The following is a 56,774-nucleotide window of genomic DNA, read 5'->3' as shown; positions in this document are numbered from 1 at the left end:
CGGCCAACCGCCCGGACCGCGAGCGTTCCCCGGAGATCGACGAGGACGTCACCGGTCGCGAGCTGGATCGCGGCACGCTCGGTGAGCTCCGTTCCCTCGAGAGCCGCAACGGTATGTTCGTCGCACAGCACCTGGTGATGGCAGGTCGCTACCTGGAGGAGGACGCCGAACTGGCCTACCAGCACGCGCTCGCCGCGAGCCGCCGCGCAGGCCGTCTGGCGTCCGTCCGGGAGGCTGTCGCGGTCACTGCCTACACCGCAGGCCACTACGCCGAGGCGCTCAGCGAGTTCCGCACCTTCCGCCGCATCTCCGGCTCCAATGTGCACCTTCCGCTCATGGCGGACTCCGAGCGTGGCCTCGGCCGTCCGGACAAGGCGCTGGAACTGGCCCGCAGCGAGGACGCCCAGGATCTGGACGCCCCGGGCAAGGTTGAGCTCGCGATCGTCGCCTCGGGCGCCCAGGCGGACAAGGGCGACTTCGCCGCCGCCCTGGTCGAGCTGGAGATCCCGCAGCTCGACATCAACAGGGCCTTCTCCTACAGCCCGCGCCTGTTCCGCGCCTACGCCGACGCTCTCGTCGCTGCGGGCCGCGAGTATGAGGCTGCACGCTGGGCCCGCCAGGCACTGGTCGCCGAGGAGGCACTCGGCGTCGGGCAGTTCGCCGAGCCCGAGATCTTCGATCTGGTGGGCGACGACGAGGAAGAGGAGCGCCGCCACGCCTCCTCCGAGGAGAACGACGCGGATTCCGAGGACGACGCGGACTCCGACGACGAGACCGAGACCGGCTCCGAGGACGAAGACGCAGACTCCGACGACGAGACCGACGATGAGACCGAGGTCTTCGTCGACGAGGCTGACGGCCTGGTGGAGCAGCCCGCGCCGGCTGACCCTGCCGACGATTCCGCCGAGGAGCCGGACAGCGGTTCCGAGGGCGAGTCCCAGGACCGCTGAGCATGACCCTGCCGAGCTCCTCCGTGCTGATCGACCGCTTCGACGCGATCCTCTCGGATCTGGACGGTGTGGTGTACGCCGGGCCGTCCGCAATTCCGGGCGCCGTCGAGGCGCTGTCCGGTCTCGCGGATCGGGGAGTGGGGCTGGCGTATGTGACGAACAACGCCTCCCGCTCCCCGGAGCAGGTCGCTGAACACCTGCGGGAGCTTGGCGCTCCGGCGACCGCCGAGCAGGTCGTCACCTCTCCGCAGGCGGCCGCGAGACTCCTCGCGGAACGTCTGGCGCCGGGCTCCAGGGTCCTCATCACGGGCAGCACGGCGCTCGCCGCGGAGGTCTCGGCCGCGGGTCTCGAACCGGTCTGGAAGGCCACGGACGAGCCTCACGCCGTGGTCCAGGGTTTCGACCCCGGGCTCGGCTGGAAGGACCTCGCCGAGGCCTCCTACGCCGTCGCCACGGGCATCCTCTGGGTCGCGACCAACACGGACCTGTCGATCCCGCAGGCCCGCGGCATCGCGCCGGGGAACGGGACCCTGGTCGCCGCCGTGCAGGCCGCGACGGGGGTGACGCCGGTCGTGGCGGGCAAGCCGGAGGTCCCGCTGTTCCACGCGGCCGCCGCCCGGCTGTCGTCCTCGCGGCCCGCCGTCGTCGGTGATCGTCTCGACACCGACATCCTGGGCGGCAACCGCGCGGGCTTCGCCACGATCCAGGTGCTGACCGGCGTCAACACGGCGCGGGACGCGCTGAACGCGCTCACCCTGGAGCGCCCCACCCACCTGATCGCGGAGCTGGGTGCGCTGTACCGCCCGTATCCCGAGACGGTGCACGACGACGGCGCGTGGCGCGTCGGTGAGGCGTCCGCCGTCGTGGAGGGGGACCGCGTGGTGGTCACCGCGGAGGAGGACTCGCTGGACGGCTGGCGTGCCGCCTGTGCCGCCTGGTGGTCCGCCGTGCCCGAGACGGAGGCCGCCACCGACCCCGAGCTGGTCTGGCGCACTCGCTGAGGCGCCGGGCCGCCGGCGGCCGTGCGACGTGACGCCGTGACCCCTGACCTCGTTACGATGGGGACTGATGGATGCCGAGGAGATCACCGTGGATGAGCACGCGGACGACGGGATGAGCGCCGACGGGATGGGCCCGGTGCAGGACCCTGCCGTGGCCCAGGTGCTGTCGGCCCTGGAAGAACTGGAGAACGCCCCCTTGGAGGAACACCCCGCCGGGCTGGACCGCATCCACGACGCGCTCGGTTCCCTCCTGGACGGCCCTCTGGTGCCCGGGATCCAGCCACGATGACCCGGCTCGATCAGGAACTCACCCGTCGCGGTCTGGCCCGTTCCCGCACGGAGGCGGCCCGCCTCATCGCCGCGGGACTCGTCAGCAGCGCCGGCCAGGTGCTGGCGAAGGCCTCCGTGAGCGTGACGGAGGAGACCGAGCTGCTGGTCGCGGAGAGCGGCATCACGGAATTCGTCTCCCGTGCGGGCCACAAGCTGCGGGGCGCTCTGGACGCCTTCCCGGAGGTCTCAGCCACCGGCAAGCGGTGCCTGGACGCCGGCGCCTCGACCGGCGGGTTCACGGACGTCCTCCTGAAGGCCGGCGCCCGGGAGGTCGCCGCCGTCGACGTCGGACATGACCAATTGGTCGAGGAACTGCGGCAGGATCCTCGGGTGCACGTCTTCGAGGGCATGAACGTGCGGTACCTCCAGGCCTCCGACATCGGGGGAGAAGCCTCCCTGACCGTCGCTGATCTGTCGTTCATCTCGCTGACCCTCGTCATGAAGCCCCTCGCCGCGTGCACCTCGCCGGGCGGCGAGCTGGTGCTCATGGTCAAGCCCCAGTTCGAGGTCGGCCGGGAGCGCCTGTCCCGCACGGGCGTGGTGAACAGCACGGAGCAGCGCCGCGAAGCGGTGGGCCGGGTGGCGCAGAGCGCCGTCGACGCCGGGCTGGTGCTCCGAGGACTTGCCGAAAGTCCTCTGCCGGGCCAGGACGGGAACCACGAGTACTTCCTGTGGCTGGCGCGCCCGGACGGTTCGGATGCTGTGCCTGCCGGAAGCGACATGCCTAAGATCGACCCAGGTGATGTCACCGCTCCGGTCCGGTCCGGAGTTACGGTGGCGGAACTCCTCACAACCATCTGGCCGGCGCACCAGGCCGGGCCGAAACACTAGGAGCGGGTATGAGCCGGCGGATCCTCGTCTTCGCCCACACGGGGCGCGAAGAGTCCCTCAAGGCTGCCCGCGAAGCCTGCCTGGAACTGACGTCGAGCGGCCTGATCCCCGTCATGAACCCTGCCGAGCGGCAGGACATGGAGGACTACTTCGGGGACCGGGACACACCCACCGAGATCCTGGGACAAGACTGCGAGCTGGACGGGATCGAGCTCGGCATGGTGCTGGGCGGTGACGGAACCATTCTGCGTGCCGCAGAGATGGTGCGGGAGATCAACATCCCTCTGCTCGGCGTCAACCTGGGCCACGTCGGCTTCCTGGCCGAAAGCGAACGGGCGGACCTGAAGGACACCGTCCGGTGGATCGCGCGCAAGGACTACGTGGTCGAGGAACGGATGACCATCGACGTCCAGGTCTGGGTCAAGGGCCAGCGCATCTGGCACACCTGGGCGCTGAACGAAGTGTCGCTGGAGAAGGGCAACCGGGAGCGCATGCTGGAGGTGGTCATGGAGGTGGATGAGCGCCCTCTGACGTCCTTCGGCTGCGACGGCGTGGTCATGGCGACCCCCACGGGTTCCACGGCGTACGCGTTCTCCGCGGGCGGCCCGGTCGTCTGGCCCGAGGTCGAGGCCCTCCTCATGGTCCCGATCAGCGCCCATGCGCTGTTCGCGAAGCCGCTCGTGGTTTCGCCGCGCTCCCGTCTGGCGGTGGAGGTGCTGACCCGCACCGACGCCCACGGGGTCATCTGGTGCGACGGCCGGCGCTCCCTGGACCTCCCGCCGGGGGCCCGTATCGAAGTCACCCGTTCGGACACGCCGGTCCGTTTGGCCCGGACTCATCAGACGCCGTTCTCCGCGCGGCTGGTGAGCAAGTTCGAACTGCCCACCAGTGGCTGGCGCGGCCCCATGCATCAGATCCATTCCGTGCCCACCGGCCAGGTCCCCATGGTGGATCAGTCCGTCCTGGACCGGTCCGTCACCGCCGGACCGGACGAACCACAGAACAGCACCCCGGTGCCCAGCCCGAAACACCTGTGATCCGTGCCGACAGGCCGGCCGCGCAGGGGAGACGAGACGAAAGCACAGCATGATTGAAGAAATCCGCATCAGGGACCTCGGTGTCATCACGGAGGCGAGGCTCCCGCTGGGCCCCGGGCTCAGCGTGGTGACCGGGGAGACCGGCGCCGGCAAGACCATGGTGGTCACCGCCGTCGGACTGCTGCTGGGCGCCCGGGCCGACGCCGGCGCGGTGCGGGTGGGCGCCAAGGCCGCCAGTGTCGAGGCCACGGCTCTGCTGCCGGAAGGTCATGCGGCCCTGGAACGGGCCGAGGAGGCAGGCGCCGAGGTCGAGACCAGCGATCAGGGCGCCGAGCTGCTCCTGGCGCGCAGCGTCAGCATGGAGGGCCGGTCGCGTGCCTACCTGGGTGGGCGTTCCGCTCCGGTGGGGGCTCTGGCCGAAGTGGGGGAGCGTCTGCTCGTGATCCACGGCCAGACGGACCAGATCCGATTGAAGAGTGCTGCCGCGCAACGGGAAGCTCTCGACAAGTTCGGCGGCCCGGCGCTCGGGAAGGCGCTGACCGCGTACCAGGACTGTTACCAGGCGTACCGCGCGGCGGAGAAGGAGCTGGCCGAGCTTCAGGCCGCGGAGCGGGAACGGCTGCGCGAGGCGGAGTCGCTGGACGCCGCCCTCACCGAGATCGACGCCGTCGCCCCCGAACCGGGGGAGGACGAGCGGCTCAAGGCCGAGTCGGTCAAGCTCGCCCACGTGGAGCAGTTGCGAATCGCGGCGGGAACCGCGCAGGGCGTCCTCAGCGGCGATGATTACTCCGAAGCCGGGGACGCGCTGCAGCTGCTCACCGTCGCGCAGCGGACCCTGGAACAGGTGTCCCAGCACGACGCCACGCTGGAGGCACTCGCGTCGCGTGTCGCCGAGACCGCCGTGGTGCTGGAGGACATCGCCTCCGAACTCGCGCATTACTCCGCCGGCCTGGAGACCGAAGGCCCCGAACATCTGGCGGCGCTGGAAGCGCGGCGTGCCGAGCTGTCCAAGCTGGTGCGGAAGTACGCCCCCAGCATCGACGAGGTCCTGGAGTGGGCCGAGACGTCCCGGGTGCGGCTGGGGGAGCTCCAGGGGGACACCGAGCGCATCGAAGCATTGCAGGCCCAGGTGGAGAGCCGGCGTGCCGAGCTGGCTCAGCTGGCGGCCGAACTCCACGAACTCCGTGTCCGGGCCGCCGGCGAGCTCGCGGAACGTGTCAGCACCGAGCTCGCCGCTCTCGCCATGCGGGACGCCCGGTTGCACGTCCAGGTCGAGGAAGCGCCCGAACCGGGCCCCCACGGCCAGGACCAGATCGCGATCCTTCTGCAGCCCCACGCCGGAGCTCCGGCGCGACCTGTCGGCAAGGGCGCTTCCGGTGGTGAGCTGTCCCGCGTCATGCTCGCCATCGAAGTGGTGCTCGCGGAAGTCGACCCGGTGCCCACGTTCGTCTTCGACGAGGTGGACGCCGGGGTGGGCGGGCGTGCCGCCGTCGAGATCGGACGGAGGCTGGCGATGCTCGCCCGTCACGTCCAGGTGCTGGTGGTGACGCACCTGCCTCAGGTGGCCGCCTTCGCCCACCAGCATGTGCGCGTGATCAAGAACAGTGTCCGGGGCGCCGACGGCGGCCTGGACAGCGGCTTCACCTCGAGCGATGTGGAAGTGCTCGACGATGACGCCCGTGTGGTGGAACTGGCCCGCATGCTCGCGGGCCAGGAGGAATCCGAATCCGCGCGTGCTCACGCGCAGGAACTTCTGGACGATGCGCGGCAGTTCACAGCATCGACCATGGCCTGAGAAAGATAAAGGGTGATAGGCTTGAACTCCGTGGTGCAGCGATCCAATTCCCGTGTAAATTCCCGCTTCCAGGACTCCGGCAAGATCACCAAACAGATCTTCGTGACCGGCGGCGTGGCTTCCTCCCTCGGCAAGGGCCTGACTGCTTCAAGTCTGGGCCACCTCCTCCGGGCTCGTGGCCTTTCGGTCACCATGCAGAAGCTCGATCCCTATCTGAATGTCGATCCTGGAACGATGAACCCGTTCCAGCACGGCGAAGTCTTCGTCACGGACGACGGCGCCGAGACCGATCTGGACATCGGACACTATGAGCGCTTCCTGGATGAGAATCTGGACGGATCCGCCAACGTGACCACCGGCCAGGTGTACTCCACCGTCATCGCCAAGGAGCGCCGCGGCGAATACCTCGGTGACACCGTGCAGGTCATCCCGCACATCACGGACGAGATCAAGCGCCGCATGCGCCTGCCCGCCGAGCCGACGGCCGGGCACGAAGTCCCTGATGTCATCATCACCGAGATCGGCGGCACCGTCGGCGACATCGAATCCCAGCCGTTCCTTGAGGCCGCACGTCAGGTGCGCCAGGACGTGGGACGAGGCAACGTCTTCTTCCTGCACGTCTCCCTGGTCCCGTACATCGGCCCGTCCCAGGAACTGAAGACCAAGCCGACGCAGCACTCCGTGGCAGCACTGCGCTCCATCGGCATCCAACCCGAGGCGATCGTGATCCGCTCCGACCGTGAGGTGCCGGATGCCATGCGCGAGAAGATCGGCCGCATGTGTGACGTGGACAGCGACGCCGTCGTCAACGCCGCGGATGCCCCCAGCATCTACGACATCCCCAAGACCCTGCACGCTCAGGGCCTGGATTCCTACATCGTGCGTGCCCTGGACCTTCCGTTCAAGGACGTGGACTGGAGCAAGTGGGACAAGCTGCTCGAAGCGGTCCACAACCCGCGCCATGAGGTCGAGGTCGCCCTGGTGGGCAAGTACATCGACCTGCCGGACGCCTACCTGTCCGTGACCGAGGCCCTGCGTGCCGGCGGTTTCGCCAACAACGCCAAGGTCAAGATCCGCTGGGTCCCCTCGGACACCTGCGAGACCGAGGCCGGCGCCAAGGCCGCACTGGCAGGCGTTGACGCCATCTGTGTTCCGGGCGGCTTCGGCATCCGTGGCCTGGAAGGCAAGCTCGGCGCGCTCAAGTTCGCCCGCGAGTCCGGTCTGCCGGCTCTGGGTCTGTGCCTGGGCCTGCAGTGCATGGTCATCGAGTACGCCCGCAACGTGGTCGGCCTGGAAGGCGCGTCCTCCTCGGAGTTCGAGCCGGATTCCAAGTACCCGGTCATCGCCACGATGGAAGAGCAGATCGACATCGTGGACGGCAAGGGCGACCTCGGCGGCACCATGCGCCTGGGCCTCTACCCGGCCGTGCTGACCGAAGGCTCCGTGGTCGCGGAGACCTACGGCGCCACCGAGGTGGGCGAACGTCACCGTCACCGCTACGAGGTGAACAACAAGTTCCGCCCGCAGATCGCCGACGCCGGCCTGGTGTTCTCCGGCACGTCCCCGGACGGCAAGCTCGTGGAGTTCGTCGAGCTTCCGCGTGAGGTCCACCCGTACTACGTGGCCACCCAGGCTCACCCGGAGTTGAGCTCCCGTCCGACCCGCCCGCACCCGCTCTTCGCGGGTCTGGTGCAGGCCGCTCTGGTCCACTCCGGTGCGCTGGAGACCGCCGCCAAGTAAAGCGGCCACCTCAGCAGGGATTCCGTGAAGGGCGGGTGGCCCGGTCAGACCGACCGGGCCACCCGCCCTTCGTCATGTCCGGCTGAAGCACTTGTTAATCCAACGACTGGAATATTAGGCTGGGGCCATGAGTCAGCCTCACGTTCCCGTAACCCGGCCCGCCATCCCCGCCGGGCGCGATCTCACCCTGGACCTCGCCCGGGTGGCCTGTGTCCTGGTGGTCGTCTTCGTGCATCTCGTCCTCGTGGGGGTGGGGCGCAACCCGGACGGCTCGCCGCTCATCGACAGCCCGGTGACCGGATCGCGCTGGGTGGCCCCGGTGTCCTGGGTCGCGGAGATCATGCCGCTCTTCTTCGTGGTGGGCGGTTTCGCTGCCAAGACCGGGTGGGAGTCCGCACAGGCCCGGGGAGAAAGCCCAGGCCGTTTCGTCCGCTCCCGTCTGGCGCGCCTGGCCCGCCCCGCGCTCCCGCTCTACTGCTTCCTCGCCGTGGCGCTCCTCGTGGTCAAGGTGATCGGTCTGGACCCGGCGCCCGTGAGTGCGGTGGAGATCCCCGTCGGCTCGGTCCTCTGGTTCCTGGGCGCCTACCTTCTGGTGCAGTCGCTGGCTCCGTGGATGATCCGCTGGCACGAGCGTGCCCCCTGGCTCACTCTGAGTGTGCTTCTCGCGGCGGCCCTGGTGGTGGACATCATCCGCCTGGTGGTCGGCATCTGGGCGCTGGGCCTCGGCAAGATCGACCTCAACGGCTATGGCACCGGGGACGAGCTGTTCGGCATCCCCAACGTCGCCTTTGTCTGGCTGTTCGCTCAGCAGATCGGCTTCTGCCTCAAGGACGGCTGGTTCTCCCGCCTCAGCTGGTGGCAGCTGCTCGGTGTGGTCGCGCTCGGCTTCCTCGCCATCGGCGCCCTGGTGGGTTTCGGCTCCTACTCCACGAGCATGCTCAGCAACCAGTGGCCGCCCACCACGCCGATCGCGATCTTGGCGCCCATCCAGGCCGCGCTCTTCACCCTGCTGCGCCGTCCGCTCACCGCTCTCATGCGCCAACGCTGGCTGCAGGCCGTGGTGTTCGCCGCCGGCTCACGCCTCATGACCATCTATCTGTGGCACGTCACGGCGATCGTCGTCCTCACCGGGATCCAGCTTCTTCTGCCGCTGCCCATGCCGGCCCCGGGTTCCACCGCCTGGTGGCTGACCCGCCCGCTTCTGATGGTGGCCGTCTTCGCCGTGGTCTGGGTGATCTCCCTCGGGACCTCGCGGCTTGAGCGGCCAGTGCCGGAGCCGGCCGGCAGCCGTGTCAGTCCGGCGGCGACCGTCGCCGCCGTCGTGCTCTTCGTCCTGCCGTCGATCGGCATCTCCGCTTACGGACTGGACCTGCCGCTCGCCATCGGCGCGGTGCTGTGCACGGCGGCGTCCCTCCTGCTCATCGTCCCGCGGGGGAGTGCGGAAACGCCGCGAGCGACGACGGCGGGCCGCGTCGCCGCCTGAGCCGGCTGCCCGGTGTCCCCGCTGGATCCGGTTGAGGACTTCCCGCCCCTCAATCACCGATGGCGGGCGTCGGCGCGGCTATTGTCGATAGTGGGGATGCGCCACTCGCCGTCCCCGGTGAGCGAAGGAGAAGCATGACCCAGTCACCCGGCGCCGAGCAGCACGGACACCTCGAGGGGGACACCGGCGGCCCGCTGGCCGATGCCGTTCACACCCGCCCTCTCGCGGAGCGGAAGACGGTGTTTTCCGGCCGGATCTGGGACGTCGTCTCAGACACCTTCTCCCTCGCCGACGGCGGGCCGACCATGGTGCGCGATTACGTCGACCACACCGGAGCCGTCGCGATCATTCCCGTTGACGAGAAGGGCCGGATCCTGCTCCTGAAGCAGTACCGTCACCCGGTCGGCATGGACCTGTGGGAGGTGCCCGCGGGCCTGCTGGATGTCGAGGACGAACCGCCTCTCGACGCCGCCGCCCGCGAACTGGCCGAGGAGGCGGACCTCCGCGCCGCCGAATGGCACGTGCTCGTGGACTTCTTCAACTCCCCGGGAGGCTCGTCCGAGGCTCTGCGGGTGTTCGTGGCCACCGGCCTCAGCCCGGTGCCCGAGCAGGAGCGGCATGTGCGCACGGACGAGGAGTCCGAGTTCGAATACGCCTGGGTGTCCCTCGAGGAGGCGGTCTCCGCGATTCTGGCGGGCGACATCCACAATGTGTCCACGGTGGTCGGCGTGCTGGCATTGCAGGCGGCCGTGTCCCGGAGCGGAGGGGAGCTGACGGGGGATGCACTGCGCCGAGCCGGGCTCCGTCCCGCCGAGGCCTCCTGGACCGCACATCCGCACTTCCGGTGAGCGCCCCGAGCGCCGGCCCTGAGGTGTCGCCGAGCACTGTGGCGGCCGCGAAACCGGCGACGCCGCCGACCGCCGTCGAGCGCGCCATCCGGCAGTACCTTCAGCACCTCTCCGTGGAACGCGGCCTCGCGCGCAACACTCTGCAGTCCTACGAGCGCGACCTCAATCGGTACGCCCGGTTCCTGGCCGCCGAAGGACTCCGCAAGCCCCAGGACATTGAGCGCGGCCACGTGAGCGCTTTCGCCCAGGCCCTGCACGACGGCGCGGACGGCGGCACGGCGCTCGGCGTCCGGTCGGCGGCGCGGACGATCGTCGCGGTCCGGGGCCTGCACAAATTCTGGGCTCTCGAGGGGCTCACCGTGAACGATCCCGCCCATGAGGTCCGCCCGCCCATGCCGGGCAAGCGGCTGCCGAAGGCGATCCCGTTCTCCGAGGTCGAACGCATTCTCGAAGCCGCCGTCACCGACACTCCGGCAGGACTCCGCGACGCGGCTCTGCTGGAGTTCCTGTACTCCACCGGGGCCCGGATCAGCGAGGCCGTCGGGCTGGATGTGGACGATCTGGCGCTCGCCGGTGAGGATTCCGACGGCCCGGCCTTGGTCCGGCTCTTCGGGAAAGGCTCGAAGGAGCGGGTGGTGCCCCTGGGCAGTTACGCGGCGCGCGCGCTCGAGGCGTACCTGGTGCGCGGCCGTCCGGTGCTCGCGGCGAAAGGCAAGGGGACTCCCGCCCTGTTTCTGAACGTACGGGGGAGCCGGATCAGCAGGCAGAGCGCCTGGGCGATCCTGAAGGCCGCCGCGGAACGAGCCGGCATCGAGCGCGACATCTCGCCTCACACGCTCCGGCACTCCTTCGCCACCCACCTGCTCGAGGGCGGTGCGGATGTGCGCGTGGTCCAGGAGCTCCTGGGACACGCGTCCGTCACCACCACGCAGATCTACACCCTGGTCACCGCCGACACCTTGCGCGAGGTGTACGCGGCGGCACACCCCCGAGCGCTCGGCTGACGGATCGCCGAGCGCAGCGGGTGTTCCGCAGAAAGTCGCTCAATCCTCGGACCCCGTGTCCTCGTCCATGACGATGACCAGTTTGCCGGTCGTGCGGTCCGTCTCGCCGGCTTCGTGCGCCCGGGCCGCCTCCGCGAGCGGGAACGTTCCGGCGATCGTGGCTTTCAGGGCCCCCTCGGCCGCGAGATCCGCGAACGCCTGCATCCCTGCGTGATCGGCCTCCACCAAGATGAGCTTCACGCGCACGCCGAGGCGCTCGGCCTCCTCACGCAGGCCCTTCGCAGGTCGCGGCAGGGTGGAGACGAGGATTCCTCCGGGCCGCAGCGTGCGGAGTGACCGCAGCTGGTAGTCGCCGCCGATCGTGTCGAGGACGATGTCGACGTCGCGGACGGCTTCGGCGAAGTCGGTCTCCCGGTAGTCGATGGTCTCGTCGGCGCCCAGCCCGCGCAGGAACTCATGCTTGGGAGCGCTCGCCGTGCCGATCACGTATGCGCCGCGCGCCTTCGCGATCTGGACGGCCAGGTGCCCGACACCTCCGGCTGCGGCATGGATCAGCACCCGGTCGCCGGGCGCGACGCCGGCGGTGTCGACGAGCGCCTGCCACGCCGTGAGCGCGGCGAGGGGGAGCGCACCGGCCTGGACATGGTCGATCGACGCGGGCTTGCGCACGAAGGCGCGTGTGGGGCCGACGACGTACTCGGCGTGGGACCCGACGCCGTGCGGGTAGGGCAGCATGCCGAAGACCTCGTCGCCGGGCTCGAACAGCGTGGAGCCGAGCCCCACGGCCTCGACGACGCCGGAGACGTCCCAGCCCAGCGGCACCGAAGGTTCCGGGAACCACGACTGGCCCGCACGGTGCTTCCAGTCGGTCGGGTTGATGCCCGCCGCATGGACGCGCACGAGGATCTCGCTGATCCCCGGCTTGGGGCGGGGGAGGGTGACCTCGTGGATCTCTTCGGGGCCGCCGAATCGGTCCTGGCCGGCGGCTTTCATCGTCGCGGGGGCTGCGTTCTGGTCGTCAGATGCCGTATCGCTCATGGTCCCCACCCTGGCACCCGCGGACGGTGAGGACAAGGCATGGCTTCCGTGGCGTGCCGCACACTGCTTCGGGGAGTGCGTGGCGTTGCAGGGAGCGCGCAGACGCGCGGTTACCGGCCGGCGTCGTAGTGGCTGGAGACCTGGGCCGCGGTCAGAGCGGTGGTGTAGACGGCGGCGTACTGGATCGAGCCCGTGAAGTAGGAGGGCCCGTTGTAACCGGTCCCGTCGCCGTTGGCCCAGCCGGCGAGCGTGCCGCAGCCGACCTTCCAGTACCCGTTGTAGGCCTCCCCGGTGGTGACGGCGGTGTTGGACCCGACGAGCACGCCGTCCACGTAGAGCCGCATGCCGGCCGAAGAGAGCACCGCGACCGTGTGGTGCCAGGCGCCGTCGGCGTAGCTCTTGCCCGCCGCGGTGGACAGCGTCCGCACCGCGTTGGGGTACACCCCGAAGACGATCCGGCCGGTGTTGTCCAGGTAGAGGTGGCGGTCGTTGTTGGCGTCGCCGCTGCTGTTGGTGGCGGTGCCGAAACCGATGATCTTGCCGTTGCTCGTCGACGTGGTCCGGAACCACGCCTCCAGGGAGAAGGTGTTCGGACCCGCGTTGAGCCCGGGGATCGACAGGCACTGGTTGCCGGCGAAGGAGGCCGAGACGGCGGGGGTGTCACGCGCGCAGCCGATGGACGACGTTGTCGTGGGGGTGATCAGATACGTGGCCGTGCGGCCGTTGCCGGAGAAGTCGCTTTCGCTTCGCGCCGCACCCGCCGCTAGGGCGTACGCCCCGTAAGTCGAGGCGGCGCCGAGGCTCGACTCCGCTTGCTTGCAGGTGAAGAAGGTGCGGGTGCCGGAGGTGTCGGTGCTGTTCTGCACACTGGCCGCGAAGGCGCCATGGGTGCTGAGCGAGTTCACCAGCGCGACGGCGAGTGCCGTGAGTGCCGCGATGACGGCGAGGACGATGACCCCACGACGGCGTGCCCGGGAGTCCTGGCCGCCGTCGTCCCCTTCCGGCGCGTCTCCGGCCACGGCGGGCCGGATCAGAAGAGCTGCCAGCAGGGGGACGAGGCAGACGATGATCACGAGCGCCTGCTGCCACCACTCAAGGGCCGGCAGAGGATTGACGACGTAGTGGCCCGAAGCGTTCGTGGTCGTCACTTGGGTCACAGCGTCCTGCCCGCTGCTGAGCCGCCGGGAACCGGCGCTCATGGGGAAGAGCCCGGTGTTGACCACGTGCATGAGCACGCCGTCGCGGGAGTCGGCAGGCCGGTACCCGAGCATCTGCATATTGGTCCACGGGCGGAGCCACAGCGAGATCGCAGCGACGACGAGTGAGCCCCCGCCGAGTCTGACGCTCTGCTTCCAGACGGGGTTGTCCCGGCGGGTGCGCGCGAGCACCTCGACGATCAGGCCGCCGATGAGCAGCCAGGGGAGGGCACGCGCGGCCCAGCCGAGACCGCGGCTGCTCCAGACGACGGAGCCCACGACGTCGTCGGTGGGCACACGCCAGCCGTCGACCGCGCCGTTCAGATCGCCTTTCGTGGTCAGCCGCTGGGGCGTCTCGGCGATGATCCGGTGCGTGTAGACGCGGTTCTCCACGCGGAACGTCGCGATCTCGCCGACGTCGTACGCCGGCTGCGGATGAACGACCACCAGGGAGCCGACGGGCAGCGTCGTGCCCATGCTGGGCGTGGTGACGGCGAAGACGCGGTACCCGCTCAGGAGGAACACGGCGACGCCGACGACAAACAGAATCCCGGCCCCCGCCCCCCAGAGGGCGAGAGCCGGGCGTCTGGGAACCAAAATGCTCAAAGGATAGACCTCAGGAGGAGAACGTCCAGGTCAGCGGCTGGCTCAGCTGCAGGCCGGAGTAGGTGTTGCCCGTGGCCGCGGGGACCGTCACGGCGAACGTGAAGGGGACCGTGGTTCCGGCCGGAACGGAGGAAGCCGCGGTCTTCGCCAGGATGTCCACCGGTGCGTTGAAGGCGGCCAGGGTGCCGCTGTAGATCGTGCTGGAGCCGGAGGTCACCACGAGGGTCACCTTGGAGCAAAGGTCGGTGGCCGTGCCGTTGACCGGGCCGTTGTTGCTCTGCGCGCAGGCGGCCGGGCTGAGGTTGAAGGCCGACGCCGGGACGGTGCCGGTGTTCTTGATGGTGATCTGCGTCGAGACGGTCTGGCCGGGCACCATGGCCAGGTTGCCGCCGTACTTGTTGATCGTCGCGCAGGTCGCGGTGTTGGTGGAGATCGAGCCGCCGTCCGTGCTGTTGCACAGGATGGTGCCGGCCTGGTTCGCCTCCTGCATCGACAGGCTGCCGAGGCCGGCGGTGTCGGTGCTGTTGGTGATCGAGGCGGTGAACGCGGCCAGGGTCGGCGACATGCTGAGGGCCAGCGCGACCGAGCCGACGGCGCCGGCGATCACGAGGGGCAGGCTCCGCCGCAGACGGCTCTTTCGGGCAGGGGTGATCGAATCAGACTTCAAGGTTTCCTCCAAGAAACGGGCGGCATTCCGTGCGGCCCTTCAATGAACCCGCGGTGCGCTGCGGCGGTGTCGCCCGGCACGGCAAAAGTTCTCACAATACTCGTGTGAACTATAAGGGCATGTCAGCTATTTCTGCCAATCATCAAAGGTGGCCTAACATTGCGGGCGGATCCGACAGGATGCTGCATGGAATACCGAAAAGTCTTTGTTATCCGATTTGTTCGGATGAGGGCTTGTGGGGGCGAGGCGCGGACGGCCTTTTCTGTCATCCCATTCTGTTTCCGTCGAAGGTATTCGGAGCGCTCTTGCGGCGTAACCGTCCAGGTCACCGGCCTGCGACAAGACCGGTCACGACAGGGCTTGCAGCCGCCGGATGTTTTGTCTTTCTGATGGAGATTTCCGATGCTGTTCCGCGTGTTCCGGGTCCGGCGGAGGCTGCTGAGGATTACCGGGTGGGAGGCTGAGGGTCGGATTTCAGGGAAACGGCCTCGGGGAATTCGTGATTCTCACACCAGGGAACTCTCGGATGCGCCGTTGCGCACGTCTGATGAATGATCCACCGGAACTGCTCCGGGTTGTGGAGGTGCGCACAGTGAGGCATTGGTGTTCGTGGGCCTCCGTGCCGCTGACGGTGCCTAAGCAACAGGAATTGCGATGGCTTGTCCGAGAACGAACAAGCCGTCGAATTCTCATGCGGAGTAATTCGTCTGACGCTTCCACGCGGAAGGCGGGTCGAATTCGTCGTCCCACGGCATCGGAAGATAGGAGCAGCATTCCGGCCGGCCCGGTCCGGGCCACGGCTCTCCGAATGATCGTCGACAGGCACACACCTGCGGCGTGTTCGGGTTCCGTATCACCCGGAATCGGGGAGGGCGCAGCCGCGCGGCGTAATCCAGCGTCGCTCCGGGCAAGACGCCCCGCGCCCGTGGGGACACGAGGAGCCACGCCCCAGGGCGGCCGTAACGCTCTGCTCCGGTGACTGCAGGGGACTCCTGGTCCACCACGCTGAACGCATAGACCGAACCGCAGCACCCGCCGTCTTCGGCGTCGATCATGACGGCGCCGCCAAGTGCCGTGATCTGCTCGATCGCTGCCGGAGTCACCGTGAACGGTGGGAAAGTGGTGTTCGTCATGAGGAAAGTTCTACCTCTCGGCGCTGACATTCCACCGCCGACCGTCCGGGCCGCGCGGCCAGCGCTTCCTCAGGCTTCGCCGTCGGGGATCCACGCGCCGTCCCGGTGCACGAGATTCTGTGCGAGCGGCAGCTGATGGGACGGGCTCTCGAGAATGTGCATGAGGTACCCCGCGGTGTTGACGAACACGGCGATGTCTCCCCGCGCCACGCCTTCAGGGAAAACCAGCCGCCTGCGGAGGATGAGCTCCTCCTCGATGCAGTACGCGCCCACCAGGAACGCCTCGCCCGGTGCGGACGGTGCTCCGGATCCCGAGGGGCGCAGCCAACGCGGATCGATCAGGACATCGGCCGACGTCGAGCGCATCTGCGTCCGGTTCATCTGCAGCCCGACGAGCGGCACGCCGTCGCTGGTCGTTTTGCGGAAGGCGACCTCAGCGAGGGTCATGCCGCATCCGTCGAGCACGGAGCGCCCCGGTTCGCAGCGCAGCTGAAGCCCCCGTGACGTCAGGAGCTCTGCCGGGGTGGTCCCGTCGACCGGGGTGCTCAGGAGTGCGGACAGCCAGACTCCCCGGGTCTCCCGCTGCCAGTACGGATAGAGGGCGCCGGACGGGCGGTCCAGCGTGGGGTCGGAGAGTCCGAGACGGTCGCCGCGCCAGGTCAGCACCCTGCCGGTGTCCGCGTCGAGCGCCTGCCAGAAAGCCCGCCACGACTCCTCGTCCTCGAGGTAACTCATGGGGATCCCGCCGCCCATGTCGATGTACCCGATCGGGTGTCCCGCCGCCCGGAGCCGGTCCACGAGCACGCACGCCTCGGCCAGCGCCAGGACACGGTGGTCTCGGTCGTAACCGTTGAGGTGGAAGTGGAGTCCTTCGATGTCCAGGAGTTCGCCGTGGTCCTTCAAGAAGGCGAGCCAGGAGTCCGCCGTGAGTCCGAATCGGGTCGGTGGAACGCCGGGGCGCGTCACGGCCAGGCGAAGGGCGACGCGGGCCCGGACCCCCAGTTCCGCCGCGATGGCCCCGACGTCGGCTGTCTCATCGGGGTTGTCGAGGCTCACGGCGACTCCGGAACTGACCGCCAAGGTCAGAAGTGCGGTGTCCTTCACCGCCGCGGTCACGATGATCCGTCCGGCGTCGACACCCCTCTCGAGGCACTGCTGCAGCTCGGCGAAGGACGCGACGTCGAGGCCCGCCCCGGCGTCGACGGCGGCGGGGATGAGGGAGAGCGCCTTATTGGCCTTCCGCGCGACGAACACCGCGATGTCGACCCCGTGCTCCGCACCCGCGCGCGTCAGCTCGCCGATATTGCGGCCGAGCGGGCCGAAGTCGAGCAGGTTCAGTGCCGATCCGTGAGCGGCCAGCAGGGCCGCGCACTGGTCCGGATCGGCGAGCAGCCGTTCCATCCAGGGTTCGGTCCGGCCGGTCAATGGCGGGAGTCCGTGGCACAGGGGCGTCATCGTGAGTTCCGTTCGTGATCGGGGAAGGGGAGTGTGGCGATGGGGGTCCGGGCTCCGAGGATCCATTCCGCGACCGCCCGGGACCAGCGTTCGCTGTCCTGATGGAGGGTCCTGTTGAGCGTGTCGTGACCGATCACCGGGTCCTCGGTCGGCCGGCCGAAGGCGGCGAGGCCGAGGGACGGCTGGCCGGATCGCGTCACGCACACGCCATCCGGGCGGGTGAACACGCCGCGCTCGCCGAGGCGGACCGTCACGTCCCCACGGGACAGCAGGGAGGCCCAGAGGTCATCGTGGGCCGGGGCAGGGCCGAGCGAGTCTGCTGGTCGAGTGAGGACGCCGGGGCCGGCCGTGACCGCGCGGACCGTGGTGACGGGGGAGCCGGAGACGCCGAGGCCTGGGGAGGCCGTGTCTCTGCGAACCTGCAGGAGGCCCGCCCGGTGCAGGGCCTGCAGTTTTGCGACGGTGGCCGGTGGAGGGCCGAACGCCCATTTCTCCAGGCGCGCCGCCCGGCGTCGCCAGCGGTCCCAGAGCTCAGGAGTCCGCGCGCTGCGCTCCAACGACCGCACGACGTCCCGGTAACCGGCGGACCAGGCGCGGCCCCACCACCAGGCGGGGTCGCCGTCGAGCATTCCGTGCGCTCGTGCCAGGCCGTGCGCCCACTGGTCCGCTGCGGGACCGCCCTGCGTCCCATGATCCAGGTGGTCCAGCAGCCCGGACGCGTCGAGGCCGAGCCCGTCGGTCCTTGCCGCGGCGGCCGCCCCTCGGCGAGCGTCATCCACCACGCGTCGTCCGGCTCACCGCCCGTGGGCAATGCCGACGTCACGCTGTGGACGGCGTCGAGGACCTGACGCTGGTCGGTTGCCGGTTTGGGCAGCATCATCTCCCCGGAACGGGAGCTCAGCGTGATCAGTCGCGGCTCCGCGCACGACGCGATGTACTCCAGTTCGTTCCCGGGGGTCCGGCGCCATGCGCCGCCGCGGCCTTCCGTCACGTCCAGCACGACGTCGATCGCCGTGAGTGCGGCGCCGGTCACGGTCAGCGGAGCAGACACATCGGTGCCCTCCCCGGCGGCGACGCGCCGGTGATCCACGCCGCCGGCGTCGGCGTGCCCGGTGCAGAGCACGACGACGGGCGCCCGCCAGGAAGCGGGCCCGTCGGCGGTGCGGGCGGTGGCGAGCCAGTAGTCCCCGTCGCGCGTCACCTCGCTTACGCGCCCCGCACTGTGCAGGAGGTCGAGACGAGGCGAGGCTGCGAGCCGCTCATACGCCCAGCCGAGGTACCGGCCCACGTGGGCCCGAGGCGGGAAGGTCTCGCCGGCCGTTCCGGGGAAGAGCCGCTGTTCCCACGCACGGAAGGACTCCGGGACGGAGGGGCAGCTGAGGTCCACGATCCGGGCGTCCACGTTCATCCGGAGGTGTGCGGGCTGCTCCGGATCCCAGACCGCTCCCGGGCCGGGCCGCGCCGGATCGCACAGGGTGATCCGCAGGGGGCGCGGTTGCGGGCCGAGCTCGGCCAGGCGTGTGTCCAGCTCGGCGACCGCCGCCAGCGCCTTGGGGCCGGCCCCGATGAACAGCACGTCGCACCAGGCCGCGCCGTGGGTGGTGAGGGGCGCCGTCATTGAGTGCTGAACGGGTTCGCCCGCTCCAGGGCGGCCTCGATCGCGTCGACGTCACCCAGGTTTCCCGCCACCCACTCGTCGTCGTACACGGTCGGCAGGTATGGCAGCCCGCCGTCGTGGACGAGCATGCCCACCGTGGTTCCGGCGTCCAGCGACTCGAGGTCCTGGCCGATGGCGGCGACGATCGCGCCCGTCGACGCTCCGGAGAGGATGCCCTCGCGGCGCGCGAGCATGCGGCAGCCCGTCACCATGTCCAGCTCTGCGATGCGGCGCACCGCCGCCGGGCGTGTCTGCTGGGACAGCTCTGTCACGAACCCGGCACCCAGGCCGGGCAGGCGGCGTTCGCCGCGCTCGCCGTCGAACAGCACCGACCCCGCGGCGTCCACCGCGACCAGGACGGTCGGCCACCCCGCCCGTTCGATGGCCCGCTGGCATCCGAGCAGCGTGCCTGTGGTGCTCACTGCCACGTACATCCGGTCCGGTGGTGCGCCGAGGGCGGCGACGAACTCGGGCATGGTGGTGAGATCGTGGGCGCGGGCGTTGTCGGCGTTGCCGTACTGATTCGTGGTGACCGCCCCAGGGATCTCCTTCAGCAGTTCGGCGACCTTGAGGACCCGGGCACGCAGGCGGTTGCCGTCCTCGGGAGTCGGCACGCGCACCACACGCGCTCCGTAGGCCTGCATGGCCTGCAGCGCCGCGACGTTGGCGAACTCATCGACGACGGCGACCATCCGGACACCGAGCAGCGCACACTGGCGGGCCAGGGCGCTGCCGAGGTTCCCTGAGGTGGATTCGACGACGGTGCCGCCCGGGGTGAGTTCGCCTCGTTCGATCAGCCCGGCGAGCAGGGACGCCGCGGTGCGTTCCTTGGTGCTGCCGGAAACCTGCAGGAGGTCCAGCTTTGCGACCACCTGCACCGTGGACCGCTCGCCGAAGAGACGGTCCAGGGAGGTGATGGGCGAGGGGATGAACGCATCGTGCAGGCGGACGGTCGCGGGTCCGGGTTCCGGCATCCGGAAGGGCCCGGGATGGTCGTCCTCGAACGGTGCACGAAGGTTCGCACCCCACTCAGGTGCGGCGAATTCAGGCTCTTCTTGCTGCGAGGTCGTGTATCCGTGTAGTCCGATGTGACTGTTCATCAAACCCTCTCCGGCTCCTGATCGAGAAGCCTGGCTGTGATCGGGAAAGCCTGGTCATTCGACCCTATCGCGCCGCTCAGCGGAGGATAACCCCCCACCTGCCGGTCCCGCCGTGGGCCGGACGGGAAAAGGAGTCCGAGGGGAATGCCCGGGAATTGGACGGGCGTTATGGTCTCCCCGACGGTGATCCCGTGCCGAGGAATTCTTCGGGCGGTCGAAGGGGGCGGCCGGGCCTACACGCCGTCCTGGGCGATGAGGTCCAGGAGTCCAGGGAAGCGTTCCTCGATGTCCTCGCGGCGCAGCGTGACGCCACGCATGTTGCCGCGATCGACCTGGCGCACGAGACCCGCCTCGCGAAGCACCCGGAAGTGGTGGGTGCGGGTCGACTTCGTGACGGGCAGGCCGAAGCTGGTGCACGTCCGTTCGATTCCGGGCTCGCTGTGCAGCAGCTCGTGAATCACCTGCCGGCGCAGCGGGTCGCTCAGTGCGCTGAGGACCTGACCCAGCTCGATCTCCGCCGTTTCGGGATGGCCTTCCGCGTCCGCCATGTCCTCGCCTCCTGAAGGTTCTACTTGCATCATACCTTTGGTGATGGGCATCATAGGTTCGTCATAGCTCGTACCTTCGTTCAAAGGCGTACCTTCATGACCGTCCGTGAAGACTCACAACCGACCACGACCGCGCCGCACCGCGCGATGCTCCCCGTCATCCTGCTGGCGCAATTCGTCATCCCGCTGTCCATCGCCGGGACCGCTGTGGGCCTTCCCGCGATCTCGATCGAACTGGGCGCCGAACCCGTGCTCCTCCAGGGAGTCGTGAACGGCTTCAACATCGCCTTCGCAGTGTGCACGCTCGTGTGGGGAGCGATCGCGGATCGCATCGGCTCCGGGCGTGCGTTCTTCTTCGGCGTGCTGGCGGTGGTTCTCGGCTCGATCCTCAGCGCGGCGAGTCCGTCCCTCCTGGTCCTCGACGTCGCGCGCGTCCTCGCGGGCATAGGCTCGGCCGCGGTCATCACAGGCGCGACGGCGACGATCCACTCGGCATTCGAAGGACCCTCCCGAGCCAGGGCCTTCGCCGCGTTCGGCATGGTGAACGGCCTGGGGCTGGCGGCCGGACCCAGCCTGTCGGGCGTCCTGATCGGCCTGCTGGGCTGGCGTGCCGTCTTCGTCGTCCACGCTGTCGTGCTCCTCGCTGCGCTGGCGGGCAGTAGCGCGCTGCGCCGTCTGCCCCGTAGAGCGCCCGCCTCCGGAAGCCCGCTGTTCGACGTCGGGTTGCTGCGCAATCCCGGATTCCTCGCGATGGTGCTGATCCCGGTGGCGGGGGCGGTCGGGTTCGTGACGTTCCTGACCTATCTGCCCGCGGCGCTGCAGGCGATCCACGGCTTCACGGCCGGTGGCGCGGGATCCCTGATGCTCGTGATGACTCTTCCGGTGCTGCTCGCCCCGCCACTGGTCCACCGGGTCATGGCCAGGCATCCACGAATCGACGCCGGAACGGTCAGTCTGGCGGCATTGGTGTGCCTCGTGCTGGCGGCGGCCGGGTTCTTCGCGTTGCGTCCCGAGGTGCCGGTGTGGTGGGCGGTGCCGCCCATGATCCTGGCCGGTGCCGGGTTCGGCCTGCCGCTCGGCGTCGTCGACGGGAGCGCGCTGAGCTTCGTGCCGGCCGAGCGGAGCGGGACGGCGGCGGGGCTCCTGAACTTCTTCCGCATCGGGAGTGAGGCCCTGTTCGTCGCCCTGTACGCCGTGGTCCTCACCGTGGCGGTGCGGGCCCAGCCGGGTACGACGGGGATCGCGGATCAGGTCGCGGCGGGGCAGCCGGGTCACGGCGATGTGTACACGCAGGCGCTGACCCCGGTCCTGTGGGGGATCGGAGTGGTGGTGATTCTGCTCGGGGTGAGCTTCGTGGGCCTCTACCGCCGGGCCGTCGGACGGCGGTAGCCACCGGAGCATTATCCCCGCCCTTCATCGGGTGGGGATGAGGGATTCCGCGCCGGAGTCAGCGCTCGCCGTCACCCCGTCGCTGCTGCGCGATCCAGGTGTGTTCGGCGATGGCGCCACTGACCTCGTCCCGGAGCCGGGCTCCTTCCGGCCGCCGATACAGATCACGTGCGAAGTACGGCGATTCCTTCTGATACGGCGCACTGTTGTGGATGGCCGCAGCGAGCCGGGACAGGAAGGTGTGCCCGCTCTTCCGGTACAGCCTGACTTCCGATGGGTTGAGATGGATGAGGGCGGAGCTGTCGATGAGTCCGCTGTAGCTGTACCGGGCGTCGAGGTAGAGATCTTCCCCCTTTCTCACCAGGAACCAGCTGCCAGCGGCATGAGCCACATACCGCATGCCCTGTTCCTCGGCGGCCAGACGCGTGGCGTCGCCCCACTGCTCGACGGGCGGGACCGGGCTCATGTGCCGGCGTCGTGCCTGGTCGAAACTGCAGTACTGGAACTCGGGCCGGCCGTCGCGGGTGAGCGTGAAACACACCGTGCGGGCGCAGCGCAGACATCGCAACTGGCTTTCCGCGCGCTCCATGAGACCGGAGGCCTGCAGCGGCAGCAGATCGTCAAGCCGCACCCAATGGGCATCCTCCTTCAAGGCGCCCGCGGCAGCCGCAGTGGACAGGGCCTCCACCGTCGCCTCGACGTCGACGGCGCCCGACGCCGACCGGCGCAGCAGATCGGAGCATCCGGGGCAGTCGTCATCCTCGGGGGCGGGCACCAGGCCCGGTTGGTCGGCGGTGATCGTGAGGCGCAGCAGATTTCCCGGCATGTTCCATCCGTCCGGGGCGAACACTGCGGTGACGAAGCCGCGATCCACGGCGAAGTACGGTGTCCGTAAACCCGCGAAGCTCGCCTTTCGGCCGAGCGCCGTTTCGAGGTCGTCCAGGGTCGCCCGGTTGCCTGTCCCGATCCACTCGGCCAGGCGGACGTGCCGGGCGTCATGCGCCACGTGCAGCACCACGCCGGCCACCGCGCCGTCGTGCAGGATGATCTCACCACCGGAGCGGTACCGCAGTCGGCGAACCTGCCGTGCCGGCTCGCCCACGCTGCGCTCCCGCGTCGACGAAGGCTCCGTCCCGAACTCGTGGAGGAGTTCCTGAACCCGGGGATCGCTCTCGTCCGCCCTCAGCACCCCGAGCAGCTCTGGCAGGCGATTGCGGGATGGCGCGGTCTTCATCCGGCCATTCTCGCCGAACCACGGGGCCGAAGCCACCGCCCTCACCGGTACTGCGTCTGCTCCACCCTCCGGTAGCCCCAGACGGCCACGGCCCCGCAGAGCAGGAAGTAGCCCGCCAGGATGATCAGCGCCAGGCCATTGCCTTCGCCGTGGAGCGCCGAGTTGATGAGATCCGCCCAGGCACCCGTGGGACTGAAAGTGTGCAGAGGCTGAAGGGCGCCCAGGTCCCAGGTGCCGAAGAGGCCTCCGATGAAGGCCAGTGGGAAGTAGATGAGGTTCGTGATCGGCACGGCTCCGCGGGCGGGCAGCCAGTAGCCGAGCGCGAGTCCTAGGGCGCCGTGCACCAGGCCCCCGAGGATCAACGCCCCCACACCCCACAGGAATCGCCCGGGCGGCACCGAGAAGACCGCCCCATTGGCCACACCCAGCACCAGGAGCGGCACGGAGAAGAGCACTGAGAAGAACAGCCCGGCGATCAGCTGTGACAGCACGCGCACCCTGGAGGGGACAGGGAGACTCAGAAGGTACAGACTCCACGCATCGTTCCGCGTGGACGCGATGCCGACGCCGAACTGGAACATCATCGTGCCCAGCATCGCGAAGGCCAGGTAGCTGAAGAGGATCTGCTCTGCCGGCAGATCCGCTCGCACGCCGACCATGAGGTAGAACGCCGCGGGGAGGGCGATGAGCGGTAGGAAGAAGGAGGGCAGTCGGAGAAGCTCCAGGACTTGAATCCGGACGTACTCGGCGACGAACTTCATGCCTTCTCCTCACTCAGAATCATGCTCACGGCATCCTCCAACGAAGATTGAAGGACATTCAGTTTCGGATCGTCCAGGACCTCCAGCAGGATCCTGCTGGCCGCGTCGGGATCCTCGGTCACCAAGCGGTAGCGGCCGGTCCCTAATGGTTCGACGACGCCGAGCTCGAGGACCGCTGCCGGCAGTGGCGCCGCGGCGGAGAAGCTGAGCTCATACAGCCCCAGGCGCTGCCTGACGGTCTCGATGCCCTCACTCAGAATGTTCCTGCCGTCTTTGACGAGGGTGACGGTGTCGGCGGTCGCCTCGATCTCGCCGTAGTCGTGAGAAGCCATGATGATGCACCGGCCGAGGTCCCGCTGTTCGAGGATGATGTTCCGCACCTGAGCGCGGCCCTCGAGGTCGAGACCGGCGAGCGGTTCGTCCATGATGATCACCGGGGCGTTGCAGATGATGGCGCCGGCGATGCCGAGCCGCCTGAGCTGCCCGCCCGAGAGCCCGCCGCACTGTTTGTCCAGGATCCCCTCGAGCGAGAGGGCGTCCTGCACCGCCGCGAAGTCGAGAGGGTCCGGGTAATGCACCGAGATGAACCTGAGCACTTCGCGGACCTTGAGCGTCGGCGGGAAGGTCACCGCCTGCGGCACACAGCTGAGGTTCCTTGCCTGAGGCCCTCCGCGGACCACTCGCTGTCCCAGAACAGTTGCCGTGCCCGAGGTCGGCTGCCGGATTCCTGTCAGGATGTTCAGCGCCGTCGACTTGCCGGCTCCGTTGGATCCGAGGAGGCAATGGACGCCCGCCCCCAGTTCCAGGGAGAAGCCCGCCAGAGCCGCCTTCCCCCGGTAGTCCTTGACCACGTTCTCCCACGACACGATCGCCGTCATGCCAGGCCCCCCGGTTCCTCGATGACATGTCCGAAAGCAACACTGTAGATGACGGACTGCTCCACGCCGTCGAGGCACAGCAAATCGTCCACTTTCTGATCGATGAACCCTCCCACGGCGCACGAACCGATTCCCGCCTCTTCGGCGCACATCATCATGGCCTGCGCCAGGTGCCCGGCCTCGATCAGCGTGAACCGGTACGCCCGCTGTCCGTATTTGATTCGCTGGCGCAGGAAATTCCCGACGAAGAACACCTGAAACGCCGAGGCCTCCGCAAGGTTCTGGAACACCAGACAGTCCCGGAGGAACTCCCGGGGATCTACCGGAACAGGAATCCGATGGAGCGTGGCTTCGTGCGGATCCAGAGCATGGATCCCGGGGGAGACTCCGTCCACCGCGGTCACCGCCAGGTAGAGGTCGATCGGGTACAGGCCACCGGCCGACGGAGCGCCGCGCCCGTGCTCCACCGTGAGGCAGGCCGATTCCCGGAGGATGCCGCTGAGGATCCGGGAGCTCACCGGCACCGGGGCGAAGCGGGCCGCGGAGCGTCGGCGACGGAGCGCGGCGGTGACTGGAGAAGCCGGCCCCGCGGCGTCGAGAGCCCGGCGTTCGGAGGACAAGTACGGCGGATGCGGACGGCCCAGCATTCTCAGCGCCTCGGGATCGGTGCTGAGCTCGGTGGAGTACGTCCCGGTGGCGGAGCCGCTCGCCCAGAGGCTGAGCTTCGAAGCGACGTGGAACGTCTCTGCGGGATCGTCGTACGCCGGGGTGGCGAGTGCCCATTGCTGCTGCATGAGGTGTCTCCGGGAGGTCAGGGGAACGGATGAGGGGTGGTGTGCACAGCGTCGGGATGCTGGCGGAGGTGCGGTTCGTCGACGTCGAGGGTGGCGGCTTGTGGACTCAGCGCACGGATCACGTGCCAGCCCTGCGACGCGACGTCGGGTGAGCGGACGTCCGCCAGGTACACCTGCCAGCCGGCGTCCTCCAGCGCGAGCAGCGCCGCGGGCAGCGGATGGATCCCGTCGCGGACGAACTCCGCCTCGGTCACGGCAGGACCCGAGTCCAGGAATTCGTTGAGGCGCCGGTTCGAGGGCCTGGCGTGGAAGGCGATGTGATCCCGCAGTGATTCGACCTCCGTGGGCGCCGACGATGCCGTGGGCGCCCACGATGCCGTTGCTTCGGCGAGGCCCCAGTTGTAGGTGTGCAGGGATTCGACGAACGCCGCGGTCATCGCCGCCCTGATGTCCGGCTTGGCCGAACAGCCCACGGCGAGCCCGACACGGTCCGAGCGGGCGCAGGACAGCACCACGGGCAATCCGCCGGGACCCTCCAGCCGGACGAGGGTGACGGTCACACCCTGGAGTTCCAGTTGCCGGCACGCTCCGCGTAAGGCGGGGGAGAAGTGCCCGGGGATGGTCTCCGGGATCCGCAGGGTGGCACCGGAGGTCCTGCGGTACCAGGCGCGCATGAAGCCGTCCCGTTCGACCAGTTCGAACACGGCTGCCCGCGCCGCCATGGCGTAGCTTCGGCCGGCGCCGAGACCGTTGGACGTGACGGTGCACCAGCGGGTCCGGTCGCCCGGGTTCAGATGGACCAGATCAGCAGGCGCGGCTCTGACCGAGTGGTCGACCGCGCGGTGCACCCTGACGAACGGCAGGTCCTCCACGGTGTCGGGATGGGCATAGGAGAAGCCCGGGCGTGCGTACTGCTCCTCGGTGAACGGCATGAACTCGGCGGCGGGGATGATCTCCTCCTGGCGCGGCTCGTCAAAGTGGTCGGGAAGGTACCCCGCCGAATACCGTTCGATGAACTCACCGCCGGCCGAGCCGTACAGCTGATCGGCGCCGATCCCGAAACCGCAGGAGGCCTCTTCCGGAAGGCAGGCTTCGAGGAAGCGCGGCAGATCGGGGGAGCGGTCGATGAGGGCCGGAAGACTCATCGCACCGGGGCCCACCCTCAGGGTCTTGATTCCGGGGATGAGGCCGACGTCGGGACCAGCCAGTCCGCTTCGGAGGAGGCTGGGGCGAGCCAGGGATAGCTGGTTGACGATCTCCCGGTCTGTGAACACGAGGGGCACCGCGGCACACTCCAAACTCTCGAGTTGTAGCTGGTCAGGGTTGCAGGGTTGATGACGCTGCACGACCCGATGAGATCGTTGGCGTCACGGTAGAAGGCGGCGACGGCGAGCCGTGCCGCGAGGTGGACTCCGAGCGCGACGTCGTGGGGCGGGAAGTTCTCCGACGGGATCGTCTGATGGAACCTCAGATACTCATCCGGCCAGTCGGTGGTGGCGGCCCGCCGGATGACGAGACATTCGAAGCAGGCGCTGGTGCCCGGCAGGACGGCGGGCCCCACGACGAGTTTGCCGCCGTCGAACGGGACGACCGGCACGTGGCATTCGCCCCGTGTCCAGGCGTCGCGGCAGACGTCGATCGCCTCCTGAACCGAGGGGCGGATGACGAGCACGGGGAGATCGGTCCGCCCGGAACCACGATCCTCGACATCGACGGTGGTGAAAGCACTCAGGACCTGTCGCGCTCGGGCCTCCCAGCGTTCCGGGACGTCGAGGCGAAGTGCCGGCCGGTCGGTTCGCGGGTCGAAAGGCGGGAGTCCGGTCAGCCGTTCCTGCGGACCCCGGAAGGCGGAGACGACCCCGGCCGAGCGAAGTGCGCCCAGAAGGCGTTCCTGGCCACCCAGGCCAGGAACGCCTTCCGCCACCTCGTCGAGGGTGCGGGGCGTGCCGAGGAACCGGAACAGCTCCCGGGCCAATTCCTGATGCTCGCGGAAGCGGACGATCGAGCTTCCGCACACCAGGACGAAGGAATCTTCGAAATCGGCTTGCCGGACGCCCTCGGCCACGACGTAGGTGGTGCTCACGGTGATTCGGCCTCCGGACCTACGACTGCTTCGGCGACGTGGGTCGTCCGGAGGAGCAGGACGAGGAGAGGGTGACGGTGTCACCGTTCATCTTCGCCGGGGTCACGAGGGCCCCGCCCGTTTCGAAATCGAGTTCCTTCAGCGCCATTTCCATCAGCGCCATTTCCTTCAGCGCCATCGGCATCACGCGACCCGGCTCGGTCTCCACCATGGGCGCAATCGTCAGTGCAGTGCTCACTTGCTCTCCTTTGGACAAAGCGAATATTTATCGAATAACACCTGATATTCAAAGGTGTTGAAATGAGCTTAGAAGCGGGTTTCGTCGCTCGTCAAGGGCATATAAATATTCTTTCGAAGAAAGTTCTGAGCCCGTTTTCTGACGGTAATTTCGGGAAATTGGCGCGATAAAAGAGAGGCCTCTTGCCGGCCAGGCAGGAATTCTTCGACCCCGGGGGAATCGCCAGGGGAAGCTCAGGGATCACTCGGGAACGTGGATGCGCTCACACCAGTATCGCCACTGGATGGGCAAATGTCCAACAGTTCGTTCCGTGTCGTGCGTCCCTCGGCACTGGGCCATCCGCTCTGACCTGACATCCGCCCGACCTGACATCCGCCCTGACCGGACATGGCCGGCCAGGGACGGGCTCCCGTCCCGATAGCATGAGCCCATGACTGCCGCCCCCGTCGTCCTGTGCTTCCTCCTGCGCCCCTCGGGCGCCTCGGGCCTCGAAGGGAATCCCGCTCTCTGGGATGTTCTCCTCGGGCTCAAGAAGCGCGGCTTCGGCCAGGGGAAGGTGGTGGCCATCGGCGGCCACGTCGAAGCGGGCGAGACCCCGGAAGAGGCCCTCCAGCGGGAGGTCTGGGAGGAGGTCGACGTCGTAGTGCCCCAGGAGGCCCTGGCGAAGCTCGGCACGGTCCGGTTCGTCTTCCCTGCTCAGCCGGGCTGGGACATGAACTCCGTGGTGTACGCCGCGGACCGCTGGGAGGGCGAGGTGTCCCCGAGCGAGGAGATCTCCCCGGAGTGGCATGGCCTGGACAGCTTGCCGTTCCGCCGCATGTGGCCCGACGCCGGCCACTGGCTGGAGGAGGCCCTGACCCGCGCGGCGCGGGCGGTGTCCGGCGGTTCGCCGGAGCCCTTCGACGTCACGGTCACCCTGGCCGACGACAACCACGCCGTCGCTGGTGTCGAGTGGACCCTCGGCGGACCGCGCGCCGAACCGTTCCCTACGGCCTGAACCGGACGCTGCGGCCTGAACCGGAACCTGAACGACGACGGCGCGCGGCCACCGGAAGGGTGACCGCGCGCCGTCGTCGTGGTGTGCTGGTCGTCGTGCTGTCCTGAGCGTCAGCCCAGGTGCCGCTCCTCCACGCCGTTGTAAGCGCTCAGGGGGCGGATCAGGGAGTTCGCGCCCGCCTGCTCCATGACGTGGGCGGTCCAGCCGACGATCCGGCTGGCGACGAACAGCGGCGTGAACGTCGGAGTGTCGAAGCCCATGAGGTGGTAGGTGGGGCCGGCGGGGTAGTCGAGGTTCGGTTTGATGCTCTTCGCCTCGTCCATGGCCTGTTCGAGCCCGTTGTAGAGGCCGAGGAGCTCGGGACGGCCGTAGTGCTCGATCATGGCGTCCAGCGCGGCCTTCATGGTCGGCACGCGGGAATCGCCGTGCTTGTAGACGCGGTGGCCGAAGCCCATGATCTTCTTCTTGGCGGCGAGCGCCTCCTCCATCCAGGTCTTCGCCCGGGCGGCGGCGTCCTCGGCGGACTCGGAAGGGTCGATGCCCAGTTCCTCGAAGGTGTGCATGACCGCTTCGTTGGCGCCGCCGTGCAGCGGTCCCTTGAGAGCGCCGATGGCGCCCGTGACGGCCGAATGCAGATCAGCGAGTGTCGACGTGATGACCCGGGCCGTGAAGGTGGAGGCGTTGAATGAGTGCTCCGCATACAGGATCATCGAGACGTTGAACGCGTCGACCACGGCTGGGGCGGCCTCCTCGCCGAACGTCATCCAGAGGAAGTTCGCCGAGTAGCCCAGATCGTCACGGGGTTCCACGGCGTCCTGGCCGTGCCGGCGTCGCTGGTCGTACGCGACCACGGCGGGCATCGCGGCCCACAGATCGATCGCCTTCGACAGGTTCGCCTCGGGGCTGGAGTCCTCCGCCTGCGGATGCCGGGCGCCCAGGACGGAGGCCGCCGTGCGGCAGACGTCCATCGGATGGGAGCCCAGGGGCAGGGCGTCGATCACGGTCTTCAGCACGGGATCCAGGGCGCGCCCGGCACGTTCGCGGGCCTGGAACGCCTCCAGCTCCCCGGGGGTCGGCAGTTCGCCGTTCCAGAGCAGGTAGGCGACCTCCTCGAAACTCTTGGCCGCGGCCAGCTCCTGTACCGGGTACCCCCGGTAGAGCAGGGAATTGCTGTCCGGATTGACCTTGGAGATGGCGGTGTAATCCACCACCACGCCAGCCAGGCCCTTCTTGATCTCGGTCTCTTGGGGTGTGGTGCTCATGGTGACTCCTTCGTCGAATGAAGCCTTCGGTGTGATTCTGGGACTGTTTCCTGTGAATTGGCTTCGAGCGGTGTGACAGCCCGATGAGTCATCGCGGTGTGCCCGGCACCTGGAAGTTGAAGACCCCGGTGTCGAAGCTGTTGTAGGCGGGATAGTCCACCAGTTCGTACAGCCGGGCACGGGTCAGCATGTCCGGCACGGCGGCCTGCTGGGTGCCGTCCGCCTTGATGGTCTCCAGCACCCGCTCCGCCGCGCCCAGCGCACTGCGCAGCAGCGTCACGGGGTAGATGAGCATGTTCACGCCCACCGAGGACAGCTCGTCCAGGGTGAACAGTTCACTCTGCCCGAATTCCGTCATATTGGCCAGGATCGGCACGTCCACGGCCTCCCGGATGGCGGCGAACTCCTCCAGGGTCTTCATGGCCTCGGGGAAGATCGCGTCGGCGCCGGCCGCCACCAGGGCGCGGGCGCGTTCCTGGGCGGCTTCCAGCCCGTCCGCGGCCCGGATGTCCGTCCGGGCCATGAGGAGGAAGCCGGGGTCCCGGCGGGCCTGGGCCGCCGCCTGGATGCGCCGCGTGGCGGTCTCGACGTCCACCACCGACTTGCCGTCCAGATGACCGCAGCGCTTCGGGTTGACCTGGTCCTCGATGTGGCAGCCGGCCAGCCCGGCGTCTTCCAGCTCCTGCACGGTGCGGGCCACGTTCATGGGCTCGCCGAAGCCGGTGTCGGCGTCGACGAGTGCGGGCAGATCCGTCATCCGGGCGATCTGGCCGGCGCGCGTCGCCACTTCCGTAAGCGTGGTGAGTCCGATGTCCGGCAGTCCCAGGTCGTTGGCGAGGACCGCGCCGGAGATGTAGACGCCGTCGAACCCCTTCTCCTCGATCAGCCGGGCGGACAGCGGGTTGAACGCCCCGGGGAACTGGACGGTGCGGCCGGAGGCCAGCAGCTCCCTCAGCTCGTGGCGCTTCTGCTCGGGCGTGCGCGTCGAATACAGCATCAGAAGAGGCCCTTCGGCCCGGCGGCCAGATCGATCACGCCGGGGGCCGCCTGGATGTTCAGCTGGTCCAGTTCGCCGGCGGCGAGCTCCGGGAGGCGCTGCACCGTGTCGAGGAACCGCTCGATCTCGGCCGGTTCCACGAGGCCCTCGGCAAGGGTGCGGAACTTGGTGATGTACTGCTCGCGGGCAAACGGCCGGGCGCCGAGCGGATGGGCGTCCGCGACGGCGATCTCGTCCTCGATCACGCGGCCGTCCGTGAGGGTGATGACGACTCGGCCGCCGAACGCCTTCTCCGCGATGTCCAGGGAGTGGTAGCGGCGCGTCCACTCGGGGTCCTCTTCAGTGGTCACCTTGTGCCACAGCTCCACCGTGTCCGGGCGGGACGCGCGGTCCGGGGCGTAGGAGTCGACGTGGTGCCAGCGGCCGTCCTGGAGTGCGACGGTGAAGATGTACGGGATGGAGTGGTCCAGCGTCTCGCGGCTCGCCGTCGGGCTGTACTTCTGCGGGTCGTTGGCGCCGGAGCCGATGACGTAGTGCGTGTGGTGGCTCGTGTGGATCACGATGCTCGCGACGTTCGCCGGGTCCGTGAGCTCGGGGTGTTCACCATGCAGCTTGCGGGCGAGGTCGATCCAGGCCTGTGCCTGGTACTCCGCCGAGTGCTCCTTGGTGTAGGTGTCCAGGATCGCGCGCTTGGACTCGCCCGGCTCGGGAAGCGGCACCTCGTAGGAGGCGTCGGGGCCGTCCAGCATCCAGGCGATCACACCGTCTTCGCCCTCGTAGATCGGGACAGGGGAGGTCTGCCCGCGCATGGCACGGTCCACGGACTCCACCGCCATCTTGCCGGCGAACGCGGGGGCGTGCGCCTTCCAGGTGGAGATCTCGCCCTTACGGGACTGCCGGGTGGCGGTGGTGGTATGGAGTGCCTGGCCGACGGACTGGAAGACGGTCTCCGTGTCGAGGCCGAGGAGGGTTCCGAGCCCCGCGGCGGCGGACGGCCCGAGGTGGGCGACGTGGTCGATCTTGTGGGCGTGCAGGCAGATGGCCTTCACGAGGTCGACCTGGATCTCGTACCCGGTCGCGATGCCGCGGATCAGGTCCGCGCCGGAGGAGCCGACGTGTTGGGCGACCGCCAGCAGAGGCGGGATGTTGTCGCCCGGGTGGGAGTAATCGGCGGCGAGGAAGGTGTCGTGATAGTCGAGTTCCCGCACGGCGACACCGTTGGCCCAGGCGGCCCATTCGGGGGAGACCCGTTCCTGGATCCCGAAGACCGTCGACCCGGGTCCGCCGGTGGACGGTGCGTGGGTGAGCGCCTGAGCCCGCGCGGCGACGATGGGCGCGCGGTTCAGGGAGGCGATGGCCACCGAAGCGTTATCGATGATGCGGTTGATGATCATGTCCGTGACGTCGGCGTCGACGGGGACGGGATCGGTGGCCACCCGGGCGATCTTGTGGGCCAGCTGGTCCTCGCGGGCCAGGTTCTCCTCGCTGCGGTGGACGCGGACGTTGTGGGTTTTCACCGGGACTCGCTTTCCTGTGGGGTGGTGTCGTTGACGGTGCGGGTGGGCGACAGGATGCCGCGGCCCCGCTGGCTGTGGTGGAGGTGGTCCAGGCTGGCGTGCAGGTGGACGGTCGTGGCCGCGGCCGCCAGTCCCGGGTTGCCCCCGGCGACGGCGGCGGCGATCGCCGCGTGCTCCCGCGAGGAGTCGCGCAGCCGCCCGAGGTTGTCGTGCGCCAGGCGGCGCAGACGCTGAAGGTGGGGGCGGAGCTGACGCAGGGACAGCGCCAGGTACGCGTTGCCGCACTCCTCGTCCAGGGCGTCGTCGAGCTCTCCGACCAGCCGGTAGTAGCCGTCCACTGCGGACGAGGCGTCCAGGAGTGCTTCCGCCGCGACGAACTGTTCGTGGAGGTGTGCGAAGCGCTCGCGGTCGCCGCGACTCGCGGCGAGCGCGGCCGCGCGGCTCTCCAGAGTCTCCCGGAGTTCGAAGAGCTGGTCGAGGTCGCCCACGGAGAGCTCCGCCACGACGACGCCGCGCCGCCGCTCGGCGACGGCCAGCCCCTCCGCGGTGAGCCGGGAGAGCGCCTCCCGCACCGGGGTGCGGCTCACGCCGAGCCGTTCGGCCTGTTCCACTTCGGCGAGGACGGTGCCGGGGGCCAGGCGCCAGGAGACGATGTCCTCCCGGAGGGCTTCGTACGCCCGGTCACGTGCTCGCATGGCCTCAGTGTATACACAAAGGGCTCATCAAAGGGGTAGACGGCCTTAAATCCCAGCTTATGTATACAAACCCGCTCAGCCGCTCGACGCCGGTGACGCCGCAGCCGGCGCCGGCGAAGGGCTCGTCGAGGGGGCGGCAGGAAGTCCCAGGACCGTCCCCATGAGGTCGGCGAGGTGGACGTGCCCCGCGGGGCTGGGGTGTTCACCGTCCGGGCCGAGCAGCGCGTCTGCTTGCGTGGCCATCCAGTCATGGGTGATCGGGTCCACGAATTCGACGGACGACGCCTCGGCCGCGGCCTTGAGGGCGTCGCGAATCGCCAGGAGGTCCTGGTCCGGATCCGCCGAGTATGCGGGTGGTCCCACCACTATCCGGCGGGCGTGAGGGGCGCGGAGCCTCACATCCTGGAGCGCGGCCAACGCGGCCTGCTTCACCTGTCCGACATCCTCGCCGAGGTCGTTGTCCGATCCGAAAAACAGCACCGTCCGGGTCCAGGCGTTGACGGCGTGCTGCACTTCGGTCCCGAACGTGTCGCCGTCCTCACCGGGGCTGACGTAACCGCTGCCGTTCTGCGCCGCGTTGACCAGGACCAGATTGGGTTTCGCCGAGGCAAGCCGCTCGTTCAGGAGAGTCGGCCAGGCCTGATCGGCGGACGTCCCGAATCCGGTGCTCAGGGAGTCGCCGATGATGACGAGGTTGGACTGCCCGGGCGGAGCGGGCGTGGCGTGGGTGGCGGCCTGGGCGCTCGTGCCGCAGGCGCCCAGCAGGGCCGCGACGGGACCGCCGACGGTGAGCAGGAGGAAGGTCCTCCGGCTGCTGCCGCCTTGCTGGTCCCGTGAGTTCTGCACGTCCCTCATGCTCTCCATCATTCCTGTGTCTGCGCTGTGTCGCCGATAGCTGTGTCGCTGATAGCTGTGCCGCCGCTGCCGCGCCGCCTCACACGCTGCGGTACTCGTTCTCCGGCCGTCCGGGGGTGCCGTAGCGCGGGGTGCTGCGCAGCACCCCGGCTGCCACCAGATGCTCGAGGTAGCGGCGGGCGGTCACCCGCGAAAGGTTCGCCTGTTCCGCCAGCTCGGCAGCGGACAGCGGGTGCGGCGCGGTGGTGACCAGTTCGCGGACGGCGGCAAGCGTCGTCGTCGAGATGCCCTTCGGCAGCGGCAGTTCCACCGGTGCGCGCAAGGTGGCGAAGGCCTGATCCACGGCGCTCTGATCCACCGGCGCGGGGGAGGAGTCCTCCGTCTCCGCTCCGGAGGAGCCGAGGGTCTGCCGGAAGGAGCGGTAGTTCTCGAGCTTCTCGGCGAAGGTCGCGTAGGTGAACGGCTTGATGAGGTACTGCACCACGCCGGTCGCGATGGCGCCCCGAACGACGGCGAGTTCCCGGACCGCTGTGATCGCGATGATGTCCGTGAGCAGGCCCGCGCTGCGCATCCGGCGCGCGACGTCCAGCCCGTGCAGATCCGGGAGGTTCATGTCCAGGAGCACCAGGTCCACGGTCTCGCCGCGCTCGCGGGCGAGGATCAGCGCTTTGAGCGCCTCTTGGCCCCCGGCGGCGCTTCCGGCGTGCTCGAAGCCCTCCAGGCGGTCCAGGTAGGCGGCGTGCGCCTCCCGGGCGATCGCCTCGTCCTCGACGACGAGGACCCGGATGGGTTTCATGACTCTCCTTCGGGGGTTTCTGCCGGTCCGCCGTGCAGCGGCAGGGTGACGACGAAGCGGGCCCCGGGCAGTTCCCCCGGCTCCCGTGGCGCGGAAACGGACAACGGCGCGTGGCCGGCGTCCACCTCCAGTGTCCCATCCAGCCTGCGCACCGTCTGCCGCACGAGCGCCAGCCCCACCCCGCGGCCGTGCCGGCTCTCCTTAGTGGAGTACCCGAACTCGAACGCGCGCTCGAGCTGTCCCTCACCGAGCCCGGCCCCCGAGTCCTGCACGGTGAACGTGACGGATCCTTCGTCCGCGGTGATGCCCAGGCGTACCAGACGCGGCGCCTCGGCGGCCGCCGCTGCGTCGATGGCGTTGTCCAGGAGGTTGCCGAGGATGGTCACCAGATCCTGGACCGGGATGTCCAGCGCGGCGGGGGTGGAACCGCCGTGCAGTTCCAGGAGGACGCCGCGTTCGTGGGCCTCCGCTGATTTGCCCATGACGAGCGCGGCCAGGACCGGTTCGTCCACGGATCCCAGGAGGTCATCGGCCAGGCGCTGACCCAGTTCGAGGTCCCGGGTGGCGAGTTCCAGCGCCTCGGGGGTCCGGCCCAGTTCCATGAGCGAGACCATGAGGTGCAGGCGGTTGGCGTGTTCGTGGGTCTGTGCGCGGAGCGCGTCGGAGAGGGTGCGGGTGGTGGCCAGCTCCGAGCCGAGGGATTCGATCTCGGTCCGGTCGCGCAGGGTGGCGACCGTTCCGAGGCGCCGCGGCCGCGATCTCGTGCCGGAGTCCTGTTCGACGGCAGCCTGCTGGTTGACCACCAGGAGGCGGGGTCCGGCGAGGTGGACTTCGTCCCGTGCTTCGCGTCCGGAGGTGAAGAGGTCCCGCAGGCTTGGTTCGAGGGGCAGCTCCGCGACAGTCGGCGGCACGGCGGCCCCGGCACCAGAGGCGGCGGCCGGCGAACCGGAGGGCCCGGCGGAGTCGAAGCCCAGAAGCTCCGCCGCCTGGTCGTTGTACATCACCACCCGGCCCCGGGTGTCCACGAGGACCACGCCTTCGCGGACCGAGTGGAGCACGGATTCGTAATACGCGAAGAGCTGGGCGAGCTGCTCCGCGCCCCAGCCGTGCGTGACACGGCGCAGATACCGGCCGAGGAGCCAGGCCACGAGCGCGCCGCCGGTCACGAGGGCCGCCGCCAGGCCGAGGATCGCCAGAAGTCGCCAGGTGATGCCGGCGTCGACATTCTGCACGGTGACGCCCGCGGACACGAGAGCCACCACTTTTCCGGAGGTGTTCTTCACCGGGACGATCGTCCGGACGGACGCGCCCAGGGTGCCGGTGTAGGTCTCGGTGAAGTCCTGGCCGCGCAGCGCCGGTGCGACGGTACCCAGGTACTTCTTGCCGATCTCGGCCGGGTTGGCGTGCGTCCAACGGGTCGTGTCCGGGCTCATGATCGTCAGGAAGTCCACGTGGCCGCGCCGCATGACCGCCTCGGCGTACGGCTGCAGGGTCACGGACGGCTCGCGGGAGACGGCGGCCTGCACCACGAAGGGGCTCGCCGCCACCGTGGCCGCGACGCTCTGGGTGCGTTGCCCGGCGTCGTCGTAACTGCGCGTTCTGATGTCGACGGCGGCGAAGGCGCTCGCCGCGATGGCGGCCGTCAGCACGAGGAGCAGGTTCGCCACGAAGAGACGGCGGGCGATGCTCCAGCGCCCCATGAGGTCCTTCACGGTTTACGTCTCCTCCGTGTCCGGTGAGCGCCGGTCGGCGCCGTCGCCTGATGTCGTGCCTGGTTCCGGTCCGCCCCCGCGACCAATATGACCGCAAGAGTGACCTGGGTCACGCCCCCGGCCACCATGGTCCCACGAGGTGCGGTCAGTCAGGCCGCGCGAACGACTCCCAAGGAGCAACGAATGTCCTTGCAGCATCAGGCGCCAATGGCGGCGCCCGCGCGCGGCAAACGTCTTGAATCATCCCACTACCTGTACATCGCCGTCATCGTCGCGGTGGTGCTCGGAGCCGTGGTGGGCATCCTGTTCCCCGAAGTGGGGAAGTCCCTGAAGCCTCTGGGCGACGGGTTCATCAAGCTCATCAAGATGATGATCGCCCCGGTGATCTTCTGCACCATCGTCCTCGGCATCGGCTCGATCGCCAAGGCGGCCACGGTGGGCAAGGTGGGCGGCCTCGCCCTCCTGTACTTCGTGATCATGTCCACGTTCGCGCTGGCCATCGGCCTCGTGGTGGGCAACCTCATCCACCCGGGCGAGGGCCTCAAGCTCACCCCGTACGACCCCAATAAGAAAGCGGCCACGGACAGCACCGTGGACTTCCTGCTCGGGATCATCCCGGGGGACATCCCCGTGCTCCCGACCCTGCTGGTGGCCATCCTTGTGGGCTTCGCCGTCCAGAAGATGGGCACGCAGGGCACCCCGATCCTCAACGCGATCGGTCACGCCCAGAAGCTCGTGTTCCGCATCCTGGTCATGATCATGTGGCTCGCTCCGGTGGGCGCATTCGGCGCCATCGCCGCCGTCGTCGGTGCGACCGGCGTCAAGGCGATCGTCAGCATGCTGACCCTCATGGTGGCGTTCTACCTGACGTGCATCCTCTTCATCGTCCTGGTGCTCGGTTCGCTCCTGCGCGTGGTGTCCGGGGTCAACATCTTCAGCCTCATGAAGTACCTGGGCCGCGAATACCTGCTCATCTTCTCCACCTCCTCCTCGGAAGCGGCGCTGCCGCGGCTCATCGCCAAGATGGAGCACCTGGGCGTGTCGAAGCCGGTGGTCGGCGTGACCGTTCCCACCGGGTACTCCTTCAACCTGGACGGCACGGCCATCTACCTGACCATGGCCTCCCTGTTCGTCGCCAACGCCATGAACATGCCGCTCAACCTCGGGGAGCAGATCTCCCTCCTGGTCTTCATGATCATCGCGTCCAAGGGCGCCGCGGGTGTCACCGGCGCCGGTCTGGCCACCCTGGCCGCGGGCCTGCAGGCGCACCGTCCGGAGCTGCTGGGCGGCGTGGGCATCATCGTCGGCATCGACCGGTTCATGTCGGAGGCGCGTGCCCTGACGAACTTCACGGGCAACGCCGTGGCCACCGTGCTGATCGGGACCTGGGTCAAAGAGGTCGACACCGCTCAGGTGCGCTCCGTCCTCGCGGGGGAGCGGCCGTTCGACGAGTCCTCGATGCTCGCGGACGGTCACGGTCCGTCCGCTCCGGACAGCTCCTCCACGAGCCCGGGAACAGCTCCGGTCCCGGCCTAACCTTGACCCTCTACTTGAGGGTCAAGGCTCACGGAGGCGACTTTGTCAACATCCCCAGCCAGCGTGTCGTAGCCGCTAGGGTGGAGGTCAGGCAAGAGTCATCGCGATGCAGGAAGAGTGGATCATCACGTGAGCAGCGAACAGGGTACGACCGCGCTGGGTACCACCGAGGAAGATGTCAGGCTCGGCCCCACCGGCCGCCCCTGGCGGGAGTTCCCCACCCCGGCGCCCCTGGAATCGCACGGACCCGCCCGCGTCATCGCCATGGTGAACCAGAAGGGCGGCGTGGGTAAGACCACCTCCACCATCAACCTGGCCGCGGCGCTCGCCGAATACGGGCGCCGCGTCCTGTTGGTGGACTTCGATCCGCAGGGCGCCCTGTCCGCCGGCTTCGGCGCCAATCCGCACGAGCTGGACCTCACGGTCTACAACGTGCTGATGGACCGCAAGGTGGACATCCGGGACGCGATCCACTCCACCGGGGTGGAGGGCGTGGACCTGCTCCCCGCCAACATCGACCTCTCTGCCGCAGAGGTGCAGCTGGTCAACGAGGTGGCCCGCGAGCAGGTCCTCGCCAGCGCCCTGCGCAAGGTCGAGGACGACTACGACGTGGTCCTCATCGACTGCCAGCCGTCCCTCGGTCTGCTCACGGTCAACGCGCTCACCGCGGCGCACGGCGTGATCATCCCGCTGATCTGCGAGTTCTTCGCGCTCCGCGCCGTGGCGCTGCTCGTGGAGACCATCGAGAAGGTGCAGGATCGCCTTAACCCGCGGCTGCAGGTCGACGGCGTGCTCGCCACCATGTACGACGCCCGCACCCTCCACAGCCGTGAGGTCATCACGCGCCTGGTCGAGGCGTTCGGGGACAAGGTCTTCGAAACCGTCATCAAGCGCACCATCAAGTTCGCGGACGCCACGGTGGCCGCGGAACCCATCACGCAGTACGCCAGCAACCACCCGGGCGCCGAGGCGTACCGCCAGTTGGCCAAGGAACTCATCGAGCGCGGCGGTGCTCCGTAAGCAGCGTCATGCCCGCTGACCAGGTGAGCGGGCCGAAGCACGACGACGCCGCCCCGCACCCGCCTGCCGCGCAGGACGGCGGCGGGGCCGCCGTCGTCGTGGTCACCGAACCGGCTGTCGCCCCGCAGCCCGACCAGCCCCAGGGATTCCAGGTCCGGCTGGAGAACTTCTCCGGTCCGTTCGACCTGCTCCTGAGCCTGATCTCCAAGCGCGAGATGGACGTGACCGAGGTGGCCCTCGCGACCGTCACGGACGAGTTCATCGCGTACATCCGTGCGCTGCAGGAGCAGGGTGAGGACTGGGCCCTGGACGAAGCCAGCGAGTTCCTGGTCATCGCCGCCACGCTGCTCGACATCAAGGCCGCCCGGCTCCTGCCCGCCGGGGAACTCGACCCCGAAGAGGACCTCGCCGCGCTGGAGGCCCGGGACCTGCTCTTCGCCCGGTTGCTGCAGTACAAGGCCTTCAAGGAGGTCGCGACGCAGCTGGGCGAGGAGCTGGTCCAGGAGGCGCTGCGCTTCCCCCGGCTCGTGAGCCTCGAGCCGCATTTCGCCGCATTGCTCCCGGAACTCGTGTGGAAGCACGGCCCCGACGACTTCGCCCAGCTCGCCGCCAAGGTCCTCGCGCCCAAGGACGAGACGATCCCTCAGGTGGGAGTCGAACATCTGCACAGTGCGCCCGTGAGCGTTCGCGAGCAGGCGGAACTCCTCGCCCTGCGCCTGCAGGCGGAGCATCAGCTGAGCTTCCGGTCGCTCGTGGCGGACGCGCTGAACGCCCAGGTGGTGATCGCGAGGTTCCTGGCCGTCCTGGAGCTGTTCCGGGACCGGGCCGTGGCGTTCGAACAGCTTGAGGCGCTCGGGGAGCTGACCGTCCGGTGGACGGCGCATGAGCACGAGGGGGACGGCGCTCCGCTGCTCTCCGGTGGCTCCGATTTCGACGAACCGGCGGAGACTCCGACCGCCGAGGAAGGTGCTCACGATGAGCGATGACGACGGACTGCTGTCCGCGCTGGAGGCGGTCCTGATGGTGGTGGACGAGCCCGTGAGCGCGGTGCAGCTCGCCTCCGCGCTGGAGATCCCCGAGGACGAGGTGGAGGCGGGGCTTCAGGCGCTCCGTGCCGAGTACGACGGCGCGGTGCCCGGGGCCCGCATGCGAGGTTTCGAGCTGCGGAATCTCGCCGGTGGCTGGCGCATCTACTCACGACCCGTGCATGCGGAGGCCGTGCAGCGCTTCGTGATGGACGGCCAGACCGCACGGCTGACGCAGGCCGCGCTCGAGACCCTGGCCGTGGTGGCGTACCGGCAGCCGGTGTCGCGGGCACGGGTCTCCGCGATCCGCGGCGTCAACGTCGACTCGGTGATGAAGACCCTGGTCCAGCGGGGCCTCGTGGAGGACTGCGGCACCGATCCCGAGTCCGGAGCCATCCAGTACCGCACGACGGCGTACTTCCTGGAGCGACTCGGCGTGAAGGACCTGTCCGAGCTGCCGGCCATCTCGCCGTACCTCCCGGGCCTGGACGAGTCGACGGCGTTCTACCCGGGGTTGTAGGGGTCTCTCGCCCTCGGTGCTCTGCCGCTGTCCGCCGAAGTCCGCCCGCACCCGCCACCACCCGCCGAGACAGTGAGTTTCCGCTGAAACAGTGTGTTGTGCTCACTGTTTCAGCGGAAACTCACTGTCTCGGCGGTGCCTCACCCACACCGTCCCGCGATCAGCCAGTCCACATGCGGGCGTCGGTGGACCACCAGGCCTCGAGGCCGGGGCACCGTGGTCCTCATGAAGTCACCACATCTTCGACTCGATCCCGACGAAGTCCTCTGGTCATCCGCTGAACTCGACCTCCTGGGCATCCGGCACGCCCAACGGCGCCGCCTCGTGGAATCGGGTGTTCTCGTCCGGGTCCAGAGGGGCGCTTACGCCCGGAGGGATCACGCTGTCGGCCTTCCAAGATCGGGTCGTACTGAGCTGCGGTTGCGGGCTCATCAGAAAGTCCATGCGCGACGCCGGAACCGGGCCTTCGTGTACAGCCACACCTCCGCCGCCCTCCTTCACGGTTGTCAGCTGTGGCATGCGGACGAGCAGGTCCACGTCACGTGCCGGACCAGGACGTCGACGCTACGGCTTGGGCCATCGACCGTGATCCATCATCTTCCGGTGCTTCCCGATGAAATCTGTTCCTTCGGGGCCAGCGAAGCCACGTCGTTGGAGCGGACCGTCGTCGACTGCTGCCGCATCCTGGATCTTGAAGGCTGCGTCGTTCTCATGGATCAGGCGTTACGCGCGGGCGCGGACCGCGCGGTGCTGGAGGGGTACGTTCGACGGATGACCGGCCACCGCGGTGTGGTGAATCTGCGCCGCGCTCTGGAGCTCGGTGACCCGCAGAGCGAGTCGATGGGGGAGACCCGGACGAGATTTCTGCTGTGGTTCGAGAACCTGTCGATGCCCGTCTCCCAGTTCCCTGTCATGACGGATCGCTGCCTCCGACGCCTCGACTTCGCCTGGCCGGACCTGAAGGTCGCGCTGGAGTTCGACGGGCGGGTGAAGTACTTCGGGAGCGTGCCGACCGCTGAGGCGATTCTCGATGAACGCGTCCGGGAACGCCGGCTGATGGAGATGGGCTGGATCTTCGTCCGTCTGGACTGGAAGGACCTGGAGGATCCGGTCGGGGTGAAACGACGGATTCATGCGGCCTGGGCGAAGGCTCGGACGCGGGTTGATTGAGCTGCGATGTCGGGCCCAGGCCGCTGAAACAGTGAGTTTCCGCCGAAACAGTGCGTTTTGATCGCTGTTTCGGCGGAAACTCACTGTTTCAGCTGGGGGTTCACGATGCGGCCCGGTAACGACCGGCCCTCATCCACACCCCTGTAACCAACGTCTCCCTCCCTTCGACACGTCGATCCGGTAGACTGGTTCAGGGCTTCGGCCCTCTTTTCGGCATGCCATGAGGCTGCCAGGCACTCCCCGGAACGCGTCCTCTGCGACGGACGGGTCGAGTGCAGCACCACGAACACCACAATTTAAGGCCAGGTAATGACACAGTCGGGACGACAGGGTTCACACCGAGGCGGGGACGCCCGCAACCAGGGCGGCAGCCGCCGCCAAGCCTCTTCGGGCTTCAGCAAGTACGGACGGGACGCCCAGCAGGGCGGCCGCAACGACGACGGCGGCGCACGCCGCTCGGGCGGCTACGGCCAGGGCGGCAGCTCCAGCGGCAGCCGTGGTCAGGGCGCGGGTCGCTCCTCCGCCGGCGGTTTCGGCCGCGACGACCGTCGCGGGCAGGGCTCCGGCCGTGGCGAGTGGCAGAGCCGCGACGCCCGCCCGAGCCGCGATTCACGCGATTCCCGCTCCGGCGACTTCCGCTCTCGTGATGGCCGCTCCGGCGAAGGCCGTTCGAGCGATTTCCGTTCCGGTGACTTCCGTTCCGGTGACTTCCGCTCCGGTGGCGAGCGCTCCGGCCAGGATCGCGACGCGTTCACCAAGGACGGCGCCCGCAAGCCGAACCGCCCTAATTCCAACAAGCCGGGCTTCAATAAGAACGGCAAGCCCAAGGCCGGCACCGGCCGCGGTGGCGCTGGAACCGTCGGCGGCACCCGGAAGGGCGCGGGCCGCAAGCCTGCCGCCGCACCCGGCCGTCCGGCGTCGAGCGCTGCTTTCGGCTCCGAGCGCTTCGGCGAGTACAAGGGCCCGGTCAAGTCCCCGCGCCGTGCGCCGCGCCGCGACGTTCCGGACCACGAGCTGCACAGCACCGAGGGCGTGCGCCTGCAGAAGCTGATGGCGCAGGCCGGCGTGGCCAGCCGTCGCATCTGTGAAGAGATGATCCTGGAAGGCCGGGTCGAGGTCGACGAGCAGATCGTCACCGAGCTGGGCCTGCGCGTGGACCCGGAGACGGTCGTCATCCACGTGGACGGCATCCGTCTGCAGCTCAACGACTCGATGGTCTACTACGCGTTCAACAAGCCCAAGGGCGTCGTCTCCACGATGACCGACCCCGAAGGCCGCCGCTGCATCAGCGACTACATCAAGCCGAGCCTCCTCCGGGGCGAGCGCCTCTTCCACGTCGGACGTCTGGACGCCGAGACCGAGGGTCTTCTGCTCCTGACCAACGACGGCGAGCTGGCCAACCGCCTGACGCACCCGTCCTATGAGGTGCCGAAGACCTACCTGGTCCAGGTGCGCGGCCCGTTCCCACACGGCATCGGCAAGCAGATGCTCGAGGGCATCGAACTCGAAGACGGCGTGACCCGCGTCGATTCCTTCCGTCTGGTGGATTCCACCCCCGGCAAGGTGCTGATCGAGGTCGTCCTGCACTCGGGCAAGAACCGCATCGTGCGCCGCCTGTTCGACGCCGTCGGCTTCCCCGTCCTGCGCCTGGTGCGTCTCAAGGTCGGTCCCATCGGCCTGGGCGATCAGAAGCAGGGCAGCATCCGCCGCCTGGGCAAGCAGGAACTCGGCCACCTGATGGCCGCGGTGGGGCTGTAAGGCATGTCCGCCTTCGGCATGCACGGGCCCGGTCAGCTGACCGGCCCCGTCGTCATCCTGGGCACCGGCCTGCTCGGCGCGAGCATCGGGCTGGGGCTGCGGGGGCGGGACGTGGAGGTGTACCTCTCGGATCCGTCGCCCACCAACCAGGCCGTGGCCGTCGACATCGGCGCGGGGCTTCCGCTGTCCGCTCTCGCTGAGCGGGGGCACGACGACGGCGCGGTCCGCCTCGTCGTCGTGGCGTCGCCGCCGGACGTGACCGCCGTCGTCGTGGAGAGCGCGCTGACCACCTACCCGAACGCCGTGGTGGTGGACATCGCGAGCGTGAAGGCCGGGATCCTGGCGGCGCTCACCGAGTCCGCTGCTGTGTCGGGGCTCGACCTGAGCCGGTACGTCGGCACGCACCCCATGGCGGGCCGGGAGAAGTCCGGGCCGGTCGCGGCGCGTGGCGAGCTCTTCACCTCGATGCCGTGGGTGCTGTGCCCGGGGCCGGAGGCGTCCCCTGCTGCGCAGGAGACGGCACGGACCCTCGCCCTGGACCTCGGCGCGATCATCTACGAGTTCACCCCAGTGGAGCACGACGAGGCCGTGGCGCTGGTGTCGCACCTGCCGCAGGTCATGTCGTCGCTGCTGGCCAGCCGCCTCCAGGAAGTCGGCGAGCATTCGCTGTCCCTGGCGGGCAACGGCCTGCGGGACACGACCCGCATCGCGGCGAGCGACCCGAAACTCTGGGTGCAGATCCTGGGCGCCAACGCGGGGCCCATGGTCGAGATCCTGCACGGTGTGCGCGATGACCTGAACCGGCTCATCAACACCCTGGAGGATCCCGAGGCCCCGGGAGCTCGCCTGGACCTCGCCCAGCTCATGAGCGAGGGCAACGCCGGTCAGGCCCGGATTCCGGGCAAGCACGGCGGCCAGGCCCGCAGCTATGCGTGGCTCACAGTGCTCGTGGATGACCGTCCGGGTCAGATCGCCCATCTGCTCACGGAGATCGGTGAGATCGGCGTGAACCTGGAAGACATGCGTCTCGACCACTCGTCCGGGCAGAATGTGGGCATGGTGGAACTTTCGGTGCTGCCGAGCAGGCATGACGCCCTGGTGGAAGAACTGAGCAAGCGCGGCTGGAAGGTGTTGCAATGACCGAGGGAACCCCGAACCCGGGCACGGTGGCTGCCGCCGCCGCGTCCAGTGCTGCGGCTTCCCGCGCCGGCGACGCTCACGTGGTGATCCGTCCGGGCAGGTCGCTGCTGGTGGCCATCGACGGGCCCAGCGGTTCCGGCAAGTCCAGTGTGAGCAAGGCGGCGGCGCGTGCGCTGCGCCTCGCGTACCTGGATACCGGGGCGATGTACCGTGCGCTGACCTGGCACTGCCTCGATGCGGGTGTCGATCTGGCCAGTGCCGCGGCGGTGGAGAATGCCGCAGAGGCGCTCCCGCTGCAGATCAGCACCAGCCCGGACGAGGAATACGTGCGGGTCGGCGGCGTGGACGTCACCCAGGCGATCCGTGAACCGCGCATCTCGGAGCACGTGAGTGCCGTGGCGACCACCCTGGGCGCCCGGACCGAACTGATCCGCCGCCAGCGCGAGCTCATGGAACAGCACCGCAACCGCATGGTCGTTGAAGGACGGGACATCACCACGGTGGTGGCCCCCCGTGCCGAGGTCCGGCTCCTGCTGACCGCCAGCGAGGAGGCGCGACTGCGCCGCCGCGGCGTGCAGCTCGGCGGGACGCAGAGCAAGGAACAGCTGGCTCAGCAGGTCCTGGCCCGTGACGCGAAGGACTCGACCGTGGTGAACTTCACCCGGGCCGCGGACGGCGTCGTCACCCTGGACTCGAGCGATCTGGACTTCAAGCAGACGGTGGATGCGGTGCTGGACATCGTGCACCGCGTGCTGGAACACGGCATGCTGGGCTCCGTGCCCGCTGAACAGCGTGACTGACGACGGCGCGGCGCCCGTGGGTGCCGCACGGTCGGGTGTGGCCGGCCCGGGTTCCGGGCCGAACCCGGTCCCGCACCGCGCCACCATGTGGTGGGCACGGCCGGTCGGCTGGTTCCTGGATCATGTGGCGTACCGAACGGCGGTGTACGGCCGAGAGAACGTCCCGCGGGATGTTCCGGTGCTGTTCGCCGGGAACCACCTGAGCTACCTGGACGGACCCGTGATGTTCGGAGCCAGCCCGGTGCCCATGCACATCCTGGTCAAGCAGGAGATGTTCACGGGCTTCCTGGGCGGCGTCCTGCGGGGTTCGGGTCAGATCCCGGTGGACCGTGCGCACGGCCGCCAGGCGCTGAATACGGCGAAGTCACTGCTCGATGCGGGCCGGAATGTCGGCATCCTGCCGGAAGGCACCCGGGGGAGCGGGACGGCGGCGAGCCTCAGCAACGGGGTGGCGTGGCTCGCGCTGCACACGGACGCCGTCGTCGTGCCGGTGGGCATCACCGGGACCCGGCGCGAAGGTGAACATCTGGATCATGTGCCCCGGCCCGGTCGGCGATTCGCCGTGGGCTTCGGGGAACCGCTGCGGCTGAGCCGCCAGGCGGGGGAAAGTGGCCGTGCTTCAATGGACAGGGCGGCCGAGGAGATCAGGCAGGCGCTGGTGACCGAAGTGTCACGCGTCGTGCGGAGAAGTGGACTTCAGCTGCCGGATGGCAGCGTGGAACCGGCCGGGACCCGGCTGGAGAAGGTGTAAAGGGAGAACATGAGCGAGAAGCTGAACGGCCAGGAAGAGGAGTACGTCCCCGCTGGTCCGGACAACGTCGACGAGACGTTCGCCGCCATGGACGAGACCGAGCTGGAGGCCCGGGCCGCGAGCCTGCGGGCCGGCCTGGACGATTACGAGCTCGACGACGAGGACGCCGCCCTTCTGGCTGAGCACCTCGGTGAGGACTTCGAGCAGGTGGAGCGGAAGCCCGCACCCGTGCTGGCGATCATCGGGCGCCCGAACGTCGGCAAGTCGACGCTGGTCAACCGCATCCTGGGCCGCCGCGAAGCCGTGGTGGAGGACGTTCCGGGCGTGACCCGTGACCGCGTCATGTACCCGGCGGAGTGGAACGGGAAGCGGTTCACGGTCGTCGACACCGGTGGCTGGGAGCACGACGCCAAGGGCATCCACGCCTCCGTGGCCGCGCAGGCCGAGGTGGCCGTGGAGTTCTCCGACGCCGTGCTGTTCGTGGTGGACTCCACCGTCGGCGCGACCGCGACGGACGAACTGGTCATGAAGATGCTGCGCAAGGCCAAGAAGCCGGTCATCCTGGTGGCCAACAAGGTGGACGACTTCGTGCAGGAGGCCGAGGCCGCCGCACTGTGGGGCCTCGGTTTCGGTGAGCCCTACCCGGTGTCCGGTCTGCACGGCCGTGGTGTCGCCGATCTGCTCGATCACGCCATGAAGATCCTGCCGGAGTTCTCCGCCGTGGACGCGATCGAGCGCACGGGTGGCCCGCGCCGCGTCGCCCTGATCGGTCGCCCGAACGTCGGCAAGTCCTCCCTGCTGAACAAGCTGGCGGGCACCGAGCGTGTGGTTGTCGACAACCTTGCCGGCACGACGCGTGACCCGGTCGACGAGTACATCGAGCTGGGCGGCGAGACCTGGAAGTTCGTCGACACGGCCGGTATCCGCCGCCGTCAGCACATGGCCCACGGTTCGGATTACTACGCCTCGCTCCGCACGCAGGCTGCGCTGGAGAAGGCCGAGGTGGCCGTGGTGCTGCTCGCCGTGGACGAGGTCCTGAGCGAGCAGGATGTCCGCATCCTGCAGCTGGCGATCGAGTCCGGCCGCGCCATGGTGCTGGCCTTCAACAAGTGGGACCTGCTGGACGAGGACCGCCGCCGGTACCTGGAGCGCGAGATCGACCAGGATCTGGCACACGTGGAGTGGGCGCCGCGCGTCAACATCTCCGCCAAGACCGGCTGGCACAAGGACAAGCTGGTTCCCGCGCTCGAACTGGCGCTCGACAACTGGGATCGCCGCATCCCGACCGGCAAGCTGAACGCGTTCCTCGGTGAGCTCGTGGCCGCCCACCCGCACCCGGTGCGTGGTGGCAAGCAGCCGCGCATCCTGTTCGCGACGCAGGCGAGCAGCCGCCCGCCGAAGTTCGTGCTGTTCACCACCGGGTTCCTCGATCCCGGATACCGCCGCTTCATCACGCGCCGCCTGCGCGAGACCTTCGACTTCCGGGGCACCCCGATCGAGGTCTCGATGCGAGTCCGCGAGAAGCGCGGCCGGAACCGGTAGGTTCTGGTGGCGGTTGGGCGCTGAGCTGTTGGTTAGCGGCTGAGTGACGACGCTTGCCGTACGACGACGTCGGCGGGTCTCCCTGAGAGGGAGGCCCGCCGTTGGCGTTTGGTGGCTCTGGTCGGTCCCGGGCCACATCGGTGCCCGAGTTTGTTCTCGGTATGGTTATTGCCGCGCCGAAGAGAATTTCGGGCACCGATTTCCAGTTCCAGCCGTGGGTTCCGCGCTCTTGTTGGTGTGCCGCGCCGCTCCCGGTGTATTGCGCCCTTCCCGGTGTATTGCGCCCCAATGGGGGAGCAGTTCGCCAGGAAGGGCGCAATTCCGTGGTCCCAGCCCACTCCGGCCCACTCCGGCCCGCTTCGGTCGGCTCCGACTCGTCGGTGGCTCAGCAGCCCGCACCGTGGGGGTTTTGGTTGCAGTCGTCGGCGTACCAGTCGACCTTGGAACGCCAAACGGACAGCCGCACTCCTGGCGACGTGACTGTGGCTTCGCCAGGGATCGGCATGACGGGGCCGCCGTTGATGCTGTACGTCCCGTGGAATCGAGTGGTTACGCTGGCGACGAATTCCCCGGTGCGCTGGTACGCGTGGGACGTCCTGGTCTCGGTGCCCCACTGCGCGTTGGGCAGGGCCGACCCTTCGAGTTCGGTCGGGCCGAGCGTGGTCCCGTCGCCGTAGTCGTACGTTGAGGAGACGGGGTAGACCGTCAGGGTGATGCTCTGACCCAGGAGGGTCAATGGGAACGTCTGTTTCTTTGGGTGCGAGTAGAAGTTGGTGTTGAACCCGACCAAGGTGTGAGGCTGTGGCTGGACTCCGAACTCGGCCGCGGTGATCTTGCGCGACTGGAATTCACGAGCCATCAGGCCCGGAATATTGAGCAGCGCCTGAGCCTCCCGGGGGTTGTAGACACACGTTGGTGAGCCATCGTTGGTCCACTGCGACCACTCGGGGTTCGACAGGCCGATCGGCGCATAGCGATACTGCGCCAAGTACCCGGCTTCCTTGTGATCCGCGCCGGCCGGACACTTCTGGGCATTACGGTTCGACCCGAGGCACTTCGTGTCCTGGCTGCCGGACTTGTCGATCTGGCAGGGCAACGTGAGGAGCCACTGGTACTTGGGGGCATCAGGCGAGGCGTGGACGGATGTGAGAATCACGCCCGTGGGAGTCGGATTGGTCGTTGTAGCCCCCTGCTCGACGTGGTCATCCACTAGGAAAGGATCATCCACATCTGTGTTGGCTCTAGCAGCCGGAGTTCCAACAAGCACCGCGACGAGACTCACCGCGCCCGAAATCCGGGATACCTTCTGATGGAAGTGAGCCACGGCTAGCTCACGATCAGTTTCGAGTCGGTGACGAGCCAGCGTGAGTTAGTCCACCCGAGTTGGAAGGCGAAGCCGTTGTTCGTTTCACTGAACAATTTTCCTGAACCTGATGCGATGTGGATCCGCGCCCGGCTCTGCCGGATCTGGGCTACGAGAATCGGCTTGTCTGGAGTGGCCTGAGATCGGAGCTCAATTCGCTCGGCCTTGAGCTGCCCTCCGACGATCCAACCTTTCTCGTATACGGATTCGATCTTTTCGGGGACCGTCCTACATGTGATGCACTCATCGGTGTGGAGCGCCTTCAGCTTGCTAACGTCCCCCGTCTCGTACGCGTACGACAGCATCGCGACCCAGTACCCCACGAACGCCTTCGCCCCTTCAGGCGTGTCCTTCTTCGCAGCCTCCGGCATCACGGGCACGGGGACATTCAGAGCCTTGCTGGTCGCGGTCGCCGGCTTGTAGACAGGCTTAGCCGCGGCGGACGGCGAGGTCGATGCGGTAGCCGCGGGCGCCGTCGTCGATGGGGGAGAAGGACTCGGTCCAGCGGGACCGGTGCCGCAGGCGACCAAGCCCACGCACGACAGCAGGACGAGCACACACCAGGACACGGCGCGCTTCATGGATGACCCCCAGTCGGTCGGCAGTAGAGACAAACGCAACTCTACGACAAATGACCAACAAATGACAGAAGTTATCCACAGTTCTGGGCGGGCGGAATGCCGCCCGCCCAGCAGGGCTGATCAGACCTCCGCAACTGCTGACTGATCGCGGAAGTGGCCGGTCACGATCAGGAGCACTCCAAGAACCGCCCACCCGGCCAGAACGAGCCAGGGGAAGGCGGTCGCAGCGTCGGGGAAGTAGGAGAGGTCGCGGAGGAGCGTGCCGGAGGCGCCGGGCACGAACCACTGACCGACGTCGCCCCACGGCGCCGGCAGAAATTCCTTGGGCTGGGTCAGCGACGACAGGGGGTTGCCGATGAACATCGTGAGCACGGCGCCCACGGCGATGCCCGCGCGCCCGATCAGGGCCGACGCGCCGGTGATGATCGCCGCCGTCGCCGCGATGCCGAGCCCGATCGCCGCGACGTTGGCCCAGTAGTCGCCTTGGAGGGTGTGGAACCAGCCTTGCAGGATGCCGGCGATGCCGAGGCCGCCCAGCACTCCGTAGCTCACGACCGCGGCGAGGCGACGCCACGCGCCGGACACCAGGAGCGAGATCACGATGCCGCCGACCATGCCGCCCATCGCGAGCGGCAGACCCGCGACGGCCAGGCCGGTGCCACGGGAGTCGTCGGCGGACAGCGGCACGACGTCGGTGACCACCACGGTGGGGACCGACGGATGCTGTTGCGGGGCCTGCGTCGTGGTTCCGGCGGCGGGCGGCGTGGCCTTGCTCTGGGTGGCGGCAGCGAGGCCCGCCTGGAGCTGCTGGACCGCAGAGGTGAGTCCTGTGATGGCCTGCTGGTCGATCTGGCGCTGGATCCCCGCGCCGAGCTGCGTCAGCGCGGAACTCGCGACGGGGCTCGCAGCACTCGCGGCCAGGATCTCGGGCGCGCCGGCTCCGGGGGTGGCGGGCAGGATGACGGCGCCGTAGACGTCGCGCTTCTTGATCTGCGTCAGAGCGTCGTCGCGGCTGGCGACGGTGCGGATGTCGAGCATGCCCTCCGGTGCTTTCGCGGTCAGCTGCTGGACCTGTTCGGCGCTCCCGACGACCGCAATCGGCAGGTGCTGCGCCTTCGCCGTGACGCTGGGCCAGGCGAAGGCGAGGAGGATGACGCAGACCGCGACGGCGGCGAGGGCGGCCGCGCGGAGGGCGTGCGGCCAGGGGGTGTGCGGGGCGTGGGTGGCCGGGCTGGTGTCCCGGTGGGCGGGCGTGGACTGGGGAGTATTCATGGTGACTTCCTTCAACAAAAAAGAATATTCGTTCTCTATTTTCCTCGCGGAGGCTAGACTGTCAAGAACGATCATTCGTTTTCGATGAATCGATGGAGGAGTGGACATGCCGAAGGTCAGCGACGAGCACCGTGAGAAGCAGCGGCAGCGGATCCTGGAGGCCGCGCTGACGTGCGTGGCGCGGAAGGGGTTCGCGTCGACGTCGATGTCGGACATCATCGCGGAGGCGGGGCTGTCCGCCGGTGCCGTGTACGTGTACTACCGCAGCAAGGAGCAGCTGACGATCGACGTCGGGCGGAAGGTGCTCGGCGAGCGGGTCGCGATGCTGGAGGAGTACCTGGGGCGCGACCAGGTGCCCGCGCCGGCGGAGGTCATTCCGGCGTTCCTCGAGCAGATGCCCGATGACGGCTTCTTCCCGGGCGTCGCCGTGCAGGTCTGGGGCGAGGCAATCCACTCGCCGGCGCTGGCCGAGACGGCGGAAAAGCTCATCGGCGAGATCGGCGGTCACTTCGCGGACTACTTCGCCGCCTGGTTCCGCCAGTCCCGAGGGCTAGGTGAGCGTGACGCGCAGGCCGAGGGCCGTCGAGTGGCGCCCGCCGTGCTCGGGATGGTGCAGGGCTACATGGTGCAGAGCGTCTTCCTCGACGACGGCGCGCGGGCACGGTATCGCGAGGCTGTGGCGGTGGTTGTTGGCGGGCTGTGAGGGGTGCGGCCCTGGCTATTTGAGCCAGGCTTCGAATTTGATTCCGTTGTAGTTTTTCTTGTTCTGGCAGATGACGTCAGCTTGTCCTTCTTGGTGCTCGACGTAGCTGGCGTAGAAGCACAAGTAGTCTGCAGTCTCAAGGTTGCGGGCCCCGGTGCCAGTTCCGGTTCGCAGGACTCTCTCCATGACTCCCTTGGCATCGTCACAGCTCAGGCCTGTGATCTTCTCGTAGCGGTATTTGGTTCCGAAGCAGCCGATCCGTTTGATGCGTTCAGGGTGGATCTCAAGCGACGTGATCACGGACGAGGTCTCCTGGAATTCAGGGGTCTTCGCAAAGGTGCGGGCGGCATCGACCAGGGCGCTTCGAATCGGGACCCCGGGACCGGTCTTCAGAGCCGAGATTCCGCCGAACGACACGTAGTAACCTCCTGCGGGAATTTCGACGGCAGCCCGCCCCAGGGGTTCTTTGCTGCCGGTGAACTTGAGGTCGAAGTACGCCGCTTGGCTTCCCGGTGCCTGGCCGTACGTTGCCTGAAGCAGGAGTCGCACCTCTTGTCCACCCGGGCCTTTGATACCGGGAACAGGCCATGACAAGCCCGTGTCGACGTCGGTGGGAATGCTCATGTAGGGGAGGATCGGAAGTTTGTCGCGGAAGGTGGCGCGTACCTTGTCATGGGCATCGAGCACCGAAAAGTTGTTCGGCTGTCCCTGCACCGGCTGTACCGACCACGTGGGCGGATACTTGAAGGTCATGGAGCCGTCCGGTGTGCTGAAAACTTTGGAGGCCGGTGGAGGCGGAGTTGTCTTTTCGGCCGGGGCCGGTGAGGTGGCAGTCGGAGCGGCATCCTGCGGCGCCTTGGAGGCTGAGGCGCTTGTCTGTGAAGCTGCGACCGTCTCCTCGGCGGACTTGGTGGCAGTACCTCCACCGCAGGCCGTAAGGCTGAGGGTCAGTGCTGAGATCAACGCGGTGACGACATGTGATTTCCCCATGCCGCGCAGTCTAGCTACACCGACTGACACCTTTCATGTCACACAGGAAGCGCCGAAGCGAACTTGATCATCTGCGCCGGGTGGTCGTGGCGCCATCAGCCGTTCGGGTACGCCTCGGCGATCATCTTGCCGCGGAGAACGGCCATTTGGGCGTACATGTCGTGCAGGAGATAGAGGTCGCGGCGGCGGGTCCACGGCTGGCCCGACTGAAGGTCGTAGGTGCCGGGCATGTCGAAACCGGCGGGGGCGAAGGCAGTCATGCCGCGGTCGCGAGTGGTCTGGACGCAGCGCTTGACGTGGTCGCGGAAGCCGACGACGCCGGCTGTGCCGCCAGTGCCGCGCTGGGCGACCACCTGCGCGGCGACGCCGTCGGTGCTGAGGTACGTGATGGTGCCATCCGGTGCGATGACTGGTTCGATCGAGATGACCTGGGTCATCGAGTACTTGGACTTGAGGAAGCGGGCGATCTCCCACTGTGCGAAGACGGGCGCGGTCTTCTGCTTGCGGACAGCGGCGATGGTGTCCGCGAGAGCCTCGTTGACGGGGCCGGGCTCGTAGAGGACCTTGGCGGGGTCACCTCCGCCGGCCGGTGCGCGGTTACCGAAGGCGTAGGCCACGATGTAGTCGATGTTCGCTACAGCCGTCACCGGCGGGTGCCAGTTGAACCCGACGTCCTGAAGGTGAGGCTGGACGACCCTCGCCGTCGCATGGTCGTCCAGTTCGCGGCTCAGCGCGTCCAGCATGAGGCGCGTCAGCTTCTTGGTCTGCGCGTCGGTAGAGTCGGCGAAGGCGGGCTCCGCGGCCAGAAGGGGGAGAGAAGCAGCCGCTGTGGTGGCAGCGGCAGCGGTGAAGAAACGACGGCGATCCATGGGAAGTCCTTGCTGTGTGGTGTGGCGCGTGCCCGGGGGGTGGGCGCAGAGTGAGTCTGGCGCGGCGGGATGAATGGGCGGTGACGGGAGGGTTGCGCCGGTGGATTCGGGCTCTGTGGCGCGCGTGGTTTGAGGTGCGGTGACGGACTACAGGATCGCTGCCCGTCGCCGCGACACGAGGGGGCTCGAGGGCGGCGAGGATTTCGCATCTGGGCCGATTTTCGTATAGGGTAGAACCCGTTGCTTGAACGGCCGCGAACAGCGATAACGGTCAGGCAAGGCGGGCTGTAGCGCAGCTTGGTAGCGCACTTGACTGGGGGTCAAGGGGTCGCAGGTTCAAATCCTGTCAGCCCGACCGAAAACCCTGGTAGACACGATCTACCAGGGTTTTGTCGTGCTACAAGCGATGGTTCCCGATGGGTTTTCGACTGAGTGTCGTACGCTAATGGTTGTGCCGGTGTGGAGGCAGGTAAGGAGCGCTAGGGGTGGATGTTGTGCCGCACTATTCACGCTATGCGCTGTCGTTCACGAGCGGTACCTTGCTCGCCAACGAGGCGGCAATCGTCGCCCCGATCTATCTGCGCGAGCGCGACTGGAAGGTCACCCGCGCACTCGCCCAAACTGAGAATCTCCTTGGCGCCCGTGCCGCCCGGTCGAACACTAGAACGCTCGGCGCGCTCGTGCCGCGCCTTCAGCTATTGTCCGATCACGAGCTCGAGATCGTCTCCGACGGTACCTCGACCGAACGTGGTCACCTGATGTGGACGGCCGCCTGCCGTAAGTACGCTTTCATCGGCGAGTTCGCGGAGGAAGTTCTCCGAGAGCGGTTCCTTACGCTTGTCGGAACAGTGTCCTACAAGGATTACGACTCGTTCTACCGCGCCAAGGCAATGTGGCACGACGAGCTGGACGGTGTCACTGGTTCGTCGTATCAAAAGCTCCGGCAGGTCTTGTTCAAGATGGCTGTCGAGGCGGGTCTGCTGACCAAACAGGGGTACATCGAGCCTGCTCTCCTGTCTTCACCCGTTGCAGCATGCCTGGATCAGCGCACGCCGAGTGATATCCGATTCTTCCCAACGAGAGTGGCGTGAGAGCCGTGCAGCCAAAGACGACGCTGACTCAGCAGGAGGAGCACCTGTTCAAGGTGCTCAGCAGTGAGCGCTTTCTGAAGATGGAGGGCTTGGGCAAAGAAGTCGCCCACTTCATCTATGACTACGACCCGGCGTGGGCGCTCGACGTCACTCAGGCGAAGAAGCGCATCAAGACTAAGCTCGACACCGATCTGGGCGTCAAGGTCTTCGAGATCAATCTCTACGAGCTGTGTGTCGACCTGCTCAAGGCGCGCAACGTCTGGGACCGCCTACTGGCGGCCGAGCCGACGATGGACAAGCCGGACTTTCGCAAGTTGCTCCAGAACATGCTGGATCCTCAGATGCACCTCGCGCCGGCCATCAAGGCGCGGATCGAGGCGGAGTCGTTCCAGATCTTGTTCCTCACCGGCATCGGCGAGGTGTTCCCGTTCGTACGTTCACACACCGTCCTCAACAACCTTCAAACTGTCGTCTCCGACAAGCCGATGCTGATGTTCTTCCCGGGACGTTACGAAGTCTCGACGACTCAGGGATCCGCCCTTGTGCTGTTTGGGCAACTCAAGGACGACTCCTTCTACCGCGCGAAGCGAATCCTCGACCAGGAGGCATGACCCGATGAAGCTCAACGAGATCTTCCTCAAAGACGTCACCCGATCGATCGAGGGTGTCGTCAAGGCCGACGATGTTGACCACCTTTGCATCGAGGTCGAGGAATACGTCTTCACAAACGACGCCGCCAAGGGTGTCGCCCCGCTCCTGGAGGAGTACACCAACTACACCAACGCAAACGGCGTCTGGATCTCCGGCTTCTTCGGCTCTGGTAAGTCGCACCTCCTCAAGATGCTCGCTCATCTCCTGGGCGACGTTCAGGGTCAGGCCTTTCCGCGCTCCGACGTGAGCGAGAGCTTCCTGGGCAAGACCGACGATGCCATGCTCATCGCATCGCTCAAGAAGGCAGCCGCCATCCCGGCGAAGAGCCTGCTCTTCAACATCGACCAGAAGGCGACTTTGATCTCCAAAGATCAGACGGACGCCCTCCTCAAGGTTTTCGTCAAGGTCTTCGACGAGAGTCGTGGCTACTTCGGCAACGACGGAGCGGTTGCGCGCTTCGAGGAGGATCTCGACAAACGCGGCCAGTACGAGGCCTTCAAGATCGCCTTTGAGAAGCACGCGGGGATCAACTGGGCACAGGGACGGGAGCAGACGGCGCTCGAAGGCCACAATATCGACAAAGCGTTCGTCGATGTCAACGGCGAATCGAACCCGGGGATCATCGCTCAGTATCAGAAGTCGTACGCGGTCTCGATCGAAGACTTCGCCACGGCCGTGAAGGCGTGGATCGACAAGCAGGAACCGGGGTTCCGGCTTAACTTCTTCGTCGACGAGGTCGGTCAGTTCATTGCCGACGACGTCAAGCTGATGCTCAACCTCCAGACGATCGCTGAGTCCCTCAACACGAAGTGCAAGGGACAGGCCTGGGTGTTTGTCACCTCTCAGGAGGACATGGACAAGGTCATCGGCGACCGGACCAAGCAGCAAGGCAATGACTTCTCCAAGATCCAGGCCCGGTTCAGCGCGAAAGTGAAGCTCACAAGTCAGGACGTCGAAGAGGTCATCAGCAAGCGCCTCCTGGAGAAGAACGACGCAGGAGCCGCGGAGCTGATGGCGATCCACGCCAAGGAGAGTGCGAACTTCCCGACGATCTTCAACTTCGTCGACGGAGCGAAGACCTACCGCAACTACGTCGACGGCGGCCGCTTCATCAGCACGTATCCGTTCGTGACTTACCAGATCCCGATGTTCCAGGCCGCGATTGAAGGCCTCTCCGACCACAACGTGTTTGAGGGCAAGAACAGCTCGGTGGGGGAGCGGTCAATGCTCGGTGTGGTTCAGGAGGTCGCCAAGCACATCGGCACTGAGCAGGTCGGTTATCTCGCCACCTTCGACCAGATGTTCGCCGGTATCAGTGCGGCGTTGAAGTCCGCGGCCCAGAGCGCCATCCTCCAGGCCGAGAGG

53 protein-coding genes, 1 tRNA gene and 2 pseudogenes (2 of these 56 running past the window's edge) are annotated in these 56,774 nt (G+C 68.0%); 27 read left to right on the top strand and 29 right to left on the bottom strand.

All coding sequences use genetic code 11. From position 1 onward, the window contains the following. Positions 1-131, bottom strand: the beginning of a protein-coding gene (locus AB6732_RS08750; RefSeq protein ID WP_370959558.1) for a hypothetical protein. The gene continues 1,333 nt to the left of window position 1, outside the view; 131 of the gene's 1,464 nt are visible here — the first part of the coding sequence; its start codon is at positions 129-131; its stop codon lies beyond the left edge, outside the window. Between the two features lie 6 nt (positions 132-137). On the opposite strand from AB6732_RS08750, the gene AB6732_RS08745 reads away from it, so the two are divergent. The 10 genes from AB6732_RS08745 to xerD all read left to right on the top strand — a co-directional run bounded on the left by AB6732_RS08745 (position 138) and on the right by xerD (position 11,019). After that, positions 138-950: a hypothetical protein gene (locus AB6732_RS08745; RefSeq protein ID WP_370959557.1), complete on the top strand. Its 813-nt coding sequence runs from the start codon at positions 138-140 to the stop codon at positions 948-950. A gap of 2 nt (positions 951-952) precedes the next feature. After that, a complete protein-coding gene (locus AB6732_RS08740; protein ID WP_370959556.1) occupies positions 953-1,951 on the top strand; it encodes an HAD-IIA family hydrolase in 999 nt (332 codons plus the stop codon). Between the two features lie 67 nt (positions 1,952-2,018). Continuing rightward, on the top strand, positions 2,019-2,240 hold the full coding sequence (locus AB6732_RS08735) for a hypothetical protein (protein WP_370959555.1): 222 nt from the start codon (positions 2,019-2,021) through the stop codon (positions 2,238-2,240). Next, positions 2,237-3,112 carry a TlyA family RNA methyltransferase gene (locus AB6732_RS08730; RefSeq protein WP_370959554.1) on the top strand — a complete coding sequence of 292 codons (876 nt, stop codon included), beginning with the start codon at positions 2,237-2,239 and terminating at the stop codon, positions 3,110-3,112. Before AB6732_RS08735 ends, AB6732_RS08730 begins: the two co-directional genes overlap by 4 nt. 8 nt (positions 3,113-3,120) lie before the next feature. After that, positions 3,121-4,149 (top strand): NAD kinase, encoded by a 1,029-nt coding sequence (locus AB6732_RS08725; protein ID WP_370959553.1) that lies wholly within the window; start codon positions 3,121-3,123, stop codon positions 4,147-4,149. A gap of 49 nt (positions 4,150-4,198) precedes the next feature. Beyond that, the gene (gene recN, locus AB6732_RS08720) at positions 4,199-5,944 is read left to right on the top strand and encodes a DNA repair protein RecN (protein ID WP_370959552.1); all 1,746 of its coding nucleotides are present in this window, start codon (positions 4,199-4,201) and stop codon (positions 5,942-5,944) included. A 12-nt stretch (positions 5,945-5,956) separates the two neighbouring features. Further along, complete coding sequence (locus AB6732_RS08715; protein ID WP_370959551.1) at positions 5,957-7,684, top strand: CTP synthase; 1,728 nt, start codon at positions 5,957-5,959, stop codon at positions 7,682-7,684. A 127-nt stretch (positions 7,685-7,811) separates the two neighbouring features. Next, entirely contained in the window at positions 7,812-9,167 is a 1,356-nt protein-coding gene (locus AB6732_RS08710; protein WP_370959550.1) for an acyltransferase, read from the top strand. A gap of 134 nt (positions 9,168-9,301) precedes the next feature. Further along, complete coding sequence (locus tag AB6732_RS08705) at positions 9,302-10,015, top strand: NUDIX domain-containing protein (protein WP_370959549.1); 714 nt, start codon at positions 9,302-9,304, stop codon at positions 10,013-10,015. Beyond that, positions 10,012-11,019, top strand: coding sequence for a site-specific tyrosine recombinase XerD (gene xerD / locus AB6732_RS08700; protein WP_370959548.1), 1,008 nt, complete (start codon positions 10,012-10,014; stop codon positions 11,017-11,019). Before AB6732_RS08705 ends, xerD begins: the two co-directional genes overlap by 4 nt. A 39-nt stretch (positions 11,020-11,058) precedes the next feature. Here xerD and AB6732_RS08695 read toward each other — a convergent pair whose 3' ends face one another. The 9 genes and pseudogenes from AB6732_RS08695 to AB6732_RS08655 form a co-directional block, all read right to left on the bottom strand. Next, on the bottom strand, positions 11,059-12,057 hold the full coding sequence (locus AB6732_RS08695) for an NADP-dependent oxidoreductase (protein WP_370959547.1): 999 nt from the start codon (positions 12,055-12,057) through the stop codon (positions 11,059-11,061). A gap of 110 nt (positions 12,058-12,167) precedes the next feature. After that, a complete protein-coding gene (locus AB6732_RS08690; protein WP_370959546.1) occupies positions 12,168-13,859 on the bottom strand; it encodes a LamG-like jellyroll fold domain-containing protein in 1,692 nt (563 codons plus the stop codon). Positions 13,860-13,869: 10 nt separating this feature from the next. Then, positions 13,870-14,526, bottom strand: coding sequence for a hypothetical protein (locus AB6732_RS08685; RefSeq protein ID WP_370959545.1), 657 nt, complete (start codon positions 14,524-14,526; stop codon positions 13,870-13,872). A 689-nt stretch (positions 14,527-15,215) separates the two neighbouring features. Next, a complete protein-coding gene (locus tag AB6732_RS08680) occupies positions 15,216-15,659 on the bottom strand; it encodes a HesB/IscA family protein (protein WP_370959544.1) in 444 nt (147 codons plus the stop codon). Between the two features lie 69 nt (positions 15,660-15,728). Then, on the bottom strand, positions 15,729-17,084 hold the full coding sequence (locus AB6732_RS08675; protein WP_370959543.1) for a Y4yA family PLP-dependent enzyme: 1,356 nt from the start codon (positions 17,082-17,084) through the stop codon (positions 15,729-15,731). 26 nt (positions 17,085-17,110) lie between these two features. After that, positions 17,111-17,896, bottom strand: a complete 786-nt coding sequence (locus AB6732_RS08670) for a hypothetical protein (protein WP_370959625.1) — start codon at positions 17,894-17,896, stop codon at positions 17,111-17,113. Between the two features lie 335 nt (positions 17,897-18,231). Beyond that, a pseudogene (locus tag AB6732_RS08665) lies at positions 18,232-18,732 on the bottom strand (FAD/NAD(P)-binding protein); the annotation flags it as partial. Then, on the bottom strand, positions 18,729-19,745 hold the full coding sequence (locus AB6732_RS08660; protein ID WP_370959542.1) for a pyridoxal-phosphate dependent enzyme: 1,017 nt from the start codon (positions 19,743-19,745) through the stop codon (positions 18,729-18,731). The pseudogene AB6732_RS08665 and the gene AB6732_RS08660, both read right to left, overlap by 4 nt. Positions 19,746-20,104: 359 nt before the next feature. Beyond that, the gene (locus AB6732_RS08655; RefSeq protein WP_370959541.1) at positions 20,105-20,419 is read right to left on the bottom strand and encodes an ArsR/SmtB family transcription factor; all 315 of its coding nucleotides are present in this window, start codon (positions 20,417-20,419) and stop codon (positions 20,105-20,107) included. 96 nt (positions 20,420-20,515) lie between these two features. On the opposite strand from AB6732_RS08655, the gene AB6732_RS08650 reads away from it, so the two are divergent. Continuing rightward, positions 20,516-21,808 (top strand): MFS transporter, encoded by a 1,293-nt coding sequence (locus AB6732_RS08650; protein ID WP_370959540.1) that lies wholly within the window; start codon positions 20,516-20,518, stop codon positions 21,806-21,808. A gap of 58 nt (positions 21,809-21,866) precedes the next feature. Here the strand turns inward: AB6732_RS08650 and AB6732_RS08645 are convergent, their stop codons facing one another. The 7 genes from AB6732_RS08645 to AB6732_RS08615 are packed head-to-tail and all read right to left on the bottom strand — an operon-like array spanning position 21,867 to position 27,796. After that, positions 21,867-23,042 carry a hypothetical protein gene (locus AB6732_RS08645; RefSeq protein ID WP_370959539.1) on the bottom strand — a complete coding sequence of 392 codons (1,176 nt, stop codon included), beginning with the start codon at positions 23,040-23,042 and terminating at the stop codon, positions 21,867-21,869. 41 nt (positions 23,043-23,083) lie between these two features. Then, positions 23,084-23,803 carry an ABC transporter permease gene (locus AB6732_RS08640; RefSeq protein WP_370959538.1) on the bottom strand — a complete coding sequence of 240 codons (720 nt, stop codon included), beginning with the start codon at positions 23,801-23,803 and terminating at the stop codon, positions 23,084-23,086. Further along, positions 23,800-24,681, bottom strand: coding sequence for an ABC transporter ATP-binding protein (locus tag AB6732_RS08635; protein ID WP_370959537.1), 882 nt, complete (start codon positions 24,679-24,681; stop codon positions 23,800-23,802). The genes AB6732_RS08640 and AB6732_RS08635 overlap by 4 nt, the downstream gene beginning before the upstream one ends. After that, a complete protein-coding gene (locus AB6732_RS08630) occupies positions 24,678-25,475 on the bottom strand; it encodes a SagB family peptide dehydrogenase (protein WP_370959536.1) in 798 nt (265 codons plus the stop codon). Before AB6732_RS08630 ends, AB6732_RS08635 begins: the two co-directional genes overlap by 4 nt. A gap of 17 nt (positions 25,476-25,492) precedes the next feature. Beyond that, positions 25,493-26,620 (bottom strand): YcaO-like family protein, encoded by a 1,128-nt coding sequence (locus AB6732_RS08625; protein ID WP_370959535.1) that lies wholly within the window; start codon positions 26,618-26,620, stop codon positions 25,493-25,495. A 17-nt stretch (positions 26,621-26,637) separates the two neighbouring features. Further along, on the bottom strand, positions 26,638-27,558 hold the full coding sequence (locus AB6732_RS08620) for a TOMM precursor leader peptide-binding protein (protein ID WP_370959534.1): 921 nt from the start codon (positions 27,556-27,558) through the stop codon (positions 26,638-26,640). Between the two features lie 19 nt (positions 27,559-27,577). After that, positions 27,578-27,796: a hypothetical protein gene (locus AB6732_RS08615; RefSeq protein ID WP_370959533.1), complete on the bottom strand. Its 219-nt coding sequence runs from the start codon at positions 27,794-27,796 to the stop codon at positions 27,578-27,580. 430 nt (positions 27,797-28,226) lie between these two features. On the opposite strand from AB6732_RS08615, the gene AB6732_RS08610 reads away from it, so the two are divergent. Further along, entirely contained in the window at positions 28,227-28,793 is a 567-nt protein-coding gene (locus AB6732_RS08610; protein WP_370959532.1) for an 8-oxo-dGTP diphosphatase, read from the top strand. A 110-nt stretch (positions 28,794-28,903) separates the two neighbouring features. On the opposite strand, the gene AB6732_RS08605 is transcribed toward AB6732_RS08610, so the two are convergent. The 7 genes from AB6732_RS08605 to AB6732_RS08575 form a co-directional block, all read right to left on the bottom strand. Beyond that, on the bottom strand, positions 28,904-30,055 hold the full coding sequence (locus AB6732_RS08605; protein WP_370959531.1) for a bifunctional 2-methylcitrate synthase/citrate synthase: 1,152 nt from the start codon (positions 30,053-30,055) through the stop codon (positions 28,904-28,906). Positions 30,056-30,143: 88 nt separating this feature from the next. Next, positions 30,144-31,052, bottom strand: coding sequence for a methylisocitrate lyase (gene prpB / locus AB6732_RS08600; RefSeq protein WP_370959530.1), 909 nt, complete (start codon positions 31,050-31,052; stop codon positions 30,144-30,146). Then, positions 31,052-32,569, bottom strand: coding sequence for an MmgE/PrpD family protein (locus AB6732_RS08595; RefSeq protein ID WP_370959529.1), 1,518 nt, complete (start codon positions 32,567-32,569; stop codon positions 31,052-31,054). Before AB6732_RS08595 ends, prpB begins: the two co-directional genes overlap by 1 nt. Beyond that, complete coding sequence (locus AB6732_RS08590; RefSeq protein WP_370959528.1) at positions 32,566-33,264, bottom strand: GntR family transcriptional regulator; 699 nt, start codon at positions 33,262-33,264, stop codon at positions 32,566-32,568. Before AB6732_RS08590 ends, AB6732_RS08595 begins: the two co-directional genes overlap by 4 nt. Positions 33,265-33,339: 75 nt before the next feature. Next, entirely contained in the window at positions 33,340-34,119 is a 780-nt protein-coding gene (locus AB6732_RS08585; protein WP_370959527.1) for an SGNH/GDSL hydrolase family protein, read from the bottom strand. A 79-nt stretch (positions 34,120-34,198) separates the two neighbouring features. Further along, entirely contained in the window at positions 34,199-34,915 is a 717-nt protein-coding gene (locus AB6732_RS08580) for a response regulator (protein ID WP_370959526.1), read from the bottom strand. Continuing rightward, a complete protein-coding gene (locus tag AB6732_RS08575) occupies positions 34,912-36,615 on the bottom strand; it encodes an ATP-binding protein (protein WP_370959622.1) in 1,704 nt (567 codons plus the stop codon). The genes AB6732_RS08580 and AB6732_RS08575 overlap by 4 nt, the downstream gene beginning before the upstream one ends. A gap of 195 nt (positions 36,616-36,810) precedes the next feature. Here AB6732_RS08575 and AB6732_RS08570 point away from each other — a divergent pair, with 195 nt between their 5' ends. The 10 genes from AB6732_RS08570 to der all read left to right on the top strand — a co-directional run bounded on the left by AB6732_RS08570 (position 36,811) and on the right by der (position 47,889). Beyond that, entirely contained in the window at positions 36,811-38,163 is a 1,353-nt protein-coding gene (locus tag AB6732_RS08570; protein ID WP_370959525.1) for a cation:dicarboxylate symporter family transporter, read from the top strand. A 129-nt stretch (positions 38,164-38,292) separates the two neighbouring features. Next, the gene (locus AB6732_RS08565; protein WP_208188573.1) at positions 38,293-39,183 is read left to right on the top strand and encodes a ParA family protein; all 891 of its coding nucleotides are present in this window, start codon (positions 38,293-38,295) and stop codon (positions 39,181-39,183) included. Positions 39,184-39,191: 8 nt separating this feature from the next. Further along, entirely contained in the window at positions 39,192-40,169 is a 978-nt protein-coding gene (locus AB6732_RS08560) for a ScpA family protein (RefSeq protein ID WP_370959524.1), read from the top strand. Continuing rightward, positions 40,159-40,728 (top strand): SMC-Scp complex subunit ScpB, encoded by a 570-nt coding sequence (locus AB6732_RS08555; protein WP_370959523.1) that lies wholly within the window; start codon positions 40,159-40,161, stop codon positions 40,726-40,728. The genes AB6732_RS08560 and AB6732_RS08555 overlap by 11 nt, the downstream gene beginning before the upstream one ends. Before the next feature lie 603 nt (positions 40,729-41,331). After that, entirely contained in the window at positions 41,332-41,898 is a 567-nt protein-coding gene (locus tag AB6732_RS08550; protein WP_370959522.1) for a hypothetical protein, read from the top strand. 309 nt (positions 41,899-42,207) lie between these two features. Next, positions 42,208-43,656 (top strand): pseudouridine synthase, encoded by a 1,449-nt coding sequence (locus AB6732_RS08545; RefSeq protein WP_370959521.1) that lies wholly within the window; start codon positions 42,208-42,210, stop codon positions 43,654-43,656. Between the two features lie 3 nt (positions 43,657-43,659). Then, entirely contained in the window at positions 43,660-44,796 is a 1,137-nt protein-coding gene (locus tag AB6732_RS08540; RefSeq protein ID WP_370959520.1) for a prephenate dehydrogenase, read from the top strand. Beyond that, entirely contained in the window at positions 44,793-45,596 is an 804-nt protein-coding gene (cmk, locus tag AB6732_RS08535; RefSeq protein ID WP_370959519.1) for a (d)CMP kinase, read from the top strand. The genes AB6732_RS08540 and cmk overlap by 4 nt, the downstream gene beginning before the upstream one ends. Before the next feature lie 85 nt (positions 45,597-45,681). Continuing rightward, positions 45,682-46,347, top strand: a complete 666-nt coding sequence (locus AB6732_RS08530) for a lysophospholipid acyltransferase family protein (RefSeq protein WP_370959621.1) — start codon at positions 45,682-45,684, stop codon at positions 46,345-46,347. Between the two features lie 9 nt (positions 46,348-46,356). Next, positions 46,357-47,889, top strand: a complete 1,533-nt coding sequence (der, locus tag AB6732_RS08525) for a ribosome biogenesis GTPase Der (RefSeq protein ID WP_370959518.1) — start codon at positions 46,357-46,359, stop codon at positions 47,887-47,889. 385 nt (positions 47,890-48,274) lie between these two features. Here der and AB6732_RS08520 read toward each other — a convergent pair whose 3' ends face one another. The 3 genes and pseudogenes from AB6732_RS08520 to AB6732_RS08510 form a co-directional block, all read right to left on the bottom strand. Continuing rightward, complete coding sequence (locus AB6732_RS08520; RefSeq protein WP_370959517.1) at positions 48,275-49,045, bottom strand: hypothetical protein; 771 nt, start codon at positions 49,043-49,045, stop codon at positions 48,275-48,277. Positions 49,046-49,215: 170 nt separating this feature from the next. Next, a pseudogene (locus AB6732_RS08515) lies at positions 49,216-49,665 on the bottom strand (DUF6318 family protein); the annotation flags it as partial. A gap of 288 nt (positions 49,666-49,953) precedes the next feature. Further along, on the bottom strand, positions 49,954-51,105 hold the full coding sequence (locus AB6732_RS08510) for an ABC transporter permease (RefSeq protein WP_370959516.1): 1,152 nt from the start codon (positions 51,103-51,105) through the stop codon (positions 49,954-49,956). 106 nt (positions 51,106-51,211) lie between these two features. On the opposite strand from AB6732_RS08510, the gene AB6732_RS08505 reads away from it, so the two are divergent. Next, a complete protein-coding gene (locus AB6732_RS08505) occupies positions 51,212-51,808 on the top strand; it encodes a TetR/AcrR family transcriptional regulator (RefSeq protein WP_370959515.1) in 597 nt (198 codons plus the stop codon). A gap of 15 nt (positions 51,809-51,823) precedes the next feature. Here the strand turns inward: AB6732_RS08505 and AB6732_RS08500 are convergent, their stop codons facing one another. Further along, a complete protein-coding gene (locus AB6732_RS08500) occupies positions 51,824-52,798 on the bottom strand; it encodes a hypothetical protein (RefSeq protein ID WP_370959514.1) in 975 nt (324 codons plus the stop codon). 95 nt (positions 52,799-52,893) lie between these two features. Next, a complete protein-coding gene (locus AB6732_RS08495) occupies positions 52,894-53,667 on the bottom strand; it encodes a hypothetical protein (protein ID WP_370959513.1) in 774 nt (257 codons plus the stop codon). Between the two features lie 281 nt (positions 53,668-53,948). Between AB6732_RS08495 and AB6732_RS08490 the strand changes: the two genes are divergently transcribed. From AB6732_RS08490 to brxC, 4 genes are all read left to right on the top strand, one after another. Further along, positions 53,949-54,022: transfer RNA gene (locus AB6732_RS08490), tRNA-Pro, on the top strand. A gap of 130 nt (positions 54,023-54,152) precedes the next feature. Beyond that, positions 54,153-54,758, top strand: coding sequence for a DUF1819 family protein (locus AB6732_RS08485; protein WP_370959512.1), 606 nt, complete (start codon positions 54,153-54,155; stop codon positions 54,756-54,758). Beyond that, entirely contained in the window at positions 54,755-55,369 is a 615-nt protein-coding gene (locus AB6732_RS08480) for a DUF1788 domain-containing protein (protein WP_370959511.1), read from the top strand. Before AB6732_RS08485 ends, AB6732_RS08480 begins: the two co-directional genes overlap by 4 nt. A gap of 4 nt (positions 55,370-55,373) precedes the next feature. Continuing rightward, positions 55,374-56,774, top strand: partial view of a BREX system P-loop protein BrxC gene (gene brxC / locus AB6732_RS08475; protein WP_370959510.1) — the start only. The gene runs 2,070 nt beyond the window's last position; only the first 1,401 of its 3,471 coding nucleotides appear in the window; its start codon is at positions 55,374-55,376; its stop codon lies off the right edge, out of view.

The sequence above is a fragment of the Arthrobacter sp. RCC_34 genome, from assembly GCF_041360795.1.
Classification (GTDB): domain Bacteria; phylum Actinomycetota; class Actinomycetes; order Actinomycetales; family Micrococcaceae; genus Arthrobacter_E.
Note: the sequence above shows the minus strand (reverse complement) of the source record. Positions and strands in the feature narration are given on the sequence as shown.

Excerpts from the sequence above, each read along its gene's own strand:
- AB6732_RS08745 (WP_370959557.1), top strand. The coding sequence starts at position 138 with ATGGCAGGTCGCTACCTGGAGGAGGACGCCGAACTGGCCTACCAGCAC.
- AB6732_RS08740 (WP_370959556.1), top strand. The coding sequence starts at position 953 with ATGACCCTGCCGAGCTCCTCCGTGCTGATCGACCGCTTCGACGCGATC.
- AB6732_RS08735 (WP_370959555.1), top strand. The coding sequence starts at position 2,019 with ATGGATGCCGAGGAGATCACCGTGGATGAGCACGCGGACGACGGGATG.
- AB6732_RS08730 (WP_370959554.1), top strand. The coding sequence starts at position 2,237 with ATGACCCGGCTCGATCAGGAACTCACCCGTCGCGGTCTGGCCCGTTCC.
- AB6732_RS08725 (WP_370959553.1), top strand. The coding sequence starts at position 3,121 with ATGAGCCGGCGGATCCTCGTCTTCGCCCACACGGGGCGCGAAGAGTCC.
- recN (WP_370959552.1), top strand. The coding sequence starts at position 4,199 with ATGATTGAAGAAATCCGCATCAGGGACCTCGGTGTCATCACGGAGGCG.
- AB6732_RS08710 (WP_370959550.1), top strand. The coding sequence starts at position 7,812 with ATGAGTCAGCCTCACGTTCCCGTAACCCGGCCCGCCATCCCCGCCGGG.
- AB6732_RS08705 (WP_370959549.1), top strand. The coding sequence starts at position 9,302 with ATGACCCAGTCACCCGGCGCCGAGCAGCACGGACACCTCGAGGGGGAC.
- AB6732_RS08695 (WP_370959547.1), bottom strand. The coding sequence starts at position 12,057 with ATGAGCGATACGGCATCTGACGACCAGAACGCAGCCCCCGCGACGATG.
- AB6732_RS08680 (WP_370959544.1), bottom strand. The coding sequence starts at position 15,659 with ATGACGAACACCACTTTCCCACCGTTCACGGTGACTCCGGCAGCGATC.
- AB6732_RS08660 (WP_370959542.1), bottom strand. The coding sequence starts at position 19,745 with ATGCCGGAACCCGGACCCGCGACCGTCCGCCTGCACGATGCGTTCATC.
- AB6732_RS08655 (WP_370959541.1), bottom strand. The coding sequence starts at position 20,419 with ATGGCGGACGCGGAAGGCCATCCCGAAACGGCGGAGATCGAGCTGGGT.
- AB6732_RS08650 (WP_370959540.1), top strand. The coding sequence starts at position 20,516 with ATGACCGTCCGTGAAGACTCACAACCGACCACGACCGCGCCGCACCGC.
- AB6732_RS08645 (WP_370959539.1), bottom strand. The coding sequence starts at position 23,042 with ATGAAGACCGCGCCATCCCGCAATCGCCTGCCAGAGCTGCTCGGGGTG.
- AB6732_RS08640 (WP_370959538.1), bottom strand. The coding sequence starts at position 23,803 with ATGAAGTTCGTCGCCGAGTACGTCCGGATTCAAGTCCTGGAGCTTCTC.
- AB6732_RS08635 (WP_370959537.1), bottom strand. The coding sequence starts at position 24,681 with ATGACGGCGATCGTGTCGTGGGAGAACGTGGTCAAGGACTACCGGGGG.
- AB6732_RS08630 (WP_370959536.1), bottom strand. The coding sequence starts at position 25,475 with ATGCAGCAGCAATGGGCACTCGCCACCCCGGCGTACGACGATCCCGCA.
- AB6732_RS08625 (WP_370959535.1), bottom strand. The coding sequence starts at position 26,620 with ATGAGTCTTCCGGCCCTCATCGACCGCTCCCCCGATCTGCCGCGCTTC.
- AB6732_RS08610 (WP_370959532.1), top strand. The coding sequence starts at position 28,227 with ATGACTGCCGCCCCCGTCGTCCTGTGCTTCCTCCTGCGCCCCTCGGGC.
- AB6732_RS08605 (WP_370959531.1), bottom strand. The coding sequence starts at position 30,055 with ATGAGCACCACACCCCAAGAGACCGAGATCAAGAAGGGCCTGGCTGGC.
- prpB (WP_370959530.1), bottom strand. The coding sequence starts at position 31,052 with ATGCTGTATTCGACGCGCACGCCCGAGCAGAAGCGCCACGAGCTGAGG.
- AB6732_RS08590 (WP_370959528.1), bottom strand. The coding sequence starts at position 33,264 with ATGCGAGCACGTGACCGGGCGTACGAAGCCCTCCGGGAGGACATCGTC.
- AB6732_RS08585 (WP_370959527.1), bottom strand. The coding sequence starts at position 34,119 with ATGAGGGACGTGCAGAACTCACGGGACCAGCAAGGCGGCAGCAGCCGG.
- AB6732_RS08580 (WP_370959526.1), bottom strand. The coding sequence starts at position 34,915 with ATGAAACCCATCCGGGTCCTCGTCGTCGAGGACGAGGCGATCGCCCGG.
- AB6732_RS08575 (WP_370959622.1), bottom strand. The coding sequence starts at position 36,615 with ATGGGGCGCTGGAGCATCGCCCGCCGTCTCTTCGTGGCGAACCTGCTC.
- AB6732_RS08570 (WP_370959525.1), top strand. The coding sequence starts at position 36,811 with ATGTCCTTGCAGCATCAGGCGCCAATGGCGGCGCCCGCGCGCGGCAAA.
- AB6732_RS08560 (WP_370959524.1), top strand. The coding sequence starts at position 39,192 with ATGCCCGCTGACCAGGTGAGCGGGCCGAAGCACGACGACGCCGCCCCG.
- AB6732_RS08555 (WP_370959523.1), top strand. The coding sequence starts at position 40,159 with ATGAGCGATGACGACGGACTGCTGTCCGCGCTGGAGGCGGTCCTGATG.
- AB6732_RS08545 (WP_370959521.1), top strand. The coding sequence starts at position 42,208 with ATGACACAGTCGGGACGACAGGGTTCACACCGAGGCGGGGACGCCCGC.
- AB6732_RS08540 (WP_370959520.1), top strand. The coding sequence starts at position 43,660 with ATGTCCGCCTTCGGCATGCACGGGCCCGGTCAGCTGACCGGCCCCGTC.
- cmk (WP_370959519.1), top strand. The coding sequence starts at position 44,793 with ATGACCGAGGGAACCCCGAACCCGGGCACGGTGGCTGCCGCCGCCGCG.
- AB6732_RS08530 (WP_370959621.1), top strand. The coding sequence starts at position 45,682 with ATGTGGTGGGCACGGCCGGTCGGCTGGTTCCTGGATCATGTGGCGTAC.
- der (WP_370959518.1), top strand. The coding sequence starts at position 46,357 with ATGAGCGAGAAGCTGAACGGCCAGGAAGAGGAGTACGTCCCCGCTGGT.
- AB6732_RS08510 (WP_370959516.1), bottom strand. The coding sequence starts at position 51,105 with ATGAATACTCCCCAGTCCACGCCCGCCCACCGGGACACCAGCCCGGCC.
- AB6732_RS08505 (WP_370959515.1), top strand. The coding sequence starts at position 51,212 with ATGCCGAAGGTCAGCGACGAGCACCGTGAGAAGCAGCGGCAGCGGATC.
- AB6732_RS08500 (WP_370959514.1), bottom strand. The coding sequence starts at position 52,798 with ATGGGGAAATCACATGTCGTCACCGCGTTGATCTCAGCACTGACCCTC.
- AB6732_RS08495 (WP_370959513.1), bottom strand. The coding sequence starts at position 53,667 with ATGGATCGCCGTCGTTTCTTCACCGCTGCCGCTGCCACCACAGCGGCT.